Origin of the sequence: Kitasatospora sp. NPDC094019 (assembly GCF_044764505.1) — a bacterium.
Classification (GTDB): domain Bacteria; phylum Actinomycetota; class Actinomycetes; order Streptomycetales; family Streptomycetaceae; genus Kitasatospora.
Genome location: NZ_JBIWIF010000002.1, coordinates 455231 through 512736, shown reverse-complemented (window position 1 = coordinate 512736; position 57506 = coordinate 455231). Strand labels below are relative to the sequence as shown.

Sequence of the window (57506 nt, the reverse complement as noted above, 5' to 3'; positions counted from 1 at the left end):
CGAGCACCTCGTAGCCCTTGGCGGTGAACGCCTCCATGTGCGGGGAGTTCTCCACCGCGGTACGGGTCTCGCCGGTCAGGTAGTAGATCGCCTCCTGCCCCTCCTTCATCCGCTCCACGTACGCGCGCAGGGTGGTGGTCCGCTCGGCGTCGTGGGTGGAGGGGAGCGACAGCAGCTCCAGCAGGGCCTGGGAGTTGTCGGGGTCCTCGACCAGCCCCTCCTTCAGCGCGCGGCCGAACTGGTCCCACAGCTTGGTGTAGCGCTCGGCGTCGTTGCCCTGCACGGTCTTGAGCGCGCCGAGCACCTTCTTGACCAGGCGCCGCCGCACGGCCTGGATCTGGCGGTCGTGCTGCAGGATCTCCCGCGAGATGTTCAGCGACAGGTCGTGGGCGTCCACCACTCCCTTGACGAAGCGCAGGTAGTTCGGCATCAGCGCTTCGCAGTCGTCCATGATGAACACCCGCTTGACGTACAGCTGCACGCCGCGCTTGGTCTCGCGCGAGAACAGGTCGAACGGCGCCTGCGCGGGGACGAAGAGCAGCGCCTCGTACTCGAACGTGCCCTCGGCCCGCATGTGGATGGTCTCGGCGGGAGCGAGCCAGTCGTGGCTGATCTGCTGGTAGAACTCGGTGTACTCGGCCTCGGTGACCTCGCTGCGCGGTCGGGCCCAGAGCGCCTTCATCGAGTTGAGCGTCTCGACGGCGGGCTCCCCGGCGGCGTCCTCGCCGCTCCCGCCCTCCTCGGCATCCTGGGCGCCCGGGACGGCCTCGGCGGCCATCCGGATCGGCCAGCGGATGAAGTCCGAGTACTGCTTGACGATCTGGCGGATCTTCCACCCGGCCAGGTAGTCGGCCAGGCCGTCCTCCCCGTCCACGGGCTTGAGGTGCAGGGTGACCGAGGTGCCCACCGGCAGACCGTCGACGGCCTGGAGCTCGTAGGTGCCCTCGCCGTCGGACTCCCACCGGGTACCGGCGTCGGTCCCGGCGCGCCGGGTCAGCAGGGTGACCTTGTCGGCGACCATGAACGCCGAGTAGAAGCCGACGCCGAACTGCCCGATCAGGCTCTGCGCCGCGGCTGCGTCCTGGGACTCCTTGATCTTCTCCAGCAGACCGGCGGTCCCGGACTTGGCGATGGTGCCGATCAGGTCGACCAGGTCGTCCCGGCTCATGCCGATTCCGTTGTCACGGACGGTCAGGGTCCGGGCGTCGCGGTCGACCTCCAGGCCGATGTGCAGGTCCGAGGTGTCGGCGCCGACGGTGGAACCGGCCAGCGATTCCAGCCGCAGCTTGTCCAACGCGTCGGAGGCGTTCGAGATCAGCTCGCGCAGGAAGATGTCCTTGTTCGAGTAGATCGAGTGGATCACCAGCCGGAGCAACTGCCGGGTCTCGGCCTGGAATTCCAGCGTCTCGACACTACTGGCCACTCTGGGGCCCCTTTCAGCACAACAGCACGACAGCATGACGGTGACAACGGCAATCACGGTAGTGACTGCAAGGACGGGTGGTGCGGTGGTGCGGTGATGACGGACGGACACGGTACGGCTCCGCACGGACACGTACCGGCCACCGGAATCGTAGGCCCTTCCCCCGGCGTGCCGGAGCGGAGCCCGGACGACGGCGGACCGTACCGTCGGCGCATGTCCTTCGGCCTGCTCGCGGCCCTGGCCGCCGCCCTGCTCACCGGCTCCGCCACCGTGCTCCAGGCGGTCGGGGCCCGCCGCGCCGCGGCCGGACAGCCGCCCGGCGGGGCGGCGGCACTCGCCGGAGCGTTCCGGCAGTGGCCGTTCCTCGTCGGCGTCGGGATGGACATGCTCGGTTTCGGCGCCGAACTGCTCGCCCTGGACCGGCTGCCGCTGTACGAGGTCGAGGCGGTGCTGGCCTCCGCCCTGGCCGTGACCGCCGTCGGCGCCGCCCGGGTGCTGAAGGTGCGGTTGCGGAGCAGCGAGTGGGCCGGGGTGGCGGCCGTCTGCGTGGGGCTGTGCGTGCTCGCCGTGAGCGCCGGGAGGGACGGACCCGGCCGGGGCAGCACCGCGCTGCGGCTCGGCGTGCTGCTCGCCTCGCTGCTGCTGATCGGCGCGGGCTGGGTGGTGGTCCGCTTCACCGACCACCGCCGGGCCCCGCTGCTGGGCCTGGTCGCCGGTCTCCAGTTCGGCGTGGTCGGGGTCGCCGTCCGGGTGCTTCCCGACCCCCGGCTGCCGGACCTGCTCGCCGAACCCTCCGCCTACGCGATCGCCCTGGCCGGCCTCGGCGGCTTCGCCGCCCTCACCTGGGCCATGCAGACCGGTTCGGTGACGGCGGCGACGGCGGCCATGGTGCTCGGCGAGACCCTGGGGCCGGCCGTCGTCGGCGTCCTCCTGCTCGGCGACCGCACCCGCCACGACCTCACTCCGCTGGCCGTCGCCGGCTTCGCCGCGGCCGTGCTCGGCGCCCTCACCCTGGCCCGCTTCGGCGACGCCGAGCAGCCGGCCGGTGCCGGGACGGCGGGCTGAGGACGACGGGCCGAGGGCGGCGGACTCCCCGCCCCTCCGGGGACTCCCCGCCGAGGGCCGTCCGGAACTCCCCCGCACCGCCCCGGTGCCCCCACGGTGCCCTTTCGGGCCGCTCCGCGCCCCGGGCTGAACCCGCGAGGACCCCCAAAGCGTTTCTCCGGTGTCCGTCCAGGCCAGCCGAAGGAGCGCCCGCCACCATGGGAATGCGTCGCAAGCCCAGCCCGCCGAGCCGGGCCCGCCTCGCGGTCGTCACCACGGCCGTGGCCGGCGGCGCGGTCCTGATGTCCGGCACCGCCCACGCCGAACCCGCGCCCACCATCGCCTCCGTCCAGGAGCAGGTGGACCGGCTGAACGAGGAGGCCGAGCAGGCGATCGAACGCTTCAACGGCTTCCAGGAGAAGCAGCAGAAGCTCCAGGGCGAGGCCAACCGGATCCAGGAGAAGGTCGCCCGCGGCCAGGGAGACCTGAACGAACTGCGGTCCCAGCTGGGTGTGATGGCCGCCGAGCAGTACCGCAACAACGGCATCGACCCGGGCGTCCAGCTCATGCTCGACTCCGACCCGGCCGGCTACCTGGGACGTGCCTCGGTGCAGAGCCAGATCGCCGGGTCCTGGACGGAGCTGCTCAAGCGGGTCCAGGACGAGCAGCGCAAGCTCGACCAGGAACGCGCCGAGGCGACCTCCACTCTCGCCGAACTCGACGCCGTCGGCGCCTCCCTCGGGGCCGAGAAGAACAAGGTCCAGGCCAAACTCGCCCAGTCCCAGGCGCTGCTCAACACGCTCAGCGCCGAGGAGCGCGCCCGGATCAACGCCCAGGAGACCGCGGAACGGGCCAAGGCCGCCGCCCAGCAGGCCGCCGCCGCTGCCGAGCGCGCCAGGGCCACCGCCGCGCAGGAGGCGGCCGACCGGGCGAAGGCCGCTCCGAAAGAGGCCGTGCCCAAGGACACCGCGCCGAAGGAAGCCGCGCCCAAGGAAACAGCTCCGAAGACGCCCGTCGACAAGGGCGCCGGCACCGCCCCGCAGACCCCCGCCACCACCCCGGCGCCGCCGGCCGCCGGTGGACGCGGCGCCGCCGTCGTGCAGTTCGCCTACGCCCAGCTCGGCAAGCCCTACGGCTGGAGCATGACCGGCCCCAGCAGCTTCGACTGCTCCGGCCTCACCGGCGCCGCCTACCGCGCCGCCGACGTCAAGATCCCCCGTACCTCCCAGGAGCAGTGGAAGATCGGCACCCGGATCGCCCGCGGCGACCTCCAGCCGGGCGACCTGGTCTTCTTCTACGGCGACCTGCACCACGTGGGCGTCTACATCGGCGACGGCAAGATGATCCACGCTCCCCGCACCGGCAAGAACATCGAGGTCCTCGCGATCGGCGTCATGCCCTACATGGGAGCCGTCCGCCCGTAGCGGCGGCGGGCCGGTACCCCGCCCACCCCGCTCCGCACTCGCGATCCCGAACGATCGCATTCCGTCGGAAACGGGCAGAACCATCCACCATCTCTCATCCGATGAAAGGTCAGGAATTCTGCGGATAACGTGAGGGATCCGTGCCCGGCCGCGCGGCCGGGCTGCTCGCATCCCGCGGAGAGGTGGAGCACATGGCACTGGTCCCCGACAGCAGGGTGGGTCGGCCGAGGTGGCGGCGAAGACTGCGGCGCGGTACGGCGGCGGCCGTGGCCACCGCGGTGCTCGGCGCGCTCGGCGCCGTCCTCCCGGCCGCGACGGCGCAGGCGGAACCGGCCGTCCGGCCCGTCTACATCGCCAACCTGCGCGGCAACTCCGTCACCGCCTACGACCCGGCGAGCGGTACGGTCCTCGCCACCGTCCCGGTCGGCACCTTCCCCGAGGGCGTGACGGTGTCCCCCGACGGCACGCAGGTGTACGTCACCAACAACGGCTCGGACTCGGTCTCGGTCATCGACACCGCCACCAACACCGTCACCACCACCATCGCGGTCGGCCGGCTCCCCGGCCCGGTGAGCTTCGCTCCGGACGGCGCGCACGCCTACGTCGGCCGGTTCGTCAGCCCCGGCGTCGGCGGCGTGGACGTGATCGACACCGCCACCCGGACGGTCACCGCCACCGTGCAGGTGGGCAACCAGCCCTTCGCCATCGGCCTCACCCCGGACGGCCGGCGCGCCTACGTCGCCAACTTCGTCGGCAGCTCGGTGTCGGTGATCGACACCGCCACCAACACCGTCACCGCCACCGTCGCCAGGCCCGATGCCAGGACCCCGAGCGGGCTGGCGGTCGCCCCCGACGGGACGCAGGTCTACGTCGCCAACTTCAACAGCAACAACCTCTCGGTGATCGACACCGCCACCGACACCATCGGCGCGGTCGTCCCGGTCGGCGGCGGCCCGGCGGGCGTCACGGTCTCCCCCGACGGACGCCTCGTGTACACCGCCAACGAGAACGCCAACACGGTGTCGGTCGTGGACACCGCGACCCTCACCGTCGTCGCCACCGTGCCCGTCGGTTCGATCCCGACCGCCGTGCTGGCCGACCCGGACGGCGGCGCCGTGTACGTCACCAACGGCGGCGGCAACAGTCTGTCCGTGATCGACAGCGCCACCAACACCGTGACCGCGACCGTGCCGGTCGGGAACACCCCCTTCGCCCTGGCGACGGCACCCGCCGCACCGGCCGTCACCGCCCTCACCCCCGACCACGGGCCCAGCGCGGGCGGCACCACCGTCACCCTCACCGGGGCCCACCTGGCCGGGACCCTGGCGGTCAGCTTCGGCGGCTCCCCCGCGACCGGCGTGACGGTGGTCAACAGCACGACCGTCACCGCCACCGCCCCGCCGCACCCGGCCGGCGGCGTGGACGTGACCCTCACCGCCGCGGGCCGCACCGTCCCCGCCGGGCGGTACACCTACCAGGACCCGGCGCCCACCGTCACCGGTATCGCGCCCACCCAGGGCCCGGCCGCGGGCGGCACCGCCGTCGTCATCACCGGGACCCATCTGACCGGCGCCACCGCCGTCGCCTTCGGCGCCACCCCCGCCGCGTCGTTCTCCGTCGAGAGCGACACCCGGATCACCGCGACCGCCCCCGCCGCGAGCGCCGCCGGACCGGTCGACCTCACCGTCACCACCCCCGCCGGCACCAGCGCGGCCACCGCCGCCGACCGCTACACCTACACCCGGGACACCACCCGGCTCACGGCGGCCCCGCTGCTGCTCTCCATCGCCCCCGGCCAGTTGAGCGTCAACCTCAACCTGTCGGCCACCCTCACCGACACCGTCACCGGCCGACCGGTGGCCGGAGCCTCCATCACCTTCGCCGTCGGCTCCACCACCGTCTGCACCGCCGTCACGGGCGCGAACGGTACCGCCGCCTGCACCGGTGCCTGCCCCGTGCTCACCGTCCTGCTCAACCTCGGCTACACCGCCACCTACGCGGGTACCCCCGCGCTCCAGCCCGCCACCGCCACCGCCGGGCTGATCCGGATCGGCTGACCCCGCCGATCGGGCCGACCCGGATCGGCCGACACGGCGAACGACCGCAGGAGGCCGCCACGGTGCCGTGGCAGCCTCCTGCATCGCCGTACCTCCGCACGTCGCCGTACCTCCGCGAGCGTCCGCGCGTCGCCGCGCCTCAGGAACACGGGTCCGGCGGCGAACACCCGGCGCGGGTCAGCGGGCCAGGGTGTCCGCCAGCCAGGGGGTGATCACGGCCATCGCCTCACCGAAGCGGGAGATGGCGCAGTGGCCGGTGTCCGGGATCAGCACGACCCCGGTGTCCCGGCGGCCCTCGAACACCAGGGTGTCCTCCACTGGCACATGGACATCCTCGGTGCCGTTGACCACCAGCATCGGCCCGTTGGCGTCCTGGTCCAGCAGTGACCGCAGGTCGAAGGCGGCGAAGGCGGCCTCACGCTCGGCCGTACCGGGCAGCGCGTCGAAGCCGAGGGCGTTGCCGACGATGCCGTCCATGCCGAAGGCGAAGCCGCGGCCCGGGGCGAAGGAACGCTCGACCGGGCCGCCGAGCACCACGGCGGCGTCCACCGCGCCGGTCAGTCCGGTCCGGGCGGAGTAGTAGCCGCCCATCGAGATTCCGAAGTGGCCGACCCTGCCGTTGCCGATCGTGCGGGCGAAGGCGACCAGCCCGGCGATCACCTCGGCCCCGCCCTCCGGGGTCATCGGCAGATGGGCGGTCTCCCCGGTGCCGGCGAGGTCGAACAGCAGCAGCCGGGCCGGCAGGGCCAGCGCGAGCTGCTCCCACATGCCGTGCAGGTCGGTCTTCCACGAGTCCACCCCGCCGCTGGCCAGGACCACCGGCGCGGCGGCGGGAAGTCCGGGCGCCGCCATCAGATGGACCGGCAGGCGGGCCTCCCCGCCTCGGTACGGGACGGTGAGCGTGCGGCGCTCGAACCCCACCGGGAAGTCCGGGGCGGCGAGGACGTACTGCTCGACCTGGCGGGCGAGCGCGGTGCGCTTCGGATCGTCGGCCAGGGCGGGGAACTTGGCCCAGCCGTACGCCTGCGCGGCCAGGCGGTGGCTGCCCGCCGCGGCGTAGCGGGCCCCGAGGGCGGACCACTCGTACACCCAGCCGCCAGGCCGGTCCGGCCACATCTCGGCGACGGCGGCGCGGACGGCGTCCACCTCCTCGACGGGCAGACCGAGGGTCATCTGGGGGTGCCGCTCGACGAACAGGTCCTGCGGGTCGACGGGCCAGGTGAAGGACATGATGCCTCCCATTGCTCTTAAAGCCGGAACACTTGCTTTAATGACTATGCGCCTGGACAGCATCTAACGCAAGCAGACTTGCGTTAAGGTGATGGCCGAGGTGATCACCACATGACCGAGGAAGACGCGGAGCCGATCCGCCGCCGCCCGGGCGGCCGCGCCGCGCGGGTCCGCCAGGCCGTTCTGGCCGCCGCCCTGGAGGTACTGGCCGAGGAGGGCGTCACACAGTTCGGCATCGCCGCGGTGGCATCCCGGGCGGGCGTCAACGAGACCACGGTGTACCGGCGTTGGGGCACCCGGGAGAAACTCGTGCTGGACGCCATGCTGGCCGGGAGCACCGAGGGCATCCCCGTCCCCGACACCGGTGACGTCCGCACCGACCTGGCCGCCTTCGCCCGGGCTCTGGCCGACTACCTCGGCACTCCGGCCGGACGCGCGGTCGCCCGGGCGGCCGCGCTGAGCTCCGACGACCCCGGCCTGGCCGAGGCGTGGGAGACCTTCTGGCAGTCCCGCCTGGAAATGGCCGGCGCCATCGTCGACCGGGCCGTCGAACGCGGGGAACTCCCCACCGGCACCGACACCGGTCTCGCCCTGGAGCTGCTCTGCTCCCCCCTCCAGACCCGGGCCCTGCTCGGCCATCGCCCGATCGAGCCGGACCTGCCGGAACGCCTCGCGGACACCGTCCTGGACGGCCTTCGGGGCCGGGCCTGAACGCCCGGGCCCGGGCGGCTGCCGCCCGGGCCCCGGCGGCGGGTCAGACGGTGACGCGGACGCTGGAGACAGCCAGGTCCGCGTCGCCCCTGTCGACGTTCACCCCGTCGGCGGGGCCACCCGACCAGTGGCCGCCACCGCGCCGCCCGGTGAAGCGGATCTCGTACGTCCCGGGGTCCAGATCGGTCCAGGTCAGGGTGGTGCGGGAGACGGCAGCGGCCGTCGCCGAGAAGTGCCGGTCCTGGTCGGCGAGGTGCTCCAGCGCCTCGTCGCCGTCCGGTCCGGCGGCGACCGCGTACAGCTCGGCCCGGCCGACGATCCCGGCGGTGTCGGCCAGATAGCAGAAACCCCAGTAGTACTCGGCCCGGACGAGGGCCTCCACGAGAATGCCCGTGGTGCCCCCGCCGCCGTCGTCGAAGACGGCGCGGCCCGCCTCCAGGTGGGAGCGGGCACGCGACCAGCGCCCACCGCCGTAGCCCTCGACCGTGGGGCCGACGATCCAGGGGCCGGTTTCGGTCACCGCCGGCGCGGCGGGCGGGGCCGGTCGCGGCGGCGGGACGAAGGTGTCCACCCCCCGGTGGACCATCAGCAGCGCGCTCCTCCGGTCGTCCTCGGGCCCGTCCGTCAGGGCGAGCAGGCCCGGGGCGTACGGGGAGTCGTGGCCCTCGATCGCGGCCGGCTCCGACCAGGACCCACCGTCGAACACGGTGTGGAACAGCCGACTGCCGCCCCGGCCCGGGAAGACGGCGTGCAGGGCACCGTCGAAGGAGGCCAGCGCGGCGCCCCTGCGGGCGGGCACGCCCGGGGAGAGCGCGACCAGCGCCGTCCAGACCGTGCCGTCGAACACCAGGTGTGTCAGCCGGCCGGACCCGTCGCCGTCCCCGCTGTCGTCCCCGGCGAGCACGTGGATGCCGTCCCGGTGCACGGCGGCGGCCAGGAACGACGCCCTCGCCGGCGCTTCGACCTGCCCCTCCACTCGCCGCCACCGCCCCGACACGTCGTCACGGACGCAGTGGACAACACCACCGGGGTCCGGGACGAAGGCGTGCAGCACGCTCCGGAACGAGACCAGGGCCGCCGCCCCCGTCGCTCCGGGCACGGGAAGCGGGTGACCCTCCCGCCAGACGCGGGCCGCGTCCGTTCCGGCCCCCGGCGGCCGACCGTACGTCAGCTCCACGGGTCGGGTCGGCGAGTCGGGGTCCTCGGCGTCCCGCACCGTCAGCAGGACGTGTACAGCGCCGTCGTGCGCGGCCGCCGCCGGTGTGCCGGTGCTCACCGCGTTCTCGTACCGGACCCGGGTCGTCCCGTCCTGGTAGTGGACCGCGGTACCGACAACGGCGTCCGGGGCCCAGGTGACCGCCTCCGCCAGCGCCGCCTCGGCGGCCGCGATCCCCGGATCCGGGTCCGTCCGCCCGGCCGCGTCCTTCAGTCCGTCCTTCAGCGCGTCCAGCTCCGCCGCCCGCTGCCGGGCCCCGGCCGGGACCAGCCCGGTCCACCGCACGTCGAGGACGTCGTGCTCGCCCTTGCCGTACGGCTCGCCGCGGTGCAGGCACAGCAGTTCGTCGTCGAGCGCCACCAGCACCGGTTCGGCCGCGCTCCGGTGACCGGGGAACCGCGTATCAGGACCCCAGCCGCCCTCCGGCCGGTACACCGACCGCCACAGGTTCCGGTCGTCCACCGTCTGATCGGCCATCCGCCGTGCTCCCCGCTCGCTCCACCGGCCGCCCCCGGACGGGCGGGCCTCCCTGCCCCGGAACGTAGTCCGTCGCCCGCGCCCGCGCGGGGCCGGTGATCCGAACCGGCCACACCCCGCACGGGGAACGGCTCGAACCCACGGCCTCCGGAGGCCCGCCCGTCCGGATCCCGTCGGGCGGTCGACGCCGGGCGGTCGTCACCGGGCGGTCGTCACCGGAACACGGCTCCGCCCCGTCCGGCGGACGGACGGGGCGGAGCCGACAGGGTGGGACCGGTCAGCACTCGGGCAGGCCGTTGTGGAAGTACCAGTTGCCGTCGGCGTACGCGCCGTAGACGTAGGCGGTCCCGAAGTAGGTGCCGTTCGTGCCGCCGATCCGGTACCAGACGTTGCCCTGGTTGTTGATCGTCTCGCCGCGCACCCAGCACTGGATGTAGATCTCGTCCGACGACCACGTGTACGAGTACACGTCCCCCGCCACCTTCGGCGTCCAGGAGTACTGCTGCGCGTAGACGCCGACCCCGTGACCGCTCGCGTGGTAACGCAGCGCGTACCAGCCCTCGGCCGACGCACTGCCCGCCGAGACGCCCACCGCACCCGCGGCCACCGCCACCACCGCGGCCGCCGCGGCGCCCCGACGGCCGATCTTCCCGAGCATCTCCTTGACCATGCCGACTCCTCTGTCCGGTACCACCGTTGACGCTCCGCCGGGGTCGTTCCCGGCGGCGGGAACAGCTGACCCGACCACCGGCGGCGTTCGGTACCGCCTGACGGAAACTGACAGCATCTGACGGCGTCCGGGACTGTCCGGCAACGTCCGCGGCCGTCCGGCAACGTCCGCGACCGTCCGGAGGGGTCCGGGCCGGTCCGGACCGGCCGCCGTCCGTCGATACGATCCGTACGCGACGAACAGGCAGCCGTACCCGAGGATCAGACAGCTGGCAACGGAGGGTGTCGTGATGGAACGGAACTCCGGTCCCGCGCGGAGCGCGCGCACGTCCGCGGCGGCGGAGGGCCTCACCACCGAACTGCGCCGGCTGCGCCTGGCGGCCGGGAATCCGTCCTTCCGCACCATGGCGAGGGCGGCCGGCTCGATCTCCCACACCACGCTCCACGAGGCGGCCTCCGGCGCGCGGATCCCGTCCTGGCCCACCACCAGCGCCTTCGTCCGGGCCTGCGGCGGCGACGAGGCGGCGTGGCGGCGGCGCTGGACGGCCGCCGTCGGCGGCGAACCACCCGCCGCGCCCGCACCCGCGGCGCCACCCGTGCCCGCCACAGCGCCCACCGCACGGGGACACCGGATCCGGACCCACACGCTCAGCCTGCTCCTCGGCGTCGTCCTCGGCACCACCGGCACCCTCGGCCTGACCCACCTCCACCCGTCGGCCGCGGCGACCGACCCCCGACCGGCGCTCCCCCAGGCCGGGACGTTCAGCGCACCACCCGGTAGCGGAGGTGGACGACCCGCGAGGTGAAGGTGCGGGTCTCCAGGAGTTCGAGGTCCTCCCGGCGCTCGTGCCGCGGGAAGTACGGGATACCGCCGCCGACCAGCACCGGGTGGACCCGGGGCCGGTACTCGTCGATCAGGCCCGCCGCCGCCACCGCCGCGGCGAGGGTCGCGCCGCCGATGGCGATCTCCCCCTCCCCCGGCTCCGCCCGCAGCCGGGCGATCTCCTCCGCGACCGTGCCGGTGGCCAGCCGGGCATTGCCCCGCACCTCCGACAGAGTGCTGGAGAACACCACCTTGGGGAGCGGATTCCAGAGCGCGGTCCACTCCCGCTCGGCCTCGTCGAGCGACTGGTCCTGTTCGGCGGTCTCCCAGTAGAGCATCGTCTCGTACAACCGCCGCCCCATCAGATGGACGTCCACCCCACGGATCTCGTCGATCGCGAGCCGGAACACCTCCTCGTCCGGCTCCGTCCAGTCGAACCCGCCGTCGGGCCCGACGATGTAGCCGTCGAGCGAGATGCCCATCGAGTACGTGACCTTGCGCATGGTCGGCCCTCCTCCTCGTCACCGGCTCCCGACAGTAGGGCCGCCGGACACGGCGCGGGGCGTCCTGCCCGACGGGATCCCCCGGACGGAGTCATCCGTGGAAGAACGGATCCGGGGCTGTCGCACGGGTCGACTCGGATTCCGGTGAGCCGGCCGGGCGCGTTGCCCTCCTCGGCCGTGGACGGAAAACCGGTCGGCACGCGGTGAGGTGCGTCGCTAGGTTGGGCGCCATGGCACTGACGCGAGTCCTCCTCTCCTCCGGCCGCTCGATCGAGCTGTCGACCGTGCGGCTGTCCTCGACCTACGGCGGTCTGCTGGAGGGATATCCGTTCCGGCGCTTCAACGACCGGAAGCTGGAGCGCGCGCTCGCCGACGCCCGCGACGCGGCGCCGTCCTCGCCCGTCCGTCTGGTCGCCCCGGTCCGGGAGCTGCCGGACGTCCCGCCGGGTGCCTTCGGCCCGGTCGAGACCCTGCCCGCCGTGACCTGCGTCGGACGGTTCACCTCCGGACCGGTCGGTGCGGACCGGGACGCGGTGTCGTACTACTCCGCCCTGACCCTGGTGTGGTTCCAGGCCACCCCCGTCCTCCCCTCTGGCGAGGACGGGGACGCCGCGCTCCGCGACCTCCCCTGGGAGCGGCTCGCCGAGGACTTCGAGCTGTAGACGTGCCGGGGCCCCGGGCCCGCGCCGGGTGGGCGGCGCGGCCCCGGGGCGGCGGCGGGTCAGCCGATGGTGATCCGGAAGATCTTGTCCGAGCCGTCCGGCTGGTTGCCGTTGTTGTCCGCGTTGGTGGTGGTCAGCCAGAGCTGGTCGGCGCCGGGGACCTTGCTGACGGTGCGCAGCCGGCCGTAGGTGCCGACGTAGTAGGAGGTCGCGGTGCCGACCGACTCGGTGTCGCCGTTGATCGGGATGCGGTACATCCGGGTGCCGCGCAGCGCCGCCATGTAGACGACGTTGCGGACGATCGTGATGCCGCTGGGGGAGGCGACGTTGACGGGCCAGCTGGCCTTGGGGTTGGTCATGCCGGAGGTGGAACAGGTGCCCTCGCAGGTCGGCCAGCCGTAGTTGCCGCCCGGCTTGATCAGGTTGAGCTCGTCGTACTTGGAGTCGCCGAACTCGGCCTCCCAGAGCCGGCCGTTGCGGTCGAAGGCGAGGCCCTGCGGGTTGCGGTGGCCGAGGCTGTAGACGTAGTTGTCGAACGGGTTGCCGGGCGCGGGCTTGCCCGCGGTGGTCATCCTCAGGATCTTGCCGTTGAGGGAGTTCTTGTCCTGCGCGAGGTCGGGCGTCTGGCCGTCGCCGGTGCTGGCGTAGAGGTAGCCGTCCGGGCCGAAGGCCAGCCGGCCGCCGTTGTGGTAGCGGTTCTTCTTGATGCCCTGGAGCAGGACGGTGTAGCCGGAGAGGGCGCTGCCGCTGTACGTCATGCGGACGATGCGGTTGCCCTCGGCGGCGGTGTGCATGAAGTAGACGTAGTGGTTGGTGGACCAGTTGGGGTCGACGGCCACGCCGAGCAGGCCGCCCTCGCCGTCGGTGGTGACGGCGTTGGGGACGCTGCCGACCTCCGTCCTGGTGCCGGTCCTGCCCTGCTTGAAGACCTTGAAGCTGTCCCGCTCGGTGACCAGCGCGCTCGCGCCGTCCGGCATCCAGGAGATGCCCCAGGGCACGGTCCAGCCACTGCTGAGGGTGGCCGGCGAGCCGGGGACGCCACCGTCGGCCGTGCAGGCGGCGGTGGTGAAGGAGACCGGGGCGGAGGCCGGGGAGACGCCGCCCGCGGCGTCCTTGGCGACCACGGTCAGGGTGAACGGCGCGTCGCAGGCCAGGCCGGTGACGGTGGTGGTGGTCGCCGGCGGGGTGCCGGTGACGGTCGCCAGTACGGCGGCGCCGCTGCGGACCTCGTACGCCACCACGCCCTTGTCGTCGGTGGCGGCGCCCCAGCCGAGCTTGGCGGAGGTGGCGGTGACGGCGGAGACGGTGGGCGTGCCGGGCGCGCTGGGCGCCGGGTCGGTACCGGCGCCGGTGGTGCAGTCGACGGCGACGCTCGCCGGGGACGCGTTTCCGGCCGCGTCCCGGGCGATCACGCTGAGGTTGTAGGTGGTGCCGGGAGCGAGGCCGGTGAGGGCCTTGCTGGTGGTGTCGCCGGGTGTTTCGGCCAGTTTGTTGCCGTGCTCGTAGATGTCGTAGGCCGTGACGCCGACGTTGTCGGTGGCGGCCGGCCAGCCGAGGGTCAGGCCGTTGGGACCGACACCGGTGCAGGACGGTTGCCCCGGACGGCTCGGCGCGGTGGTGTCGGCGGCGGGGGCGACGGTGAGCCGGTCCAGGTTGGGGCCGCCGTTGGCGGTGGTCGCGGTGGCGCGCACGGTGTTGGCCCCGGCCCGGAGCGACGCGTTCAGGGTCCGGTCGGCCCAGGTGTTCCAGTCCGCGGTGGCCGGGAAGGAGACTCCGGCGGCGACCACGGTCCCGTTGACGGAGATGTCCATCGGCCGGTCGGTGGCGGTGCCGTTGGCGTAGCGGAGGACCAGCGTGGCGGCACCGGCCGTGCCGGCGGTGACGGTGAACTCGACGTAGGAGCCGGCGACGTTGGTGTAGTCGACGAAGCCCGTGCCGGTGTACCCGGTGTGGTTGGTGGCCACGGCGCCCTGGACGACGACGGCGGCCTCGGCCTGGTAGTCGGTGCTCGCGGCGACAGCGGCGACAGCGGCGGCGGGGGCGGCGTCGGAGCGGGGCCCGGCCTGGGCCGGGGGGACGGCCGCGGTGGCGACGATCAGTGCGGCGACGGCGAGTCCCACGCCGCCGGCGATGGTCGGACGCATGCGTTCCTCCTGGGGGTCAGCGGACGGTGATCCGGTCGAGGTTGGGGCCGCCGTCGGCGGTGGTCGAGGTGAACCGGACCGTGTTGGCCCCGGCCTTGAGGGAGACCGGCAGGGTCGCGGTGGCCCAGGTGTCCCAGTTCGCGGTCGGCGGGAAGGCCCGCCCGGCGGCGATCCGGGTGCCGTTGACGGAGATGTCCATCGGGCGGGCGGTGGCGGTGCCGTTCGCGTAGCGCAGGTCCAGCGAGGCCGTCGAGGCGGCCGCCGCCGGGACCGTCCACTCGGCGTAACTCCCGGGCGTGTTCTCCAGATTGACGAAGCCGGTGCGACTGTGGCCGGTGTGGTCGGTGTCGAGGGTGCCCCGCGAGACCTGTGCCTCGTCCGCCCGGAAGACCCCGGAGGGCGCGGCCACCAGCTGATAGCCGCGCATCGCGCTGGTGAGCAGGTAGCAGTCCTGGAGCGAGCCGGAGGTGTCGCCGAGGGAGCGGTAGATGCCCCACTTGGGCCGCACCCGGTCGGCGAGGAAGGTGTCGACGCCGGTCCGTTCGACGTCGACGACGGTGGCGCCGGCGCTGCGCAGGATCCACCGGACCGCACCGGAGGAACCGTCCCCGACCGTGATCCGGAAGTCCACGTCCACCCAGCGGTCGTGCAGTGGATCCAGGCTGGTGCGGCCCACCAGCACGTTGCTGATGGGGAGTTGGAGCTCGATGGTCTGCGCTCCGCCGACCCGGCGCAGCGACTGGACGACGATCGGGGAGGTGCCGTTGCCGGGCTGCTTCATCTGCATGATGTGGGTGAAGGCGGTGGTGGCCTTCAGCTCGGACGGGATGTACAGGGAGTAGGTGGTCCGCCAGGTCTGGCCGGCCTTCCACTCCAGGAAGGCGCCGCCCGCCGGGCTGCGCATACCGGTGACCTCGTGCCGCTGCCGGTCGGTGGCCGAGTCCCGGTCCACCGTGTGCATGGTCCAGCGGTAGGTGTCGTTCTCGGCCCGGATGTGCGGGTGACCGGCGGGGTGGGAGTCGGCGCGGTCGTCCTCGATCGTCTCGAAGGCGGCGAGTCCGTCGGTGGCGGCCGACGGGGCCCAGCGCTGCTGCCAGCTGGAGACGCTGAGGGCGGCGGACGGGACGGCGACGGGGGCGACGGCGGCTGCGGTTCGGGGGAGTCCGACGGTGGTGACGGCGGAGAGCGCGGCGCCGAGGACGGTGCGACGGGTGGGCCTGTTCACATGGCTCCTTGCGGACGGGGGGTCGCCGGCGGAAGAGCAGCAGGACAGCGGGGGCACGGCGAGGTGGGGGGGGAAGCCCGGGGGCGGACGGACCGTCAGGGCGGGTGACGTACAGAATCCCGGCGTGAGAATCCACGGTCAAGAGATTTGGTTAGGAAACTTTCCCAATTATCCGCGCCACCCCGGCCGACCCGCCTCCGCCGCGCCGCCGGCGCCCCGACCGACCGGGAGCCGCCTCGAACGGTCGGTGACGGGTGCGCGGTCGACCGGTCACGGGCCGGTCCCGGTGCGCGCGGCGGTGGTTCCCGGTGCGGCGGGCCGGGTACCTCCGGGGCGGGCCGGGACCGAGGGGGGACCATGGCGCTGTCCTGCGAACTGTGCGGCACCCGGACGGACGGGGTCGAACGACTGGGCGTCTACTGCCCGGGCGAGTACTGCGGCACCGATCTGCGGGCCGGGGCGGACGCCGGGGTGCGGGCCTGGTGCGAGCCGGAGCGCCGGTTCGGGGTGGCCGGCGGCACGGTGCTGGTGGACCTGCTCGTGTGCAACGCCGGGCCGCGGGCCACCGGCTTCCACCTCGAACCGGTCGAACCCGTCCGGGGGCGGCTGGACTTCGACCGGCGGTCGGCCGAGGCACCGCTCGCCTCCGGGGCCACCCGCCGGGTCGAGCTGCGGTACACCGTGCCCCTCGACCTGGCCGGGCTCGGCCTCGACATCGCCTCCCGGTTCGGCGTGCCGACCGCCGACCTGGTGGGCCGGGCGCAGGGCGCGCTGCCCTCCCGGTTCGGCGTCGCCCTGCGGGTGGCCGCGACCTCGGCCCACCAGGGCGCGGCCTGCGCCGCGTTCGCGGTGGACGTGCCCGGGCAACCCGACCTCGACCCCGATCGTGACGACGACGGGAGCCGCGGGGACGGGGGCAACGGCGGCCGCGGCGACGGTCGGCCCTCGCCGGGTCGGCCGTCGACGCCGGGGCGGCCGCAGCGGCCGGGCACGCCGGAACGCATCGGTCGGCCGGACGCCCGGACCGGCGGTGGCTGCGGACCGCTGGTGATCGCGGTGCTGGTGGCGGTCGTGGCGGTACTGGTGGCGGTCGTAGCGGTGCTCGGGCTCGGCCGGAACGGCGACACCTCCACGAAGGGGCCAGGCGCCGGCACCGCCTCCGCGCTGCTCAGCCCGCCACCGATCGCCCCGACCAGCGTGCACCCCGACACCGGTGGCAACGGGGGCGGCGGCAACGGGGGCGGCGGTGGCAACGGGGGGAAGGTGAAGCCCTCCACCCCCACCTCGTCCAAGTCCACCATCACCCGGCCCCCCACCACCACCATCACGATCACCGTCACCACTCCGCCCCGGACGGTCGTGCTCCCGGCCCTGGCCGGTCTCGACCGGACCACCGCCGAGGCCAAGCTCAAGGAGCTCGGCCTGCGCTCCGCCCCCGTCACCGTCGCCATCGGCCGACTGCCCTCACGTCAGGTCATCGCCAGCGAACCGGCCACCGGGGCCGCCGTGCCGGTGGGCGCCACCGTCGTCCTGCGGGTCTCGGACGGCCGGGCGCCGGTTCCCGCCCTCGCGGGCCGCACCCGCGGCGACGCCGAGCAGTGGCTGCGGGACCTCGACTTCACCAAGGTCACATCCTCCGCCACCACCGACCCCGACCATCCCGTGGACCAGACGCTCCGCACCGATCCGGCCGCGGGCACGGTGGTGCCCCTGGACTCCCCGATCACACTCTGGTACGTGGCCGCCCCCGTCATCCGCTGACCCGGCGACGACGGGAAGCGGATCGTGCCCGGCGCCCAGCGACCCACATGACGCCGAGTCACCGGGTCGAGAACCCCTCCCCCGAGCGTCGGGCCGTCGGCGCCCACGGTCCGCCCGCCCGGAAGGCGGGATCGTCCGGGCGCCGCACCATCGGCCGAGCAAGTGAACCGCGCGGGCCGCCCCTTGCGCCATGTTGATGATTCTCCGTTGCGGACCGTGACCCCCGGCCGCACCTCCTTCGGAGCTCAAGCCGCTTGATCCCATAACGAGTTGGGGTATCCGACGGTCACCCGCAGTGACGACCGGTGGCCTCTTCCCGGCGGGGAACTGTGATCGGCTGGTATCCGAACCGGGCGACCGGCCCGGCCGTCCCCCTGGCGTTGTCGTGCGACGTACTGTCTCCCCCCGTGTCATCGCCCTGACGGTCGCCGGCCTGGTCGCCGGATCGGTCGCCGCGCTCAGCCTGCCCGCCCTCGCCACCAGCCCGGCCAAGCACCGTGCGGCCCCGGTCCAGGCGCTCGTCCTGGACTTCAGCGGTGGCGGTCTCCCGGATTCGTTCCCCGACAGCTTCGGCGGCTCGGCGAAGCTCAAGGACACCGATGACAAGGTGATCGGCGAAGCCCAGGTCAGCTGTGCAAAGCAGCGGTCCGACGCCGCCGTGGCGGTCTGCAGCGGCTTCGTCGACATCGCTGACGGCGACACCAAGGGCATGATCTCCTTCACGACCCGCCGGCCGCTCAGCGCCGACGCCGTTCCTCCGGCGAGTGACGAAGGGGCCTTCACCGGCGTCGTCACCGGCGGCGCCAGGGCCTACGAGGGCGTCACCGGCGAGGCCCGGATCAAGCTCAACTCCCCCAACGTCCACGCCCTGAACTTCTCCTGGTCCCCGAAGCACCGCACAGGCCCGTGGGGGGCCGGACCGAGTCGGTCCGGCCCCCCACGGGCCTGCTGTTGCACCGTCGGACCGTCAGCCCTCAGGCCGACGACTGTCCCGCGAGCACCTCGTTGACCAGATCCCGTGCCTCCTCCTGGACCCGGGCGAGGTGCTCGGGCCCCTGGAAGGACTCCGCGTAGATCTTGTACACGTCCTCGGTGCCCGACGGACGGGCGGCGAACCAGGCGTTCTCGGTGCACACCTTGATGCCGCCGATGGCCGCGCCGTTGCCCGGGGCCTCGGTGAGCACGGCGGTGACCGGCTCGCCCGCGAGGTCACCGGCCTTGACCTGCTCGGGCGACAGCCGGGAGAGCAGCGCCTTCTGGTCGCGGTCGGCCGGGGCGTCCACCCGGGCGTAGGCGGGGGCGCCGAAGCGGTCCGTCAGGTCGCGGTAGTACTGGCTGGGGGTGCGGCCGGTGACGGCGGTGATCTCGGCGCCCAGCAGGGCGAGCAGGATGCCGTCCTTGTCCGTCGTCCACACCCCGCCGTCGCGGCGCAGGAACGACGCACCCGCCGACTCCTCGCCGCCGAAGGCGATCGAGCCCTCCAGCAGGCCCTCGACGAACCACTTGAAGCCCACCGGGACCTCCACCAGCTGGCGCTTCAGGTCGGCGGCGACCCGGTCCAGCATCGAGGAGGACACCAGAGTCTTGCCCACGGCGGCGTCGGCCGGCCAGTCGGCGCGGTGGCGGTAGAGGTAGTCGACGGCGACCGCGAGGTAGTGGTTCGGGTTCATCAGACCGCCGTCCGGGGTGACGATGCCGTGCCGGTCGGCGTCGGCGTCGTTGCCGGTGGCGATGTCGTACTCGTCGCGGCGGGCGATCAGCGAGGCCATCGCGGCGGGCGAGGAGCAGTCCATCCGGATCTTGCCGTCCCAGTCCAGCGTCATGAAGCGCCAGGTCGGGTCGGTGACCGGGTTGACCACGGTCAGGTCGAGGCGGTGGGTCTCGGCGATCCGGCCCCAGTAGGCGACGGAGGCGCCGCCGAGCGGGTCGGCGCCGATCCGCAGGCCGGCCGCGCGGACCGCGTCCAGGTCGAGGACGGAGACGAGGTCCTCGGTGTAGGAGGTGAGGTAGTCGTGGCGGCCGGTGGTCGCCGCGGCCAGGGCGCGCGCGTACGGGACCCGCTTGACGCCGCGCAGGCCCTCGCGGATCAGCGCGTTGGCGCGGTCCTGGATCCAGCCGGTGGCCGCCGAGCCGGCCGGGCCGCCGCTCGGCGGGTTGTACTTGAAGCCGCCGTCGCGGGGCGGGTTGTGGGACGGGGTGACGACGATGCCGTCCGCGAGCGACTGCGGGCTGCGGCGGTTGTGGGCGAGGATCGCGTGCGAGACGGCGGGGGTCGGGGTGTAGCCGCCCGCGCTGTCCAGCAGGACGGTCACGCCGTTGGCCGCCAGCACCTCGACGGCGGTGGCGCTGGCCGGCTCGGACAGGGCGTGGGTGTCGGCACCCAGGTACAGCGGACCGGTGATGCCCTCGGCCGCCCGGTACTCGCAGATCGCCTGGGTGGTGGCGGCGATGTGGTCCTCGTTGAAAGCCGCGTCCAGGGAGGAACCGCGGTGGCCCGAGGTGCCGAACGCGACCCGCTGGCCCGGCTCCTCCGGGTCCGGGTGCAGCGTGTAGTAGGCCGTCACCAGCCTCGCGACGTCCACCAGGTCGCCCGCCTGCGCCGGCTGACCGGCCCGTGCGTGTGCCATCGTCTTCTCCCACTGGAATGTCTCGCCGTGCGCCCGGCTCGCGGCCCGGCGCTTCCTTGCCCCGTGCTCACCGATCGTAGCCAGTGCACGACCGGTCTCCGAACCGGGGCGGGGAGGCGCCCGGCCGTTTCCCGGACGACACCGGGCCGCCACCGGAACGCCGTCGCGCCGGCGCCGCACCGTCACCCGGCGGGCGATCGGCCCACGGTTCGCCAGGACCCCGGCGGCGCCGCGCGGGCGGGCCGAAGGGGGCGGACCGAAGGGGCGGCCGCCCGGCGTCTCAACCGGGGAGCCGCTGCCGGTGGGACTCCAGGACGGGGGCGACCACGGTGGCGAGGAACTCCGTGACGGTGTACGCCGCCAGGCCCTCGAGGGCGAACGGGTCGGTGCGGACGAGCGCCTCGATCGCCGCCCGGTCCTCGCCGACGGCGAGGATGATGCCGCCGTCCCGCGGCACCTTGCGGCCGGAGGCGAGGAAGGTGCCGTCCGCGTAGTGGCGGTTCAGCCACTCCACATGCGCGGGCAGGCGGGCGTCGATCCGGTCGAGCGGCACGGTGTACGTCAGTTCCAGGACAAACATGGTCCCGAGCCTATCCGGAGCGCCCGGGTCCGCCCGGGTGGACGGACCCGGGCGGACCGGCGCCATGGCCGTACCGCGCTACAGCGCCAAAACGCGTACAGCGGTCCGAGGGTGGGCGAGGATGGATTCGAACCATCACAGCCGAAGCGGGGGCTTTACAGGCCCTTGGGCTCTCCCAGGCCCAGCTCGCCCTCGGTCGTCGGGCTCCGTTCCTTGATCCCGACACCTCCACTCTCCCCCGGGGCACCGGGGGCGGACAACCGGGTTTCCGGCCACCGGAAGCCCCCGCAGAGACCCTCCGACACCCCGTCGGACGGCCGTCCCCCCTGGTCGGGAGCATGCCGGGCGGGACGGACGGGTGTCCGGATCCCTACCCCCGACCCCCGATGTGGTGTAGACCACTTTCCGCACTCCGGACGGACGGCACCGCCGGACCGGCCACCGTCGAACCGTTCCGCTGCCCACCGGCACCCCGCGGACGCACGGACTGCGATACAACACTGCTCATATGACGATTGATCGGAGAAATCTGAAATGAGCAAGTCAGCCCTGCCCCGCCGCAGCGTGATCGTGGGTACGGCGGCCACCGTCGTCGGGTGGAACACGGTGGGTCGCTCCTGGGCCGTCGAGGCCCCCGCCCCGGACAGCGCTCCCGGCGCCGGGACCACCGGGACCGCCCCTCCCGCCGCCGACACCGCCGCGCTCGCGGCGCTGCCGCGACTGGACGGCACCCTGGTGGCCGACGGCGACACCCCGGCCCGGTTCGGCGGGGACTTCGGGCACCTGGTGACCGCCACCCCGCGCGCCGTCCTGCGGCCGGGCTCCGTCCGCGACGTGTCCACCCTGGTCGCCTTCGCCCGCCGTCACCGCATCCCGGTCGCGATGAACGGCCAGAGCGGCACCGGCAGCGCGGCGGAACTGGAGTCGCACTCCAGCTACGGCCAGGCCGGCGTGCGCGGCGGCGTGGCGATCGACGCCCGCGGGCTGGACCGGATCATCCGGATCAGCCCCGGCCGCGCCGTCGTCGAGGCCGGCGTCACCTGGGCGCAGCTGACGGACGCCGCCCTCGCCCAGGGCTGGATGCCGCCCTGTCTGACGGACTACCTGCACCTGTCGGTGGGGGGCACCCTGAGCGTCGGCGGCATCGGCGGCGGCGTGCAGCGCCACGGCTTCCAGGTCGACACGGTCGAGTCGGTGGACGTCGTCACCGGCACCGGCGAACTGGTGACCGCCTCGGCGAGCACCAACCGCGAGCTGTTCGAGGCCGTGCTCGGCGGCGGCGGGCAGGCCGGGCTCATCGTCCGCGCCACCCTGCGCCTGGTGCGGGCCCGGGAGCGGGCGCTCGTCCTGAACCTGTTCTACGACGACCTGGACGCCTACCTCGCGGACCAGAAGAAGGTGATGCTGGAGCGGCGGTTCGACCTCCAGGTCGGCGACGTGTCCCGCGACGCGGCCGGGACCGGCTGGCGCTACAAGGTGGAGGGCGTCGTCCTCTACGACGGCGCCGCCGCGCCGGACCGCGCGAAGCTGGTGCGCGGCCTGCGCTGCGTCGCGGCCGACACCACTTTCACCGACCAGACGGCGCGCGAGTACGCCTACCGGGTGGACGCCTTCGCCGGATTCCTGAAGGGGGCCGGCCTCTGGTCGCAGCCCAAGCCCTGGATGAGCCTCTTCCTGCCCGCCTCGACCGCCGGGACCTTCACCCGCGAGGCCCTCGCCCTGCTGACGCCGGAGGACCTGGGCGCCGGACTGCTGCTGTTCTACCCGTTCCGCACCGATGTGTTCACCCGCCCGATGACGGTGATGCCGGACGAACCGGTCGGCTTCCACTTCGACCTGCTGTCCTTCCCGCTCCCGGGCGCCGACCACGCCGCCGCGCTGCGGCGCAACCGCCGACTGTACGACCGGGCCGTGCAGCTGGGCGGAAAGCGGTACCTGATCGGCGCGATCCCGGACGTCACCCACGCCGACTGGCGCCGCCACTACGGCACCCGCTGGGGGCGCGTGGTGGCGGCCAAGCACCGCTTCGACCCGGCCGGGATCCTCACCCCGGGCCAGGGCATCCACTCCTGACACCGCGACCCGCGCGACCCGCCGCCCACCCGGCGGGCGCGCGGGCCCCACCGCGCGGGCCCCACCGGCCCGGCTCACACCAGCCGGTGCATCCCGACCGAGGCCGGAGCCGTCCCCACGAACCCGTACTGGGCGTACAGCCGGTGCGCCTCCCCGTCGGCGATCAGCGACACGTACGCGCCCTTCTCCGCACGCCGCTCCAGTTCGGCGGTGAGCCTCGCCATGATCCGCTTGCCCAGCCCGGCCCCCTGGTGCTCGGGAAGCACGCACACGTCGACGATCTGATAGATCACACCGCCGTCCCCGATGATCCGCCCCATCCCGACCGGCGCACCCTCGTGCTCGACGGTCACCCCGAACCAGGTGTTCGGCAGCCCGGCGGCCACCGCGGCGGCCGGGCGGTCGCTCATACCGGACGCCGTCCGCAGCCGCCGGAAGGTCTCCACATCGGGGACACCGGCCCGCACCTCGTAAGGGTCATTATCGCTATTCATGGATTACAGCATACGCGCCGCCCGCCTCCCGGGCTCGCCCCCGGGGGATTCCCCATCGGGCACCACGGCGACGGCGGCGCAACCCCGCGGGCTACCCCGGCGGTCGTTCACGACATGAGCCCCCGCAACAGCCTCCGCACGAAGTTCGGCCCCACCCCGGTACGGCGCGTCCTGGCCGCGCTGCTGGTCCTGTCCGGCGCCCCCGGCATCCCCGCCGCCCGCCCGGGCGCCGACACCGGCCCGCCGTGACCGCCCCGGCGCCCGACCTCGCATCCTCGCAACCCGGCGTTCCCCGCGTCCACTTGGGACGACGCCACGGCCGGACGGCAGGCACCCCGCGTTACGGTGGGGCCATGAGCTACCGCCACCCCGACCGCGAGCAGATCCGGATCGAACACGTCCTGACCGCCCTCGGCAACCCCGTCCGCCTCTCCGCCGTCCGGGTCCTGAACGGCGGCGGCGCGCACAACTGCGGGAGCGTGCTCACCGCGATCGGCATCACCGCCAAGTCGACGATGACCCACCACTGGCGGGTGCTGCGCGACAGCGGCGTCATCCACCAGCTGCCGTCCGGCCGGGAGAACCTCCTCCGGCTGCGCCGTGAGGACCTCGACGCCCGCTACCCCGGCCTGCTCGACGCCGTCCTCTCCGGCGCCCGCGACGACGAACGTCGCGGCACCCCGGCCGACGCCCCCGCAGACGTCCCGACCGACGCCCCGGTCGACATCCCGGTCGGCTGACCCGCCCCGGACCGCCCAGCCCGGGCCCGACGGTCCCCGCCGTCCGACCCGGGCCGCTCCTCCCCCGCCTACCAGGTGTCGCCCGCGGGCTGGCGGGTGGTGGCGTTGATCCGGTTGAAGAAATTGGTCAGGCTGATCCACAGCACCAGCGAGGCCAACTGCTTCTCGTCGAAGTGCTCCGCCGCCGCGTTCCACACCTCGTCCGGCACCACGGCCCGGTCCGCCAGCCGCGTCACGTGCTCCGACAGCTCCAGCGCGGCCCGCTCGGCCTCCGTGAAGAACGGCGCCTCCCGCCACGCCGCCACCGCGTGCAGCCGCTCGTCGGTCTCCCCGTTCTTCTTCGCACTCGCGACGCCGCCCACCACGCAGTAGCTGCAGCCGTTGATCTGGCTCGCCCGCAGGTGCACCAGCTCCAGCACGCCCTCCGGCACGCCGCCCTTCTTCGCCGCCTTCACGACCCCGAGGATCGCCGGCATCGCCTCCGGAATCACCACGGCCGGGTTCGCCATCCGCGCGTCGGTCATGATCTGTCCTCTTTCCGTCCGTCCCCGTACTCGGTCACTGCACTGACGCGCGCCGACGAACGAATGTGACAGCTACTGCGCGAGGTGGTCGAACTCTCCCGCCCTTCTGCAAGTGAACAGTCCGTCAGCGCATTCGCTCCAACGTCAGCAGTCCGGGCACCGCCAGCAGCGAGAGCAGCAGCAGGAAGAGCCAGGGCAGGGCGGCGCCGCGGCTGAGCAGCAGGGTGAGCAGGCCAGGGGCGGCCGCCTGGCCGAGGTTCCAGGAGAGTTGGTAGACGGCGAGGTAGCGGCCGCGCAGCGCCGGGTCGGCGAAGGCGACGCTGAGCTCCTCGCGGAACGGGGTGGCCATGGTCTCGGCGAGGTTGTAGACGAACATCGCCGCGTAGAGCCCGGTGACGACGGCCCAGCCGGGGGCGGTGGCGACGGCGGCGAAGAGCGCGAAGGCGAGGGCGTTGACGAGCGAGGCGGCGGCGATCACCCGGGTTGCGCGAAACCGCTCCAGCCGCCCGGCGACCACGCTGCCGGTGAGCACCACCTGCAGGCCGTTGAGCACCAGCAGCGTGGCGGCCACCCATGCCTGGCGGTGCAGCCCCTCGGTGATGTAGACGGCGAGCAGCATGCTCAGGATCATCGAGCCGAAGACGAAAGTGAGGTTGACCGCGACCAGCAGCAGGTACCGGCGGTCGCGCAGCACCGTCAGGTAGCCGCCGGGTGCCGCGGCGGGCTCGGCAGCGGCAGGAGCGTCGGCAGCGGGGGCAGGCTCGGGCCGCCAGGTGGCGAGCAGCGCCGTCGCGACCACGTAACTGGCCGCGTTGAGCACCACCAGCAGTCGCAGCCCGCCGGTACCGCCGTCGCCCACCAGGACGGCGCCGAGCGCCCCGCCCAGGCCCATCCCGGCGTTGCGCAGCGTCTGCACCAGCGCGAACCAGCGGGGCCGCTCCCCCTCGGCGGCGGCGAGCACCACCAAGCCGGTGCTGGAGGTCCAGTAGGCGGCGTGGCCGATCTGGGCGAGCAGGCAGGCCAGCACGATCTGCCAGAGCTGCCCGGCGAGCAGGTAGCCGCCGAACGCGACCGCGGAGAGCGCGTTGCCGCCGGCTGCCACCACCCGGGCGCCGTACCGGTCGATCAGCGGGCCGACGCCGATCGCGGTGGGCAGGGCGAGCAGCCGTGCGGTGGTGACGGCGGCGCCGATCGCGGCGATGCCCAGGCCCGTGCTGCGGGCGAAGTAGACCAGGGTGAAGGCGAGGATCAGCCCGGTCCCGAGGCTGTCGATCAGGTGCGCGCCGACCAGGCGGTTGCGGCCGGCGGTGGTCGGCAGGCCGAGGCGGTCGCGGAGCGGGGGGAGTGTCGTGGTGGTCATGGCACGAGCATTGCTGGCATGATCGTCGTCGGAAACGGATTCGATCCTGGTCGAATCCTCAGCTGACCTGAACCCACCGGGGGCCCGCCGTGCTCGTCTGGGAGTTCTCCGCCCAGGACCTCGCCCGGACCAGGTTCGCCTGCTCGCCGCTTTCCGAAGTCGCCACCAGCGTCGAGGTGCTGAAGGAACCGGGTCGACACGCCGTCCACCTGCCCTGGGTGCGGCAGGCCAGGCAGCGGCTGGCCGGGGTCGACTGGGCGCTGCTCTCCCAGCTGATCCGGCTGCCCACGGTGTACGTGCCGGACTTCCTCACCCCGGTCCCGGTCGACACCTCGCCGACCATCGAACAGGCGGTGGCCGCGCTGGCCGCCACCGAGCCGGCCGCGGTGCGCCGCGACCTCTCCCGACTCTCCGGTGAACTCCCGCCGATGGTCGCCGAGTTGTACGCCGACCCGGGGGCCGGCCTGGCCCGGCTGGCGGGCGAGTTGCTGGCGTACTGGACGGCGGCGATCGCCCCGCACTGGCCGCGCATCCAGCGCCTCACCGAGGGCGAGATCCTGCGCCGGGCCCGTCAGATGTCGACCGGCGGCCCGGCCGCGCTCTTCGCCGACCTGCACCCGCAGGTGAGCTGGGAGCGCGACACGCTGCGGATCGGCCACCGGGTGGACGTGCAGCGGCGGCTGGACGGCGAGCGCGGCCTGGTGCTGGCCCCCACCGTCTTCGCCTGGCCGGGCGTCTACTCCCAGCAGAACCCGCCCTGGCAGCCCGGCCTGGTCTACCCGCCGCGCGGGGTGGCCACGCTCTGGGAGAACTCCGGCGCCGCCGTCCCGGACGGCCTGGCCCGGGTGATCGGCCGCACCCGTGCCCGGCTGCTGGCCGAACTCGACTCCCCCTCCGCCACCATCGAACTCGCCGCCCGGCTGGACCTGTCGGCGGCCAACGTGTCGCACCACCTCACCGCGCTGCGCGAGGCCGGCCTCACCGCCCGCCACCGTACCGGCCGCACGGTCCTGTACGCCCGGACCGAGGCTGCCGAACTCCTCCTGAAGGTCCGCTACTGACCTCGGCTCGTCGGGGTGATGTCGGGATGTCGGGGCTCGGACCGGTGCCCGCCGTGAAGCCGTCGAGGGTGTCGGGCCGGTACCGCAGGCGCTTGAGCCGGTTGCGGACGAGGGCTTCGAGTCGGTCGAGGGCCATGGCGGCGAGGTCGGCGGGGCCGCGTCTGACGTGTACCCAGACCCGTTCGACGGGGTCGAGGTCGGGCGAGCAGGCGGGAAGAAGGAGGACCGTCGGCCAGGTACGGAACTGGTGGCCCTGTGGTGGGCGCTGGAGGCCCGCCACATGCGGGAGTACTGGGCCGGGGAGTACTCCTTCGCCGAGCACCACCGCCGCCGGGTCCGCTCCTTCCTGCCGGCACTCGGCGAGCCGGTCCCCGGCACGCCCGAGTTGCTGGACGCCTGGGTCGCCGAGCGCTACCTCGGGCCGTTCGCGGAGTCCTGGCAGTGCTACCCCGACGTCCTCCCCTGCCTGGACGCCCTGAGGCGCGTTCCCCGGGGACCGCGACCGGCCGTCCTCACCAACGGGGACCCGGGCCAACAGCGCGCCAAGCTGACGTACGCCGATGGAGGAGTGTGGCAACTACTGCGCGAGGTGGTCGAACTCCCCCGCCTTGACACCCAGCAGAAGCGCCCGCAGCCGCCCCGGCGTGGTGGTGAGGACGGTGTCGGGCTCGTCGCTCTCCCGGATCTTGACGGCACCGTCGGGCGCAGCCGCAAGGTAGAGGCAGTTGGCGGTGTCGCCACTGAAGGAGGACTTCTGCCAGTTGTACGCGGTCATGAATTCTTCCCGTCTCAAATACTCTGGGCGACACGGCGGATGAGGTCTCGGGAAGCGCCAGGCCCGAGCGTACTCGCGTCCAAACGATCCAGCACAGCTCGATACTTGATCAGCTGCGGCTCGGTGTCAATGAACTCGAATCTGTCCCCATCGACCTGGACGCTGTCCAGGCGCGCCACCTCGGCGCCGAAGTACACAATCGCCGCACCGGAGCTCGGGAAGCTCCCCGTGCCGAACGGGATGACCCGCAGGTCGATGTGGGGGTACTCGCTCGCGGTCAGCAGGTGTTCCAGCTGACCGCGAGCAACCTCCGGGCCGCCGAATTCCATGCGCAGAGCTGTCTCATGGACGACGGCCGACAACGGAGTCGGGCTCGCACCGAAGAGGACGGCCTGCCGCTTGATGCGATGCGAAACCAGGTGCTCCACCTCGGGCGGGGAGAGCGGTGGGACCACATCACGAAAGAGTGCGCGAGCGTGCTCGGCGGTTTGAAGAAGACCCGGCATGTGAACCACCGAGATGATCCGCATCGAGACCGCGTGGTGTTCGAGTTCCGCCAGGTCGAGCGCCCCGGCCGGGAGGATCTCGCGGTACTCCTCCCACCATCCGCGCGTGCGACCGCCGGTCATGCCGGTGAGCGCCTCGACCAAAGCGTCGTCCGCACAGCCGTAGAGGCGGGCCAGCGCCCGGACCCGGTCCGCACTCACCGGGTATCCCCCGGACTCGATGTTGCTGATGCGGGACTGCTGGGTGCCGTGCAGTTCCCCGGCGCGCGTCACCGACAGACCCGCCTGCTCGCGCAACCGGCGCAGCTCCGCGCCGAGTCGCCGCTGCCGAATGCTCGGCGGGACCTTGCTGGGCGGCATCCGCTGCTCCCTTCCTTCGCCCACCACGGACGGGCCCGCTCACCCTTTGGAGTGATGGCGCCATGGATTCCCTCAAGGCGGTGGACTACATACTACCGACTGGCTACTTTTGATCGTGCATCAGGGTTGTGGACTGCCACTGGTGGTGGCAGCTCGGCATTCAACTCCCTCACAGGCAGGAGACTTCCATGCCCGCTGTGCCCTCGCAAAACTCCCTCCCCTCCTTCGACGAGGAGCTGTGCGGGCTCGTGCTCGACACCGCACCCAGGCAGTTCGCCGTGGTCCAGGTGTACGACGTCGGCGGCCAGGGCGCCGACGGGTGGGTTGCGGCCTGGGGGTTCGCCGACGACGACGGTCTGACGCACCTCCTCGTCGTCGACGGGCGGACGCGGATGACGCTCGCCTCGCCCGAGCGGGCCCTTCGCGTGTTCGCGGAGCGGCCCGGCCTCTCCGCCAGACTGGTCTGGCTCGCGCGACCTGGTACCGCCGCACTGGACCGGGCCGAAGCCGCTTGACCGGAGATCGTTCACCGCTCCGGGCCGCGAAGCCGACGAAGGACGCCGGTCGGGATCACCGCGCGGCGACCCCGGCCGGCCCCGGTGCCAGCCCCGCGACCAAGTCCCCTGCCGTCAGGCGCTCCAGGGCCTCCGGTGCGGCGTCGATCGGCCCCGGATAAAGGCGGTAGAGCGTGCCGGACACCGTCTCCGGCGCGGGGACGTCCCCGTCCACGAGTGCGACGAACGACCTTCGCCCCGCGAGGAGTTGCGGCAGGGACAACACGACTCCCCCGTCCTCGTCCCGGAGCGCACGCAGCCGCTCCGCGAACCCGCCGTCGCCCTCCCCCGCCCGGCGCCGCCAACGCCGCAGCCCACCGTCGAGCCCCCGCACCACCACCTCGTCGGTGCACGCGGCCGCGCGGGCGACCGCGAGGTCCCAGAGGGTGGCCCGGTTCTCCGGGGAGAAGTGGGCCAGGACGTCACGACTGAGGGCGCCCACCTCGGCCTGGTGCCGGTGGACGCTGTGGAAGCCGCCGTCCGCACCAGTGTTGAGGTCGGTCCAGGTGTAGCGGCGGTCGGCCAGGTCGACGATCATCGGCACGCACACCTTGGCGTCGCCGACCAGGTCCAGGCGCTGCCGGACGGCCCGGGGGTGGAAGTGCGGGTTCCCTGCCGACGCGGCGCCGCCCAAATCCATGAACCCACTGAACGCGTCCGTCAGTTGCTCGAAGGAGACGTCGTTGTAGCTGAACACGATCATCACGGCGTACCGCGAGCCGCCCGCGACCAGCCGCGCGAGGTCCAGGTCGACGAACTCCGTCGCCCCGTCCGGCGGCGGCGCGGACACGTAGTCGCCGGAGTGCACGGCGGCCCGGTCGCCGTGCACCAGGTTGGTGTAGTCGCACAGCCCGGTGAAGTTCCACCGCTCGTCGTAGAGCGCCACCGACAGGTCCAGGTCGACCCGCAGCTCCTCCGGCTGCATCCAGTGCAGGAACAGCCGCAACCGCTCCCCGGCCGGCAGCCGTTGGCGACTTCCGCGCGGGACGCTCACCAGCGTCTTGGCGGCGGCCCGTTCGGCGAACGGGGCGACCAGTTCGCGCAGCCCCTCGTCGAGCAGCGCCAGGTCGTAGCGCTCACCACCGGCGCCGCTGCGGCGCAGCAGTTCGGCCTCGATCGACTCGACGACCGGCAGGGCGAGTTCAACGGGCACCACCGTGCCGTGGTCCTCCCGGGCGTGGGCGAGCGAGACCGTGCCGCGCGGGAAGTAGAGCCGCCGCTCCCCCGCCGTCCGGGTTCCGCGCAGCGCGCCGTACGCGCCGAGCAGCGGTCCGGGGGCGACCCGGGTCAGCGCGGCGCGGACGGTGTGCAGCGCGGCCGGGGCGAGCGGCGTTCCGGGGGTGGCGGTGGCGTGCACCCGCAGGACGTGGTGCAGCCTGCGCACCAGCTCACCGGGCCGTTCCGCCAGCACCCGCAGCGCGCCCTCGGTGTCCCCGGCAGCGAGCAGGCCCTCGACCCGCCCCGCGAATCCGGTGAACCCCAGCCGGGTGTGCCCGCCGGTGTTCACCACACGCATCGGGCCGGCCGGTGGGTCGGCGAGTTCACGCCCCACCTCGTGGGTGCGCAGGTCCGTCTGCCGCAGCACCACGAACGCCGTGGTGACGTTGGGGATCCGGCACCGGAACTCGTAGGGGTGCAGCAGCTCACCCGCCCGCAGCCAGGCCGAGCGGTGGCGGCGCAGGTCCTCGACGAGGGCGGTCGGGTGCAGCCCCTCCAGGATGTCGAGCAGGCCCCGGCGCAGCGGCCGCGGCACACCCTTCAGCCGCAGCCGCCGGGCGGTCGCGGGCAGCAGGTCGGGCTCGGCGCCGGACCAAGCCCAGAGCAGGCGCAGCACATCGGTGGCGGTGTCGATGCGTTCGGCGAGGACCGGCAGGGCGTCCGTACCGCCGCGCCGCAGCAGCGCGGCGAGCACGGTGGCCTTGGTCTCCCGGACCGGGATCTGCGCGGGCAGCCGCTCCGGCAGGTCCTCCGGCGCGTGGGCGAGCAGCGCGGTCAGGTCGTCGCGGTCCTGCGGGGAGAGCGGGGTGCGGCGAGCCAGCAGCCGGTCCAACTCGGCCATCGCGGCGGTGACCTGGTCGGCCGTGATGAGCCGTAGCGGACGCATCGCTCGCTCGCCGCCGAACTCCTCGGCGGCCTTCCGGCCGATCCGGTGGTCCTCGGGCAGGTAGGTGCCGGTGTGCAGGGGCGTCCCGCAGGTCGGGCAGTGCTCGCCCCGCCCCTCGGCCGTCAGCCCGTCGAGGCAGCCGGCGCAGAGCAGGTGCGCGCACGGCGCGAGCGCGCCGATCCCGGCCTCGGCGCCGCGCCGGCCGCAGTGGGCGCAGGGCTGCCGGGGCTGGTTGAGCAGGAACGCCCGGATCTGCCGGGTGTAGAACAGCTGCGCGTGGTCGGGCACGGCGTCGGGGAAGCGGCGGAACAGCGGTACGTGTTCGCGGTCCGCGCCGAGCAGGTGGTCGATCCGGGCGAGCAGTCCGTCCCCGGCCTCGGCGAGCGCGGAGGGGGACAACCTCGCCAGCGCCGAGCGCAGTTCACTGGTGAGCAGGTACCCGCGCCGCGCCAGATCGGCATCCAGCGCTACCAGGCCGCGGGTGCTCCACGGGTCGGCAGCGGGGAGGAGGTCACCGGGGGCCGCACAGACGGCGCCGCGCCGGCGGAGGAGGAACGAACCGAGATCGAGGTCGACATCGCTGTCGAAGGGAGCCGTGATGGCTCGGGGCATGCGGAAGGACCCCCACGAACGTGGCAGAGAGGTTGAAGAAGCGGGCGGAGAGGGGGCGCGCTGCTGGTTTCGGAGTGAAGGAGAAGGAAGCACGCCGCGGAGCCGCCCGCGTTCGATCAACATAGCGGCACCCCGCCGCCCGGTGCCACCGATTAATTCCGCCCGAAAGCCCGAAGGCCCGGCAGCGGGTTCGCTGCCGGGCCCGACCAGCTCCGACCGGAACGTCGATCACTCGACCGGACCGGAGATCCTTTCGATGGGGAGCGGGGAGAAGGACTCGACCTTCCGGGTCGCCGCCAGCGTTTCCGCAGGCGGCTCCCTTCCTTCCATGACGGCGCCGACGTATTCCCGCGCCCGTGCAATGTCGAGGGACGGGGCCTCCTTCCGGAGGAGGCGGAGCGCGGCCAGCCGTCCGTCCGAGAGTGCGAGTTCACGCACGGACTCCAGCAGTGCGTCCGGTGGGCCGACTCCCTTGAACCGCTCGCGGAACATCGCCTGCCAGTCGTAGACCCGGAATGTTTCGCCGGGAATTCGGAATACGCTTCCGTCGTCGCCGTCGACGAGATACGGTCCACCACCGACGAGCAGGTTCGCCGTCCTCGGATCCAGCGCGTAGCGGGCCGAATTCCAGGCCACCACCCATCCGACCGGCGTCGGATTGATTCCGATGACCGCCAACTCCGGCCCGTTCCCTCGATTTTCGGCGAGCAGGGCCGAGACGAGTTCGACTGCCTTCTCCCTGGAGATCTTCATCCCGCGGCTCAACGCCTCCCCTTCCATTCTGTTCGATTCTGCCCCACGCCGGGCCCACACGGCGACACCCCGGACTGCAAGGAGACACAGCCGGCCGACCGCTCCTGACGCACGAACGGCCGGCCGATCCACACCCGCTAGTCCGTGCGCAGCAGATAGTAGTACCGCCATCCCTCCGGCGCCGCCTTACCGCTCTGGGCGTCCAGGAACACGACCAGACCGTTGTCGTTGATCACGTTGAAGTAGTGGCCGCCCTCACCTGCGGTCAGCCGGGCCTGCGTGGGCCTACCCAGAACAATTCCCCTGGCGCCGTTCCCCCAGCTCCGGACATCGTTCACAACTCCGGAGAATCCACCCTTCTGCACGAATTCCCTGGTACTGCCCGCGAGTCGCTCGAGTTCCGGTTCGAAAATCCTTTGTGCCGCGCCGTCCACCGCAGCCGGGAGCCTCCCGGCGAGGAGTTGGTCGGCGGCGACGGCGACCGGCCCGCAGTTCTCGGTGCCACAGCTGGGATTTATCCGTTGCTTGAGACCCGGCGTCGTGGGGACCAGGTAGTCCCCGCCAAAACGGCTGGTTCGAACCTCGGCGTTCCACCAACGGCGGGAGGCGGGGGCGGCGCCGCTCCCCAGGCCGCCCGAACTGCGGCCGCTGCCCGCCGCCGTGGCGTCGGCGAGGATGGTGCCGGCGCGGCCGGCGGGGGCGCGGGCGGCGGTGGAGGCGGCCGCGTTGTCGCCGATGACGCCGGCGGCCCGGACGATGTTCTCGCTCAGTGACGGGGTCGCCTGTGCGGGGAGGGCCGAGGTGGGGACGGCGCGGTCGGCCGCCTGGGCGGTGCGGGCCACCGCGACGTCGACGCCCTCGTTCCTGGCCGCCTGGACGGCCCGGCCGGGCGGGGTGGCCAGCCAGCGCTGGTAGGCGGCCTCCTCGGCGGCCCGCTTGGCCTCCGCGGCGGCGGCATCGGCGGCCGCCTTCTTCGCCGCGAGCTCCTTGGCCTCGGCGGCAGCGACGCGGGCGGCCTTGATGGCCCCGGCCAAGGCGGCGAACGACTCTTCGGCACTCTCGGCGGCCGCACGGCCTCCCGCCCCGGCGCCCTTGGCGACGGCACGGCCCCCCGCCTCCTCGACACCCCTGGCGGCGGATCCGCGGATCTTCCCCGCCACCGTCTTGACGATCTTGCCGCCGACCTTGGCGAAGCCCCAGCCGACGGCCCCGGTCAGTGCGCCGCCCGCGGCAGCCCCGACGGCGCCCTCGGCGTCGCAGGCGCCCGTGCCGTAGAGGCAGTCCATGGCGTATTCGCTGAGTCCGGCCGCCGCTCCGCCGGCGCCGGCGAGGAGGAGCCCGCCGCCACCGGTGGCCCCGTAGATGGCACCGCTCACCGCGCCCTTGGCGGCGGACCAGCCGGCGTCGCCCCAGTTCCACTTCGCGCCGTCGGTGGTCGCGTAGTCGTAGGCGTAGGAGCCGACGCCGATGACCGCTCCGGCGATCGCTCCGACGATGGCGCTGCAGAGGATGGCGCAGTGCCCGCTGGGGTCGGTCTGGTCGAGCGGGTCCTGGGCCGCGTAGGCGTAGTGGTTGCCGAGGACCGACGGGGCCTGGTTCTGGTCGATGGTGTCGCGGCTGGTGAAGGCCCCGGTGGCGGGGTCGTACCAGCGCGCGGCCATGTTGGCGCGGCCGGTGGCCGGGTCCGTCCAGGCGCTCTGGTAGCCGCGGGCGGGGCGGGTCCCGGCGGTGCCGAGGACGGCGCCGAACGGGTCGTAGCCGACGGAGCCGGTGAGCGCGGTGCCGGTGGCGGTGAACCCGCCGACCACGTCGGTGTGCCGGTCGACCAGGGCCAGCGCGGTGCTGCCGCCCTGCTCCCAGGAGAACAGGCCGCCGGTGGCGTCGTGGTTGTAGAGGGCCGAGCCGTCTCCGGCGAGGACGTTGCCGGCGCCGCTGTAGCGGAAGGTGCGGGTGCCCGAGGCGGCGAGCCGGTCGAGGCCGTCGTAGCTGTAGCCGCTGGCGGCGTCGCTGATCAGGCGGTCGAAGGCGTCGTACGCCGAGTTGGTGGTGCCGGCCGCGGTGACGGCGGCGGTGCGGGTGCCGCGTGCGGAGTACCGGTACTCGGTGGTGCCGTCGGAGACGAGCCGGTTGCGGGCGTCGTAGACGGCGGTGGCGGGACCGGCCCGGACGCGGTTGCCGGAGGCGTCGTAGCCGTAGTCGGTCCTGGTGGAGCCGTTGTTCCAGCTGGTGAGGCGCCCGGCCAGGTCGTAGCCGTAGGTGTTGGTGGCGGCCGCGGCGGTGCCGGTGGTGGTCTTGCCGACGAGGTGGTCGGCGAGGTCGTAGCGGTACTCGACGGACGCCTCGGTGGCGCCGCCGGGTGCGGTCAGGGTGTCGGAGGCGACCCGGTGCAGGGCGTCGTAGCCGAAGGAGCGGACGGCGCCGCCGGTGCCGTAGCCGACGCTGGTGACCTGGTCCAGGCTGTTGTAGCCGTAGGTGGCGCGGACACCGGTGATCGCGTCGGTGATGCTCGCCGGGCGGTTCGCCCTGTCGTAGGTGAAGGCGGTGCTGCCCGCCGGGTCGGTGCGGGCGGTGAGCTGCCCCGCGGCGTCGTACCCGAAGGTGGCGTCGCCGGACGGGCCGGTGGTCGTGGTGAGCAGCCCCCGGTCGTCGTAGCCGAAGGTGTTGTCGCCGCCGACACCGGCGACCCGCAGCATGCGTCCGGCGAGGTCGTAGCCGTAGGTGTGGCTGGTGGTGGCGGCTTCCGCACCGCTGCCGGTCTCGGTGACGAGCCGGCCGAGTCCGTCGTAGGCGCGGGTACGGACCACTCCGCCGGGCTCGGCGAGCCGGAACGGCTGCAGGGCGGCGTCGTAGCTGATGGTGCGGGTGCGGTCGGCGGCGTTCGGGTAGGCGGCGGTGGCCGGTTCGACCATGGACTCCGGCAGGCCCCACGCGTTGTAGGTGGTCAGGAACGCGTTGCCGCGGCCATCGGTGAAGCGGGTCCGGTTCCCGGCCGCGTCGTAGCCGTAGCCGCTGGTGATCGACGTGCCGGCGGTGACGGGTTCGGTGAGCCCGGTCAGCCGGGAGGCGGCGTCGTACGTCCGGGTGGTGCGCACGCCGAGCGGGTCGGTCGTGGCGGTCGGGTTGCCGGCCCGGTCGTACTCGGCGGCGGTGGTACGCAGGATGGTGCCGGCGGGGTCGAGGTCGGCGGTGCCGGTCTGCCGCCCCGCGCCGTCGTAGCGGACGGTGCCGCCGCTGCCGTCGGGTGCGGTGACGCGCACGGCCCGGCCGGCCGCGTCGTAGGCGGTGGTGGTGCGCCTGCCGAGCGGGTCGGTGACCGCGACCGGCAGACCGGCCGCGTCGTAGCCGGTGGTGGTCGTGTTTCCGAGCGGGTCGGTGACGGTGACGGGGTTTCCGGCGTCGTCCCAGCCGGTGGTGCTGGTGTAGGCGGCCCGGGGCTTGCGCAGGACGGCCGTGGTGGTCACCTGGCGGCCGAGGTCGTCGTAGGTCGCGGTGGCGACGGCACCGGTCGGGTCGGTCGTGGAGAGGAGTTCGCCGAGCGGGTCGTAGGTGGACTTCCAGACGCCGGCCGGGGAGGCGGCGTCGGCCTTCGGGTCGGTGCGGGTGAGCAGGTTGTCGAGCTGGTCGTAGCTGTAGGTGGTGGTCCGGCCCGCTTCCACGACGGAGGCGACCTGCCCGGAGGCGGTGTAGGAGACGGCGGTCGAGTTGGTCAGCGGCGTGCTCGAACCGGGGGGCCGGTATCCGCTCACGGTACGGGAGTTGGGCCGCCCGTTGCTGTCGTAGTCGTAGGCGGTGAGGGTGCCGAGCTCGTCCCGGCCCAGCATCCGGTCGCCGTAGGTGTTGTAGGCGGCGGCGGTGGTGGGCCGGGTGGTGGCCGGGGCGCCGCCGTTCTCGACGGCGACCGGCGGCGCGGTGGTCAGGACGGGCCGGCCCGCCGCGTCGTAGGCGTAGTCGGTGGTGTAGGCGGCCGGGTCGGCGCCGGGCGCGTTGCCCCTCGGGTCGGTGCTGGCGGTGATCAGGCCGCGGCCGTCGCGGGTCCAGGTGGTGGTGAGGTCCTCGGTGCCGGTGTGCGCGGTGCTGGCGACGAGGCGGCCGGCGGTGTCGTACCGGCTGTCGACCGCGGTGAGCACGGTGCCGGCCCGGTCCTTCCGGACCGTCCTGGTGCGGTTGCCGTCGGCGTCGTACTCGGTGGCGGTGACCTGGTCGGTGGTGCCCCGGACGGTGGTGCTGACGACCCGGGCGTCGGCGTCGTAGCCGAGGGTGGTGGTGCCGGCGCCGCCGCCGGTGGTGACGGTGACAGGGTGTCCGGCGGCGTCGTAGTCGATCCGCTGGAGGTCGATGTCACGGGTGCTGCCGTCGGGGTTGTGGAATCCGACCGCGGTGGCCCGGGCCAGCAGGCCGTCGTCGTAGTACCGGTACTGCTGGGTGCGGCCCATGGCGTCGGCGGTGGCGGCGAGCCGGCCGGCCGGGTCGTAGGAGTAGGAGTTGATCCGCAGGTCCCGGGGCGTCTCCGGGTGGTCGGGGTCGCTGCCGGTGTAGCCCTTGAGGGTGAGGCTGACCGGCTGCCCGTTCTCGGACCGGGCGGTCTCCCAGGTGCGGCCCGCGGTGTCGGTGACGGAGGTCGGGCGGCCGAACGGGTCGTAGCCGTTGACGACGGTCTGCCGACCGTCCGGGTCGGTGGTGGTGGCGACCCGGCCCGCGCTGTCGTACGTGGTCGACCGGGTGCGCGAGGGGTCGGAGGTCTCGCCGCCGAGGTTGTCGCTCTCGACCGTGGACAGGACGTTGCCGTCGGCGTCGTAGCCGATCTGGCGGACGGGGTAGTGGACGAGGCCGTTCAGGGCGTAGGAGAGCGGCGGCGAGTCGGTGCGCACGACGCGGTTGCGGCTGTCGTAGGCGGTGGTGGTGGTCAGGCCGGCCGGTGGCCCGCCGGGCCAGGTGACGGTGCTGCCGGTCCGGCGGCCCAGGTTGTCGTAGGCGTACGTGGTGGTGGTGCCGCCCGGCTCGGTGACCTGGGCGAGGTCGGTGTTCCTGTAGTAGCGGTAGCTGGTGACGCCGCCGCCGGGGGCGGTGACGGAGGTCAGCCGGCCCGCCGGGACGGTGCCGCCGCCGTACGCCGTGACCGGGCCGGTCGAGTACTGCTGGGCGGTGTCGCGACCGCCCGGGAAACCCGGGGTGGGCGGGGTGAGGGTGTGCAGCAGGTTGCCGGCCGCGTCGTACTGGTAGGTCGTCTGGTACGTGGTGTCGGCCGGGCCGGAGGACCGGGCCTCCCGGAGCGAGATCGGCCGGTCGTTGCGCGGATCGGTCGGGTTGCGCGGATCGGTCCAGTAGTCGGTGTACGAGGTCTGGCAGGAGGTGGGCGTGCGGCAGGTGGTGCGGCTCAGCACGTTGCCGCGGCTGTCGTTGACGAGGGTGACGGAGTGTCCGGCCGGGTCGGTGGTCCGGTCCGGGTAGCCCCGCTCGTCGTAGTGGAAGGAGGTGACGCCGCCGAGCGCGTCGGTGCTGGAGGTGCGCCGGCCGCCGGCCGCCGGGTCGAAGCCGAAGCCGAGCGTCCGGCCGGCCGGGTCGGTGACGGTGGTCCTGAGCTGGACGCCCTGGTACTCGCCCATGACGATGCCCTGGGCGTCGTAGGTGCGCCGGAGCTCGTCGGCGCTCAGCGCCCGCGGGAAGACCGCCAGGTGGCCGAGGCCGCCCTGGAAGTGGCTGCGCACCTCGGTGCCGGCTCCGGGCCAGGAGGCCGGGAGGTAACCGGCGCCGGCCAGGGCCACCTTCTGGGTGGCGCGGTTCGGGGCGGGCGGGGCTCCGGTGTCCTGCTGACGGCCGTCGAGGTAGAGCCGGCCGCGGCCGGCGGCGGAATCCCAGCTGTAGGCCGCGGTGTGCCAGTCCTGCATGCCGGAGATCCGGTCGCTGGTCAGGATGTCGCCGGGGGTGCTGCCGAGGCCGCCGTGGAGCCGGCCGTCGGTGCCGACGTAGAGCAGCGGCTGGGCCTCGCCGGGGCCGGCGGCCTGGTAGGCGCCCAGCAGTCGGTCCGCCGTCCCGAGCAGCACGCCGGGCCGGTTCCCGGAGAACTGGATCTCCACGGTGAAGTCACCGGTGGTCGGGACGGTCTGTTCCGGCAGGGAGAGCAGCGAGGTCGCGCCGAAGTCCGCCACGGTGGGGCGGCCGGGCGCGTTGCCGGACATGCCCGGTTGGGGCAGACCCAGGGTGACGTTGGTGAAGGTGCCGTTCCGGTCGCCGTCGATTCCGTGGACGGCGGAGTGCGCGACCGTTCCGGAGGTCTCGCCCATCGTGTAGTAGGCGCTGGGCCGCGCCGCCAGTACCGCCTCGGTGTGGCTGACGCCCGCCGGGTGGAACGGCTCGGGCACCGAGGGCTTCCAGTGGCCGCCGTTGCTGTCGGTCAGGTCCGCGACCCGGTCCCGCCGCAGGTCGTAGCCGATGGTGGCGTAGTTCCGCCCGGACGGCAGGGTGATCGAGGAGAGCGCCGACCCGACCTGGCGGGCGCGGTAGTGATCGCCCACCTGCTCGGGGGTCAGGGCGTAGGAGTAGGAGGCGAACTCGTCGATGGAGCCGCCGAAGTAGCTGGTCCGGCGCTCGGGATCGAGGCCGGGGTAGCCGGCGACGGTGTTGCCGCCGCCGATGATTCCGATGTCCGAGGCGGGCAGCGGAACCACGGCCGCGCCCCGGCCGGCCGCCCACTGCCCGTCCAGGTAGAGCGCCTGGCCGTTGCCGGAGGCGGTGATCACGGCGTGGTGCCAGGCGCCGTCGGAGACCACCCGGCCGCCCGCGAGCGGCTGGTGGGTGATGTCCTGGAAGCCTCCGTACAGCCGGCCGTCGGTGCCGACGTAGAGCGCGGGCACGTCCGGCGAGGAGGGCGGGGTGGTGACGCCGCCGTCGAGGCGGCGGCTCTGGTAGGAGTACAGGATGCCGCCGCTGCCCGCGGCGGCCTTGAACCACAGCTCCACCGAGCCCTGGTTGTTCGCGCCGGTGGCCGCCCGGAAGTCGTACACCGCGGTGGCGTTGCCGTCGAACACGGCCGCGCCGTCGGGGGACCCGTAGAGCGCGCCGGGCCCGCCGGGCCGGGGCGCCGTGTAGTAGGGGCCGGAGCACGCGGCGCAATGGACCACCTCGTCGCGGGCCGTGGCGCCGGTGCTCCCGGCGGTGACCGGGTCGGCCAGGCGGAGGTAGGTGGTGGGGACGGCGTCCGTCACCAGCGACGAGTAGTGCGAGATGCCGGTGTAGTCGTACTTCGTGCAGTTGGTGCCCGCGTCGGGGGCGCACACCTTGACGAGCAGGTCGCCGAGGTAGTCGTAGGTCCAGGTCAGCGCGGACGAGGGGACACCCGTCGTGACGGGGTCGGTGGTGACCCGGGTGACGTGCTGGGCGGTGGAGCCGGTCGGCCTGCCCCAGGTGAAGCGCAGGGTACGCCCCGAGGCGTCGGAGGTGGCGCCGGTGAGCAGGCCGTCGACGGTGTAGGTGTACCGGACCGCGAGGCCGTTCGCGTCGGTGGTGGAGGCCAGCCGGGCCGCCGCGTCGAAGTGCAGGACGGTGCCGGTCTTGTCGGTGAGGTCGAGACCGGTGGTACCGACCGCGACGAGGGTCGCGAAGCGGCCGGCGGGCGGGGTGTAGGAGCCGTCGGCGTTGTACGCGAACCTGACCCGCTGCCCGTCCGGGAGGGTGATCAGCGCGTCGCCGTGCCCGTCGAAGGTGAGCCGGGTGTCGTAGGGGCTGCTCCAGCCGGTGCCGAACAGGCCGGAGGCGCGGGTGTCCAGGCTGTTGTAGACGCGGGTGACGTCGAGCGGCGGCCCGGCGGTGGGCACGGTCGCGTCGGTGGCCGAGGTGGTGTAGTCGCCGGTCAGCGGGTCGACCCCGGGCACGACCGGGTCGGTGGCGGATCCCAGGTGGGCCGCGACGCCGGGCTGCGGCACCCGCGGGGTCAGCCGGGCGACCGGTGAACTGACCATCTCGCGGCCGTCGTTGAGGTCGACCCACCAGGCGTAGGTCTGGTTCCAGACGAGGTCCCCGGGCCGGACCTGGAAGGTCCCGCCGGCCTGCGCCGGGTAGGTGACGACATTGCCGTTGTGCGCCAGGTGCAGGGTGTAGGTCAGCGCGGAGGGCCAGGAGTCGACGTCCCGTCCGGTGACGGTCAGCACCGGGGTGAGGGTCGCCGGGGAGAATCCGTCCGGCGGCGCCTGGGCGTCCACCACCGGGTCCAGATTGGTGACTTCGAGGGTGAAGCAGCCGCCCGGGGGAATGCCGGAGAGGTCGGAGAACCAGCCGCCGGAGCGGCTCACCATGTCCCAGCAGACCACGTAGGAGCGCGGTGGCAGCGCCCCGATCGCCCCGTTCAGGGTGATCTGCGTGTTCGGCGGGACGTCCACCGGCATCGAGGTGTACACCCGGCTGGTGACCGGCATCTCGGCCAGCGTCGCCGGGTCGTAGAGGCGGTAGGACAGCCGGTAGCCGCTGCCGGGCTGCCAGGTCTGCTCGCCGTGGTTGGTGACGGTGACGGCGATCTCGCCGGGCTGGCTGTTGGTCACCGGCGGGGAGACCGGGGCGCCGTCCACCGTCGCGTAGTAGGCCGCCTCGGCCGAGTAGTTGATCTGCAGGTAGGGCTTGTTGGCGGAGGCCGCGGAGGCGAACGACCGGAGCGCCCCGGCGGGGCCGCGCAGGGCGAGGCCGCAGTCGGACGGGGAGAGCCCGTGGGTGCAGTCGTCGAGCATCGCCACGCCGGCGGAGCCGATGCCGATCCAGCCCCAACCCTGTCCCGCGCCGAAGGTGGCAGAGCCGATCTCGGCGCCGGTGGTGACCCCGCCGACGCGGTTGACACCGGTCGGGGACCAGGGTGCGGTGATCGGGGTCACCGACACGGCTCCGGCGGCGCTGGCGTACGTCTGGAAGAGGTGGAGCGCGGCGCTCACCACGTAGTCGTTGGCGAGGGTCCCGCGGAGGCCCGCGAAGGAGAGATAGGACTCGAAGCGGTGCCCCGTGCCGTCGCCGCCGACCAGGAGCAGCGCGTTGCCCGCGTAGTTGGCACCGCTGAAGTCGTCGACGTAGGTGGAGGCGCTCGCCGGGTTCGGCGCGGTGACCGTGGTCGGGTCGACCACCACCGGGTAGACCCGGGCCGGGTCGTCCAGCCAGGCCCGGTCGGCCGTGACCGTGAGCGTGTACCGGCCGCCCTCCTCCCGCAGCCCGTAGCGGACGGCCGTGGAGGTGTTCGGCGCGCCGGGCGCGGAGTCGTGCATCAGCCCGCGCGGCACCCGCATCCGTTCGGCTCCGGCGGCGTCCCGGAGGACGACCTCGCCGTCCCCGGTCAGGGCGGGGGTCAGACCGGCGGTGCGGACCGGGAACGACCAGGTGTTGCCCGCCCGCGGGCCGGCCAGGACGAGTTCCTCCTTCACCCCCTCGGTCAGCGCGGTCACCGACAGGTCGGTGTCCGGCAGGATCGACGGGTAGACGGCGGTGGCGCCCGTGACGACCGGGGCCACGGACGCGGCGCCGGTCAGCGTGTAGCCGACGCCGAGGCCGCCGTCGAGGGTGAGCGTCTCCAGCTCGGCGCCGGTGCCCCGGTCGGCCAGGGAGAGGCCGAAGGCGCTGCCGCGCATGGTCCAGCGCGCGCCCTCGCGGGCCAGGGAGGTGTTGACGGCCTCCCAGGATCCGTCCGCCGTACGGCGGTTGACCGGCTCCTGGAACACCAGCCGGGAGCGGGTGCCGTCGCTGTTCTGGAAGGTGCGGGTGTTCTCGGTGCGCTCGGCCACGAGTTCGACGCTCGCGTCGTCGTCCCGCTCGTGCCCGGACCGGCCGGCACCGGAGGTCGGGGCGGCGATCTCCACCGGGCTCGCGGTACGGGGCGGGGCCGCCGGTGGGACGGTCTCGGCCCCGGCGGCGAACTGCGGGCGGTTGGACACCCGGGCCACGGGTGCGGGCGCGCCCGAGGCGGGCGGCTCCACCGACGGGGCGCCGTGCCCGGTGCCCGGTCCCCCGGCCCCGGCCCCGGTGGCCTCGGCCGTGGTCCGCGGCGGCAGATCGGTGGCGCTCCCGTAGCGTTGCACCGGTATGGTCGGGGCGGCCACCGGGCCGGTCCCGTCCGCCGGGTGCGCCGGCGCCGCGACCAGCAGCTCCGAGGAGAAGTTGACCACCAGTGCCAGCAGTACGGCGGTCGCCACCCGGCGCGTGCCTCTGATCCGTCTCCCGATTCGGCGCACCACGAATACCCCCTGTCCCCCGTGCCACTCAAGTGCGGCACCGCGAAGCGATCATGGGGGCGGGAACCCGGGCGTGTCAGCGCCTGCCGGGCGGGAAATTCGGCTCCGGGCACGGAGTTCATCCGGCGGTCATTCCGCGTGCGCTGCCGCTCCGCCCGGGTGGCACCGGCCGTTCGGCCACGACCCGGCCGAGACCGCCGAAGCGTGGCCGGAGCGGCGGGAGACGCCGCCGACGGAGCGGGCGGAGGGAGGGTCAGTCGAGGTCGGTGACCGCCAGGGCGTCGGCGATCAGTCGGGTGGCGAAGTCGTGGTCGTCGCCGGCGATCCGGTTGATGTGCTCGGCGAGGAGGACGGAGGTGGCCTCCAGCGGGTTCATCTCGGCGCCGGTCCAGTCGCCGTACTGGGCCCGCCAGAGGTTGGGGCTCAGACCGGTGCCGGCGGCGATGAGGAGGCCGGCCATGGTGGGGATGACCTCGGGGCGGAAGGTGTTGGGCATCATCCGCATCGTGGCCACCAGGGTGGGCACCACGTGCTCGACCACCTCCTTGTCGTGCCGTTCGCAGACCGCCCGCAGCCAGTCCATGTACATGTAGATGAGCGTGCACACGCCCTCCAGCAGGGCGTCCGCCTCCTCCGGGCCCAGGGAGGCGGCGAACTGGTCGACCATCCGCTGCTGTTCGGGGTCGGTTCCGGTCCTGCCGTCGTAGATGGCCTTGAGCCGCGAGTCGATCACCAGGAGCGCGGTGCTCACGTCACCGACGGGCGCGTTGGCGGGGTCGCAGGGCGATGACACAGGATTCCTCCTCGGGCGGACGCAGTGAGTAGCGTCGCATGTTCACAGGGTGGTGTGTCGAGGAAAAGCGGAATCCGGGCCCACCCGATGTCCGGTCAGCGGACGGTGACGGGCGGCCGGTCGACGGCCGGGCCGACGGTGTCGTCGCGCGCGACCACCGCGACGGCTCCGCCCAGTTCTGGATCTCCGTTCTGGATCTCCGACGAGCCGAACGGTCGGGGCGGGCCTGGGGCGGGATCGCCTGCTACGGCCCCACCACCATCGACGTCGCCTTCGACGGCTGGGCGAGGTGCTCACGGTCGTACCGTTCCGGTCCGCTCCCGGTTGGGCCGGGACGGCTCCTGGCACGGACCACCGACAGCCGGCGGCCGGTCAGTCCTCGATCTCCTCCCAGCCGCGCCGGGGCGGGGCGCCGGCGGGGAGCTTCGGGTCGCGGGAACGGTAGACGAGGTACGGGCGGAAGAGGTACTGCACGGGCGCGCTGAACATGTGCACCAGGCGGGTGAAGGGCAGCAGCGCGAACAGCAGCAGTCCGACCACCGCGTGCACCTTGAACGCGACCGGCACGTCCGCCATCCGGTACACGTCCGGGCTCAGGGTGAACAGGCTGCGGACCCACGGGGCGATCGTGGTGCGGTAGTCGTAGCCGGCGTCGAGCGAGGCGTGCGTCAGCTTGGCGACCAGGCCGAGCACGATCGCCGCGAGCAGCACCGCGTACATCAGCTTGTCGTTGCGGGTGGTCGCGCGCAGCACGGCCGGGTTGGTGCGCCGGCGGTAGAGCAGCACCAGGATCCCGGTGACGGCGAGCAGGCCGGCCGCGCAGCCGGCGAAGAGCGAGAGCAGGTTGTAGGCGTGCTCGTCCATGCCGACCGCGTCGGTCCAGGAGGCGGGCACGAACAGGCCCATCAGATGGCCGACCAGGACGAACAGGATGCCGTAGTGGAACACCGGCGAGGCGAGGTTCAGCAGCCGGGACTCGTAGATCTCCGAGGAGCGGGTGGTCCAGCCGAACCTGTCGTAGCGGTAGCGCCAGACGAGGCCGGAGACGAGGAGCGCGAGCGCGATGTACGGCAGCGCGCCCCAGAGGAAGGTGTCCATCGGCGGGTCTCCGGTCGGGGTTCGGAACGGTTCGGTCGGGACAGCTCCGTCAGGGCGAGTCGGTCAGCACCGGCAGCAGCCCCAGGTGCCCGTACGGCGTGAGCGCGTCCAGGCCGACCTCCTCCCGCGGCGGTCCGCTGCGGGCGAGGGCCAGGGCGGCGGCGCGGTCCTTCGGCGAGGGGCCGGGCAGGGTGGCGCAGACGGCGGCGAGCACGTCCGCGTACGGCGTGCCGTGCTCGGTGAGGGCGAGGCGCAGCAGTTCCAGCGCGGGCCGGTGCTCGCGCAGCAGGGTGTCGTCACCGGTGGCGGCGGTGAACTCCAGCACGGCGGGCAGGAAGTCGGGCAGGTCCTCGTCGCTGAACTCCAGGGCGTGGGCCCGGTAGACGGTCTTGAAGCGCAACAGCGCCTCGCCGCGCCGCCGGGTGTCGCCGTCGGTCCACCAGCTCAGGTGCAGGCTGTGCCGCTGCCGGAAGTCGAACACCTCGACGTAGTGGCGGGAGAGTTCGCCGGGCGGGAGTCCTCCGGCCCGGTCGAGGAAGGTCCGCAGCGGAGCGGCGGCGGCGTGCCGGACCGGGCCGAGCAGTGCGGCCAGCTGCGGCGGCATTGGATCGGGCCCCTCGGGGTAGCAGAGGCATTCGGCGGCGATCCGGCGCACCACCGCCCGTTCCCCGGCGGTCACCGGGCCTCCTCGTGCGGGGCGTCCCCCTGCGGGGCGTCCTCGCGCGAAGTGTCCGCGCCAGGCGGATCCTGCCGGTCGCCGGTCTGGCGGCGGCGCAGCGCGTGGAAGCTCTCGACCGTGATCAGCGGCAGCGAGCGGCGACCCGAGCCCTCGCCGAACGGCCCGTCGACGCCACCGGGTTCGCCGTCGACGTGGTCCACACTGCAGCCGGTGGGCACGGCGGCCTCCTCCAGCCGTTCGGCGTCGGCGCGAGCGGCGGTCGGGATGACGTAGCGGTCCTCGTACTTGGCGATCGCGAGCAGCCGGAAGAGGTCCTCGATCTGGCGGGCGTCGAGTCCGACGGCCTCGGCGGCGGCGGGGTCGGGGGTCCGGCCGAGGTTGACGGCGCGCATGTGGGCGCGCATCGCGGCCAGCCGGTCGAGGGCGGCGCGCACCGGCACCGGGTCCCCGGCGGTGAAGAGTTCGGCGAGGTACTCGACCGGGATCCGCAGGGCGTCGATCGCGCCGAAGAGGTTGCCGGCGTCCTCGCCGTCGTGGCCGCTGGCGGCGACCTCCTCGACCACCGGGGACAGTGGCGGGATGTACCAGACCATCGGCAGGGTGCGGTACTCGGGGTGGAGCGGCAGGGCCACCCGGTAGGTGCTGATGAGCGCGTGGACGGGCGAGCGGCGGGCGGCCTCGATCCAGTCGTGGGGGACGCCGTCGCGTTCGGCGGCCCGTCGCACCTCGGGGTCGTCGGGGTCCAGGAAGACGCCCAACTGGGCTTGGTAGAGCTGGTGTTCGTCCTCGACGGAGGCGGCGGCGGTGACCCGGTCGGCGTCGTAGAGGACGACGCCGAGGTAGCGCAGCCGCCCGACGCAGGTCTCGGAGCAGACGGTGGGCAGGCCGACCTCGGTGCGCGGGTAGCAGAAGGTGCACTTCTCGGCCTTGCCGGTGCGGTGGTTGAAGTAGATCTTCTTGTAGGGGCAGCCGGTGACGCACTGGCGCCAGCCCCGGCAGCCGTCCTGGTCGACCAGGACGATGCCGTCCTCGGCCCGCTTGTAGATCGCGCCGGACGGACAGGCCGCCACGCAGGCGGGGTTGAGGCAGTGCTCGCAGATCCGGGGCAGGTAGAACATGAAGCTCTGCTCGTACTCGAACCTGATCCGCCGCCCGACCTCCTCCCGCATCCGCTCCACGTTGGGGTCGGCGGGTCCGTGCTCGGGGGCGCCGCCGAGGTCGTCGTCCCAGTTGGGGGACCATTCGACGGCCATCGGCCGCCCGGTGACCATCGAGTGCGGCCGGGCGACGGGGTAGTCCTCGCCGAGCGGGGCATCGGTGAGGGCGCTGTAGTCGTACGTCCAGGGCTCGTAGTAGTCCTGGAGGGTGGGCAGCACCGGGTTGGCGAAGATGGTGGCGAGCTTGTACAGCCGCCCGCCCTGGCGGAGCTTCAGCCGTCCGTGCCGGTCCAGCCGCCAGCCGCCGCGCCACTTCTCCTGGTCCTCGTAGCGGCGCGGGTAGCCGAGCCCGGGGCGGGTCTCGACGTTGTTGAACCACACGTACTCGGTGCCCCGGCGGTTGGTCCAGGTCTGTTTGCAGGTCACCGAACAGGTGTGGCAACCGATGCACTTGTCCAGGTTCATCACCATGGCGAGCTGGGCCATCACGCGCATCAGTACCGCACCTCCTGGCTCCGTCGGCGGATCACCGTCACCTCGTCGCGCTGGTTCCCGGTCGGGCCGAGGTAGTTGAACGCCCAGGAGAGCTGGGCGTACCCGCCGATCAGATGGGTGGGCTTGAGCAGCACCCTGGTCAGCGAGTTGTGGATGCCGCCGCGCTTGCCGCCGGTCTCGGCCCGGGGGACGTTGACGGTGCGTTCCTGCGCGTGGTGCATGTACACCGTGCCGGCCGGCATCCGGTGCGAGACGACGGCGCGGGCGACGACGACGCCGTTGCGATTGACGGCCTCGATCCAGTCGTTGTCGGCGACGCCGATGGCGGCCGCGTCCTCCACGGACATCCAGATCACCTGTCCGCCCCGGGAGAGCGCGAGCATGAACAGGTTGTCCTGGTACTCGGAGTGGATGGACCACTTGTTGTGCGGAGTGAGGTAACGGACCGTCACCTCCTTGCGCCCGTCGGCCCCGAGGGCCGGTTCACCGAAGAGCCGGCGCAGGTCGAGCGGCGGCCGGTAGACCGGCAGGGCCTCGCCGAGTTCGTGCGTCCAGTCGTGGTCGAGGAAGAAGTGCTGGCGGCCGCTGAGCGTGTGCCAGGGCTTGAGGTGCTCGGTATTGACGGTGAACGGGCTGTAGCGGCGCCCGCCGGACTCGCTGCCGGACCACTCGGGCGAGGTGCTCACCGGGGCGGGGGCGGCCTGGGTGTCGGCGTAGGAGATCCGGCGGCCCTCGTTCTCGGCCGCGAGGTGGGCCAGCTCCCGCCCGGTGCGGCGTTCCAGGTCCCGGAAGCCCTGGGTGGCGAGCCGCCCGTTGGTGGTGCCGGACAGGGCGAGCACGGTGTCCGCGGCCTTGACGGCGGTGTCCAGCAGCGGGCGGCCGTCGGCCGGGCCGCCGCGCGCGACCCCGTTGCGGGCCTTGAGCTGCTCCACCTCCTCGTCCGGCCGCAGTACCACGCCCTTGACGGGCAGGCCGAGTTGCTCGACCAGCGGGCCGAGCGCGGCCATCTTCGCCGCCACGGCGGGATAGTCGCGTTCGACGACGGCCAGGTTGGGCAGGGTGACGCCGGGGACGGGCTCGCAGCCGCCGTCGCGCCAGTCCGCGTCGGTGCCGCCGGGCTGCGCCGTCTCGCCGGGGGTGTCGTGCTGGAACGGCGTGGCGACCAGGTCGTGCCGCACCCCGAGGTGCTCGGCGGCGAGTTCGGAGAACCGTCCGGCGATCGCGTGGAAGGCGTCGAAGTCGGTGCGGGCCTGCCAGGGCGGGTCGACGGCCGGGGCGAAGGAGTGCACGAAGGGGTGCATGTCGGTGGAGGACAGGTCGTGCTTCTCGTACCAGGTGGCGGCGGGCAGGACGACGTCGGACAGCAGGGTGGAGGAGGTCATCCGGAAGTCCAGCGAGAGCAGCAGGTCGAGCTTGCCCTCGGGTGCGCGATCGTGCCAGCGGACGTCGCGCGGGCGCACTTCGGGCCCGGCCTCGTGGGCGCGCAGCGAGGAGTGGGTGCCCAGCAGGTGCTTGCTGAAGTACTCGGCGCCCTTGGCGGAGGAGCCGAGCAGGTTGGCCCGCCAGAGGGTCATCACCCGGGGCCAGTTGGCGGGATCGTCCGGGTCCTCGCCGGCGAATCCCAGGCGTCCGGCGCGGAGTTCGCCGACCACGTGGTCCTTCGGGTCGCGGCCGAGGGCGCGGGCCTCGTCGGTCAGGTCGAGCGGGTTGCGGTCGAAGGTCGGGTAGGAGGGCATCCAGCCGACCCGGGCGGAGCGGGCCAGCAGGTCGACCGTGGCCAGGCCGCGGAACCGGCCGGTGCCGAGCGGGGAGGCCAGCACGTCGGCGGGGTAGGTGTCGTAGCGCCACTGGTCGGTGTGCAGGAAGAACCAGCCGGTGCCGATCATCTGCCGGGGCGGGCGGGACCAGTCGGTGGCCCCGGCGAGCGTGGCCCAGCCGGTGAACGGGCGGCACTTCTCCTGGCCGACGTAGTGCGCCCAGCCGCCACCGTTGCGGCCCTGGCAGCCGGTCAGGGTGAGCAGGGCGAGGAAGGAGCGGTAGATGGTCTCGGAGTGGAACCAGTGGTTGGTGCCGGCGCCCATCAGGATCATGCAGCGGCCGCCGGACTCCTCGGCGGTGCGGGCGAACTCCCGGGCCACCCGGACGGCCTGGGCGGCCGGGACCGAGGTGTGGCGTTCCTGCCAGGCGGGCGTGCCGGGGGTGTCGGCGTCCTGGTAGCCGTCGGGCCAGCGGCCGGGCAGGCCGGGACGGCCCACGCCGTACTGGGCGAGCAGCAGGTCGTAGACGGTGGTGACCAGCTCGCCGCCGTCGAGGCGCAGGGCCGGCACGCCGCGGTGGACGATGTCGCCGAGGCCCTGCCCGTGCTCGCCGCCGTCGGTGTCGAAGCGCGGCAGCATCACCTCGACCGGGGTGACCCCGGCCTCGCCGTGCAGGGTCAGCCGCGGGCGGACGTCTTCGAGGTCGAGGTTCCAGCGGCCCTCGCCGGAGGCGGTCCAGCGGAAGCCCAGCGAGCCGTTGGGCACGGCGGGGCGGCCGGTCGCCCCGTCGAGGACGGCGAGCTTCCAGTCGGCGCCCTCGCCCTCGTCGCCGAGGTCGCTCGCGCGCAGGAACTTGGCCGGGACGTACCCGCCGTCCCGTTCGGTGAGGGTGACCAGGAACGGCAGGTCGGTGAAGCGGCGGACGTAGTCGTCGAAGAACGGTGTCGTGCGGTCGACGAAGAACTCCCGCAGGATCACATGGCCCATCGCGAGGGCCAGCGCGCCGTCGGTGCCGGGGTGGGGGTGCATCCACTCGTCGGCGAACTTGGTGTTGTCCGCGTAGTCCGGGGAGACCGCCACCACCTTCTGGCCCCGGTAGCGGGCCTCGGCCATCCAGTGCGCGTCCGGCGTCCGGGTGACCGGGACGTTGGATCCCCACATCATCAGATAGGCGGCGTCCCACCAGTCCCCCGACTCGGGGACGTCGGTCTGGTCGCCGAACACCTGCGGGGAGGCGACCGGCAGGTCCGCGTACCAGTCGTAGAAGGAGAGCATCGGCGCGCCGATCAGCGCGTGGAAGCGGGCGCCGGCCGCGTGCGAGACCATCGACATGGCCGGGATCGGCGAGAATCCGGCGATCCGGTCCGGCCCGTACCGCTTCACGGTGTGCACGTGCGCGGCGGCGACGATCTCCACCGCCTCGTCCCAACTCGTCCGCACCAGGCCGCCCTTGCCCCGGGCCCGCTGGTAGGAGCGGCGACGCTCCGGGTCGTCCTGGACGTCCGCCCAGGCGAGCACCGGGTCCCCCAGCCGGGCGAGCGCCTCCCGGTACAGCTCCAGCAGCACCCCGCGCACGTACGGGTAGCGGACCCGGGTGGGCGAGTAGGTGTACCAGGAGAAGGCGGCGCCGCGCGGGCAGCCGCGCGGCTCGTACTCGGGGCGGTCGGGGCCGACGGACGGGTAGTCGGTGGCCTGGGTCTCCCAGGTGATGATGCCGTCCTTGACGAAGACCTTCCAGCGGCAGGAGCCGGTGCAGTTGACGCCGTGGGTGGAGTACACGACCTTGTCGTGACTCCAGCGGTCCCGGTAGAAGGCGTCGGACTCCCGCCCGCCGGTGAGCCGGACGCTGTGCAGGTCTGGCGCGGGCGTTCCCGGGCGGAAGAACCGGCCCGCCCTCAGGAACGCGGCTCCCGGCTCGCCCGGGGCCTGACCACCGGTGCCGCCGTCACCGCTGCCGCCATTGCCGCTGTCGGTGCTGCCGATACCGCCGGCGACGCTGGTCGGCTCCCGCACGTGGCACCCTCCCGTTCCGGGCCGGACTGTGTGCCCATCGAAACCGCGCGGCGGCGGCAGCGCACCCCGGAGTCCTCCCCCCGGGTGACCGGCCGCCCGGCGAGGGCCCGGTCCGGCGGGCCCGGCTGGCAGGACGCCCGCGCGGACGGTGCGATGGGGTCATGGACGACGGAGCCACCAGGAGTTCGACCGGCAGCGCGGCCGCGGGGAACGACCGGACCGGCGTGCCCGGCGGCAGGGCCGACCGCCGGGGCCCGCGCGCGGCGGCGGTCCCCCCGGCGACCGGTGCGGCCGTGATGGCGACCGGCATCCTCTCGGTCGGCTTCCACCTGGCCGGATTCGACGCGCTGTCGGCCGCCGCCCTCTGGATCGCGGCCGCGCTCTGGCTGCTGCTCGCCGCCGCCTTCGTCGCCCTGCTCGTCGGCGACCGGAGCGACTGGACCGCCCGGGCGCAGACCCCGCCCGCGCTCACCGCCGTCGCCGCCACCACCGTGCTGGGCGTGCGGATCGACCAGCTCGGCCGGACCACGGCGGCGGAGGCCCTGCTCGCCGTGGCCGCCGCGGCCGGGCCGGTGCTGCTGACCTCGGTACTGCGCCACCTCGGACGTCGGCTGCCCGGCGGGGCCTTCCTGATCTGCGTCGCCACCCAGGGCCTGGCCGTCCTGGCCGCCACCCTCGCCCCGCACACCGCCGACTGGCTGGCCCGGGCGGCGCTGGTGCTGTTCGTCCTGGGGCTGCTGCTCTACCTGGACGCACTGTTCCGCTTCGACCCGCGCCAGGTGACCGAGGGGGCCGGCGACCACTGGGTGGCCGGCGGCGCCCTGGCGATCTCGGCCCTGGCCGCCTCCAAGCTGCTCGCCTCCGGCGTCTGGAGCGGCGGCGCGCACACCGCCCTGCGGGTGGTCACGCTGGTCCTGCTGGGGATCGCGCTGCTCTGGTACACGGTGCTGGCCGTCGCCGAGGTGACGCACCCGCGCCTCCGCTACGACCTGCGCCGCTGGTCCACGGTCTTCCCGCTGGGCATGACCGCGGTGGCCTCGCTGTCGACCTCCGCCGCCGCCCGGGTGGAGTGGCTGGATCCGCTCGGCCGGGCGCTGCTCTGGGTCGCGGCGGCGGTGTGGCTGCTCACCGCCGCCGGGGCGCTGCGCGCACTGGGGCGCGGTCGGCGGCGGCCCTCCACCGGGGCCGGGACCGCCCCCGGGCCCGGCTCCGACGCCGGCAGGTCCGTCCCCGCCCGGGAGGACTGATGTCCTGTCCCGGAGGACCGACGCCCCGCGCGGCCGCCAGGGACCCGCCCCGCTCGAACGCCCCCTCCAACATCCCCTCCAACGTCCCCTCAGACGTCCCGGCGCCGCACGACCGTCACGGCGAGCAGCACCGCGCCCACCGCCCACCCCGCGTAGGCGAGCCACGAGCCCGCCACCGTCGCCGGGTGCGGCGGGAGCAGCACGTTCGTCAGGTCGGCCCAGGACAGCCGCCGCCAGGCCGTGAACGGCATCGCGTGCGCGATCGCCGCCGACCACGCCTGGTTCTCGTTGAACGAGGCGGGCAGCAGGAAGAGCACCAGGACACCGGCGACCACGCTCGCCGCCGCGTGCCGGATCAGGGTCCCCAGGCCGAAGCCGATCAGCGCGCAGACCGGCGCCAGCAGCGCGGCGGCCGCGACGGCGCGCAGCGCGCCCGGCTCGGCGATCGACACCCCCGCGTGGCGGCGGTCGAGCAGTGCCTGCGCCGCCCAGAAGGAGAGCCCGGCGGCGAGCGTGCCGAGGCCGAGCATGGCCGTGGCCAGGACACCGGCCTTGGCCAGCAGGACCGCCCGGCGGTCCGGGACGGCGGAGAAGGTGGTGCGGATCATGCCGCTGCCGTACTCGGCGACGACCACGGCGGTGCCGACCCCGACGGCGAGGAGCATGAGGAGGTCCACGGCCGCCACGGTGAACGAGGCGTTCAGCGCGGCGCCGATCCTGTCGGACCCCGGCGGCGGGCCGCCGGGCTCGGTGTTCAGGTAGCTGCGGTGCGCGGCGTTGAGGTTGACGGCGACGAGGACGAGCAGCCCGGTCCCCAGTACCCAGGGCATGGAGCGCAGGGACCAGAACCTGATCCACTCGGCGGCGTACAGGTCCCGGAAGCGGGGCCGGGGCCCGTCCACGGCGGCGCCGACGGCGGGAACGGTGGTGCCCGGGACAGTGGTGCTCGGGACGGTGCTGGTCATCGCGGTCCTCCGGCGGAGTGGTCGGCGTGGTCGGCGGTCAGGGCCATGAACGCCTCCTCCAGGGAGGCCGTCCGGGCGGTCAGTTCGAGCAGCGGGACGCGGAGGTCGAGCGCGAGCGCGCCGATCCGGGCCGGGTCGAGGCCGGTCACCAGGAGCGTCCCGGCGTCGTCCCCCGGCCGCACCTCGCCACCGGCCGCCCGCAGGGCGTCCGCCAGCGGCCCGGTCCCGGTGGTGCGAACGGTGACGCCCGCTCCGGTCCCGCCCCGCCCGGCGCCGCGCGCGGCGAACTCCGCGAGGCTCTCGTCCGCGATCAGCCGGCCCCGGCCGATCACCACCAGGCGGTCCGCGGTGTGCTCCATCTCGCTCATCAGATGGCTGGAGACGAACACCGTCCGCCCCTCCGCGGCCAGCCGCCGGAACAGTTCGCGCACCCAGCGCACGCCCTCCGGGTCGAGCCCGTTCAACGGCTCGTCGAACAGCAGCACCGGCGGGTCCCCCAACAGCGCGGCCGCGATGCCCAGCCGCTGCTTCATCCCGAGCGAGTAGCCGCCGATCCGGCGGCCGGCCGCCCCGTCGAGGCCGACCTCCGCCAACACCTCCTCGACCCGCTCCCGCGGCACCGCGTTGCTCCGGGCGAGCGCCCGCAGATGGGCGCGGCCGCTGCGGCCGCCGTGGACGTCGCCGGCGTCGAGCAGCGCGCCGACGTGCCGCAGGCCGCGCGGCAGTTCCCGGAACCGGCGGCCGCCCACGGTGGCGGCGCCGGCGGACGGCGCGTCCAGGCCCAGGATCATCCTCAGGGTGGTGCTCTTCCCGGCGCCGTTCGGCCCGAGGAACCCGGTCACCAGACCCGGGCGAACGGTGAAGGTCAGCTCGTCGACGGCGGTGGTGCGGCCGTAACGCTTCGTCAGTCGGTGGACTTCGATCATGTGCTCCACACTGCCGCCCGGCCACCCCCCGGCACATCCGACCGGGGAGGACACCCCGTCCGCCCCCGCTGTCACCCCTGGTCGTACACCCCCGCTCCGATGCCCCGGTCCGGCTCCACCTCGTACGATCACCGCATGTCAGAGACGCCCGTGCCCCCGCCGACCCTCCCGCCCCGGCTCCAGCGAATACCGCCCGGTGCCTGGACCGCGTTCGCGTGGTGCCTCTCGCTGCTCTCCCCCGTCCTCGGGGACGCCGACCGTCCGTCCCACCGGGCCACCGACGACCCCGGCCACGCCCCGGCCGCCCACCAGGACTGGGTGACCGCGGGGTTCACCACCCCGGTCGCCCTGCTCGCCGCCGCGCTGCTGCGCCGCCGGCCCCGCACGGCCGTCGCGCTGCTGCTCGCCGCCACCGTGGTGCAGACCGAGGCATGGCGCTGGGAGCTCCAGCTGCCGCCGACCGCGCTGCTCGCGGTGGTCACCGCCCTCTGCCTGGTCACCGCCGCCGAGCCGCGCCGGACCTCGCGCGCGGCCCTGGCCATGGTGCTGGGCGCGCTGACGCTCCATCTGCTGCTCGCACCCGCGCTCGGCGGCGGCCTGCTGCTCACCGGCACCCGGATCGGCGCCAACGACGCGGGCGTCCTGATCGCCGTCATCGCCTGGCTGATCGGCCGTTCGGTGCACCAGTCGCGGGCGCACGCCGAGGCATTGAGCGCCCGCGCGGCGGAACAGGCCGTCACCGCCGAGCGGTTGCGGATCGCCCGTGAGATGCACGACACCGTGGCGCACAGCATCGGCATCGTCGCCCTCCAGGCGGGCGCGGCCCGCCGGGTCCTCGACACCCGGCCGGACCGGGCCCGCGAGGCCCTCGGCGCGATCGAGACCGCCGGCCGGGAGACCCTGGCCGGGCTGCGCCGGATGCTCGGCGCGCTCCGGCAGGCCGACGACGCCGACGGCTCCGCCACTCCGGCCCACCTCCTGCCCGGGCTGGCCGGCCTCGACCGACTGGCCGCCGCGACCACCGCCGCCGGGGTGCGGGTCGACCTCCGGTGGCAGGGCGAACGTCACCCGCTGCCGCCCGAGATCGACCTCGCGGCGTTCCGGATCGTCCAGGAGTCGCTCGCCAACGTGGTCCGCCACGCCGGTGTCCCCTCCTGCCGGGTCACCGTCGACCACCGGCGGCCCGCCGAACTCGGCCTCGACATCAGCGACCGCGGCCGGGGCCGGGGCACCTCCCCCGCCGGCTACGGACTGGTGGGTCTCCGGGAGCGGGTCGCCCTGCTGCACGGCGACTTCACCGCCGCGCCCCGCCCCGACGGTGGCTTCCGCGTCACCGCCCGCCTTCCACTGACGGGATCCGCCCGATGACTGCCGCACCCGCCGTCCGTGTCGTCCTCGCCGATGACCAGCCCCTGGTCCGGGCCGCCCTGGAGATGGTCATCACCGAGGCCGAGGACCTGGAGGTGGTCGGCGAGGCCGGGAACGGTGCCGAGGCCGTCCGGCTCGCCGAGGAACTCCGCCCCGACGTCGTGGTGATGGACATCCGGATGCCCGTGCTCGACGGGATCGAGGCCACCCGCCAGGTCGCGGCCGGCCCCTCCCCGGCCCGCGTCGTCGTCCTCACCACCTTCGACGAGGACGAGAACGTCTACGCCGCCCTGCGCGCGGGCGCCTCCGGATTCCTCGTCAAGGACATGGCCCTGGACGACATCCTCGCCGCGATCCGGGTGGTCGCCGCCGGGGAGGCGCTGCTCTCCCCCAGCGTCACCCGCCGCCTGATCACCGAGTTCACCGCCCGACCGGCCCCGGCCGCACCCGCGTCCGCACCCGCGTCGGCTCCCGTACTCGCGTCGGCGGGGGCCGACCGTCTCGCCGCCGTCACCGACCGGGAACGCGAGGTCCTCACCCTCGTCGGCCGGGGCCTCGCCAATCCCGAGATCGCCGCCGAACTCGTCCTCAGCCCCGCCACCGTCAAGACCTACATCACCCGGCTGCTCACCAAACTCGCCGCCCGCGACCGCGTCCACCTCGTCATCCTGGCCTACGAGTCCGGCCTGGTCCCGCTCACCACCGGCACGCCACCGGCCTGAGCGGGACCGCGACGGGGCGGGACGGGGCGGGCCCAGGAGTACACCGGCGGTCACCTGGACTGGTGGGCCGTCGATGCCCTGCCCGCCGCCGTCCCGGTCACCGAGGCCGCCGTGACGCGCGAGCAGCGCGCCGTCGTCCCCACCCCGGCGATCTTCGGCGGCATGCCCGCCTCCCGCTACTGGGAGATGGAGGACGCCCGGATCAACTTCGGCTCCGCGGACACCAGCCCCGCCGACCTCGGCCGGCTGCTGCTGATCGCCTTCACCACGGTGTACGGGAACGACTGGTTCTGCTGCCCGCTGCCGAGCCCGTCGGGGTCGCTCGGCCGGGTCGTGCACTGCTCGGTCACGGACGTCTTCGGCGGCGCGACGGTGCTCGCCCACGCCTCGCTGGAGGAGCCGGAGTGGAACCTCTTCGGCCTCGGCGAGGACACCGGCGGCAGCGCCATGGGCGGCGGCGCCGGGGACGGCACCGGACCGCCGCCCTCCCCGTGGTTCTACCGCGCCGCGTCCCTGCCCGCCGGGCTGGAGAGCCCGCCCGCCGAGTCCGTGCTGCTGCTGCGCGACGAGGCGGCGAACCTCGCCTGGGCGGTCGAGGAGACCGTCGGCGACCTGGCCGGGCAGCCACTGGACCGCTACGCCCGCTGGGTGGCGACCGCGCCGTCCCGGCCCGCTCCCGAACCCGGCGACCCGCCCGCCGACCGCTATCTGCTCGCCACCGAGATTCCGGGCCACTGGTACCCGCTGGTGCCCCGGCCGGTCGACCCGGACGCCCCGGAGCAGATCCGGCTGCAACTCGCCGGCCTGGTGCGGGACGCGAACACCCCGGCGCGGCCGCTCGGCCGGCTGCTCGGGGAGCAGCAGTGGCTGTTCGAGGAGGAGGTCCCGCGCTCCGGTGTCCGGGTGGAGCGCAGCCGCCAGTACACCCGCTGGCACGACGGCTCCGCCCACGCCTGGTCGGCCCGGCGCAAGGTCAGCGGCACCGGCTCGGGCTCCAGCGGGCTGCGCTACGACGTGCTGGAGCCCCCACCCGGCCGGGCCCCCGCTCCACCGGGGCCCGGCGAGGCGTGAGCCGTGCGCGACAGCGTCAGGACCGGGTTCAACGCGTTCGGGTTCAGCGGCGCCGCAGCCGCCGTCGACCGGCAGACGGCCCCGTGGCGACACGGCCCCGACCCACGTCCCGAACCGGTAGCGGCCCGGTCGCGGGAGGTGTCAGCCCCCTGCCGTCCACCGGACGCACGGGTGATGCACACTGCCGGGAAGGATCACCGGAAGCGACAACGGCCCAGTCCGGTCCGGGTATTCACGCACGAACTTTCATTGGAACCCACAAGGTGGCACCTGTAGAGCCGAGTTGACGGTGCGAAGCAACGCCACCACCGCGAGATCATGGCGACCGCCCTCAGCCTCGGCGAGTCGCTCAACATCATCCGAGAGAAGGGAGATCAGCTCAAGTGACCCACTACTCCGTGGCATCCGCCCTGCCTGTCGAGTGGAGGAAGGCGTCCGCAAGCAACCCGAACGAGAACTGCGTCGAGTTCGGGCGCTTCAATACGTCTGTGGCGGTCCGCGACAGCAAGGACCCCCACGGGCCCGCG

The 57506-nt window shown here is 73.6% G+C and carries 42 protein-coding genes, 1 tRNA gene and 1 pseudogene (2 of these 44 running past the window's edge); 18 read left to right on the top strand and 26 right to left on the bottom strand.

All coding sequences use genetic code 11. The annotated features are described in order from the left end of the window. Positions 1 to 1423, bottom strand: the 5' portion of a protein-coding gene (gene htpG, locus ACIQ9P_RS07295; protein WP_402351089.1) for a molecular chaperone HtpG. 527 nt of this gene lie to the left of the window's left edge; only the first 1423 of its 1950 coding nucleotides appear in the window; it begins with the start codon at positions 1421 to 1423; its stop codon lies beyond the left edge, outside the window. Positions 1424 to 1636: 213 nt separating this feature from the next. Between htpG and ACIQ9P_RS07290 the strand changes: the two genes are divergently transcribed. The 3 genes from ACIQ9P_RS07290 to ACIQ9P_RS07280 all read left to right on the top strand — a co-directional run bounded on the left by ACIQ9P_RS07290 (position 1637) and on the right by ACIQ9P_RS07280 (position 5948). After that, complete coding sequence (locus ACIQ9P_RS07290; RefSeq protein WP_402351086.1) at positions 1637 to 2488, top strand: hypothetical protein; 852 nt, start codon at positions 1637 to 1639, stop codon at positions 2486 to 2488. Between the two features lie 197 nt (positions 2489 to 2685). Continuing rightward, entirely contained in the window at positions 2686 to 3891 is a 1206-nt protein-coding gene (locus tag ACIQ9P_RS07285) for an NlpC/P60 family protein (protein WP_402351084.1), read from the top strand. Positions 3892 to 4082: 191 nt separating this feature from the next. Continuing rightward, positions 4083 to 5948, top strand: a complete 1866-nt coding sequence (locus ACIQ9P_RS07280) for an IPT/TIG domain-containing protein (protein WP_402351081.1) — start codon at positions 4083 to 4085, stop codon at positions 5946 to 5948. A 177-nt stretch (positions 5949 to 6125) separates the two neighbouring features. Here the strand turns inward: ACIQ9P_RS07280 and ACIQ9P_RS07275 are convergent, their stop codons facing one another. Then, a complete protein-coding gene (locus tag ACIQ9P_RS07275) occupies positions 6126 to 7178 on the bottom strand; it encodes an alpha/beta hydrolase (protein ID WP_402351078.1) in 1053 nt (350 codons plus the stop codon). A gap of 111 nt (positions 7179 to 7289) precedes the next feature. Here ACIQ9P_RS07275 and ACIQ9P_RS07270 point away from each other — a divergent pair, with 111 nt between their 5' ends. Beyond that, complete coding sequence (locus ACIQ9P_RS07270; RefSeq protein WP_402351075.1) at positions 7290 to 7889, top strand: TetR/AcrR family transcriptional regulator; 600 nt, start codon at positions 7290 to 7292, stop codon at positions 7887 to 7889. A gap of 43 nt (positions 7890 to 7932) precedes the next feature. Here the strand turns inward: ACIQ9P_RS07270 and ACIQ9P_RS07265 are convergent, their stop codons facing one another. Together ACIQ9P_RS07265 and ACIQ9P_RS07260 are read right to left on the bottom strand one after the other, a co-directional pair. After that, entirely contained in the window at positions 7933 to 9582 is a 1650-nt protein-coding gene (locus ACIQ9P_RS07265; RefSeq protein ID WP_402351072.1) for a hypothetical protein, read from the bottom strand. A gap of 277 nt (positions 9583 to 9859) precedes the next feature. Continuing rightward, positions 9860 to 10252 (bottom strand): hypothetical protein, encoded by a 393-nt coding sequence (locus ACIQ9P_RS07260; RefSeq protein WP_402351069.1) that lies wholly within the window; start codon positions 10250 to 10252, stop codon positions 9860 to 9862. 289 nt (positions 10253 to 10541) lie between these two features. On the opposite strand from ACIQ9P_RS07260, the gene ACIQ9P_RS07255 reads away from it, so the two are divergent. After that, positions 10542 to 11057 carry a helix-turn-helix domain-containing protein gene (locus ACIQ9P_RS07255; RefSeq protein WP_402351489.1) on the top strand — a complete coding sequence of 172 codons (516 nt, stop codon included), beginning with the start codon at positions 10542 to 10544 and terminating at the stop codon, positions 11055 to 11057. On the opposite strand, the gene ACIQ9P_RS07250 is transcribed toward ACIQ9P_RS07255, so the two are convergent. Beyond that, the gene (locus tag ACIQ9P_RS07250) at positions 11014 to 11577 is read right to left on the bottom strand and encodes a dihydrofolate reductase family protein (protein WP_402351066.1); all 564 of its coding nucleotides are present in this window, start codon (positions 11575 to 11577) and stop codon (positions 11014 to 11016) included. The two genes, ACIQ9P_RS07255 and ACIQ9P_RS07250, sit on opposite strands and share 44 nt — an antisense overlap. A gap of 230 nt (positions 11578 to 11807) precedes the next feature. On the opposite strand from ACIQ9P_RS07250, the gene ACIQ9P_RS07245 reads away from it, so the two are divergent. Further along, positions 11808 to 12239 (top strand): hypothetical protein, encoded by a 432-nt coding sequence (locus ACIQ9P_RS07245; protein ID WP_402351063.1) that lies wholly within the window; start codon positions 11808 to 11810, stop codon positions 12237 to 12239. Between the two features lie 59 nt (positions 12240 to 12298). Here ACIQ9P_RS07245 and ACIQ9P_RS07240 read toward each other — a convergent pair whose 3' ends face one another. The 3 genes and pseudogenes from ACIQ9P_RS07240 to ACIQ9P_RS07230 all read right to left on the bottom strand — a co-directional run. Next, entirely contained in the window at positions 12299 to 14383 is a 2085-nt protein-coding gene (locus ACIQ9P_RS07240) for a PQQ-dependent sugar dehydrogenase (protein WP_402351061.1), read from the bottom strand. A gap of 16 nt (positions 14384 to 14399) precedes the next feature. After that, positions 14400 to 14810, bottom strand: coding sequence for a carbohydrate-binding protein (locus ACIQ9P_RS07235; protein ID WP_402351487.1), 411 nt, complete (start codon positions 14808 to 14810; stop codon positions 14400 to 14402). Next, a pseudogene (locus tag ACIQ9P_RS07230) lies at positions 14790 to 15608 on the bottom strand (hypothetical protein); the annotation flags it as partial. The pseudogene ACIQ9P_RS07230 and the gene ACIQ9P_RS07235, both read right to left, overlap by 21 nt. 357 nt (positions 15609 to 15965) lie before the next feature. Here ACIQ9P_RS07230 and ACIQ9P_RS07225 point away from each other — a divergent pair. Both ACIQ9P_RS07225 and ACIQ9P_RS07220 read left to right on the top strand, forming a co-directional pair. After that, positions 15966 to 17369 (top strand): PASTA domain-containing protein, encoded by a 1404-nt coding sequence (locus ACIQ9P_RS07225; RefSeq protein WP_402351058.1) that lies wholly within the window; start codon positions 15966 to 15968, stop codon positions 17367 to 17369. Positions 17370 to 17754: 385 nt separating this feature from the next. After that, positions 17755 to 18378: a hypothetical protein gene (locus ACIQ9P_RS07220; protein ID WP_402351055.1), complete on the top strand. Its 624-nt coding sequence runs from the start codon at positions 17755 to 17757 to the stop codon at positions 18376 to 18378. Here ACIQ9P_RS07220 and pgm read toward each other — a convergent pair. The 3 genes from pgm to ACIQ9P_RS07205 all read right to left on the bottom strand — a co-directional run bounded on the left by pgm (position 18344) and on the right by ACIQ9P_RS07205 (position 20768). Next, positions 18344 to 19996, bottom strand: a complete 1653-nt coding sequence (gene pgm / locus ACIQ9P_RS07215) for a phosphoglucomutase (alpha-D-glucose-1,6-bisphosphate-dependent) (protein ID WP_402351053.1) — start codon at positions 19994 to 19996, stop codon at positions 18344 to 18346. The genes ACIQ9P_RS07220 and pgm overlap by 35 nt on opposite strands. A 280-nt stretch (positions 19997 to 20276) precedes the next feature. Then, positions 20277 to 20576: a YciI family protein gene (locus ACIQ9P_RS07210; RefSeq protein WP_402351050.1), complete on the bottom strand. Its 300-nt coding sequence runs from the start codon at positions 20574 to 20576 to the stop codon at positions 20277 to 20279. A gap of 112 nt (positions 20577 to 20688) precedes the next feature. Then, positions 20689 to 20768: transfer RNA gene (locus tag ACIQ9P_RS07205), tRNA-Tyr, on the bottom strand. Between the two features lie 342 nt (positions 20769 to 21110). Here ACIQ9P_RS07205 and ACIQ9P_RS07200 point away from each other — a divergent pair. Then, a complete protein-coding gene (locus tag ACIQ9P_RS07200) occupies positions 21111 to 22649 on the top strand; it encodes an FAD-binding protein (RefSeq protein WP_402351047.1) in 1539 nt (512 codons plus the stop codon). 74 nt (positions 22650 to 22723) lie between these two features. On the opposite strand, the gene ACIQ9P_RS07195 is transcribed toward ACIQ9P_RS07200, so the two are convergent. Further along, entirely contained in the window at positions 22724 to 23143 is a 420-nt protein-coding gene (locus ACIQ9P_RS07195) for a GNAT family N-acetyltransferase (RefSeq protein WP_402351045.1), read from the bottom strand. A gap of 114 nt (positions 23144 to 23257) precedes the next feature. Here ACIQ9P_RS07195 and ACIQ9P_RS07190 point away from each other — a divergent pair, with 114 nt between their 5' ends. Next, positions 23258 to 23392: a hypothetical protein gene (locus ACIQ9P_RS07190; RefSeq protein WP_402351042.1), complete on the top strand. Its 135-nt coding sequence runs from the start codon at positions 23258 to 23260 to the stop codon at positions 23390 to 23392. Positions 23393 to 23496: 104 nt separating this feature from the next. Then, complete coding sequence (locus tag ACIQ9P_RS07185) at positions 23497 to 23883, top strand: ArsR/SmtB family transcription factor (RefSeq protein WP_402351039.1); 387 nt, start codon at positions 23497 to 23499, stop codon at positions 23881 to 23883. Between the two features lie 68 nt (positions 23884 to 23951). On the opposite strand, the gene ACIQ9P_RS07180 is transcribed toward ACIQ9P_RS07185, so the two are convergent. Next, the gene (locus ACIQ9P_RS07180) at positions 23952 to 24407 is read right to left on the bottom strand and encodes a carboxymuconolactone decarboxylase family protein (RefSeq protein ID WP_402351036.1); all 456 of its coding nucleotides are present in this window, start codon (positions 24405 to 24407) and stop codon (positions 23952 to 23954) included. A 124-nt stretch (positions 24408 to 24531) separates the two neighbouring features. Then, on the bottom strand, positions 24532 to 25767 hold the full coding sequence (locus ACIQ9P_RS07175) for an MFS transporter (RefSeq protein WP_402351033.1): 1236 nt from the start codon (positions 25765 to 25767) through the stop codon (positions 24532 to 24534). Between the two features lie 89 nt (positions 25768 to 25856). Here ACIQ9P_RS07175 and ACIQ9P_RS07170 point away from each other — a divergent pair, with 89 nt between their 5' ends. After that, a complete protein-coding gene (locus ACIQ9P_RS07170) occupies positions 25857 to 26828 on the top strand; it encodes a DUF5937 family protein (RefSeq protein ID WP_402351030.1) in 972 nt (323 codons plus the stop codon). 577 nt (positions 26829 to 27405) lie between these two features. Here the strand turns inward: ACIQ9P_RS07170 and ACIQ9P_RS07165 are convergent. Both ACIQ9P_RS07165 and ACIQ9P_RS07160 read right to left on the bottom strand, forming a co-directional pair. Further along, entirely contained in the window at positions 27406 to 27603 is a 198-nt protein-coding gene (locus ACIQ9P_RS07165) for a DUF397 domain-containing protein (RefSeq protein WP_402351027.1), read from the bottom strand. Positions 27604 to 27617: 14 nt separating this feature from the next. Next, positions 27618 to 28469, bottom strand: coding sequence for a helix-turn-helix domain-containing protein (locus ACIQ9P_RS07160; protein WP_402351023.1), 852 nt, complete (start codon positions 28467 to 28469; stop codon positions 27618 to 27620). 188 nt (positions 28470 to 28657) lie between these two features. Between ACIQ9P_RS07160 and ACIQ9P_RS07155 the strand changes: the two genes are divergently transcribed. Then, complete coding sequence (locus ACIQ9P_RS07155) at positions 28658 to 28984, top strand: hypothetical protein (protein ID WP_402351020.1); 327 nt, start codon at positions 28658 to 28660, stop codon at positions 28982 to 28984. A gap of 55 nt (positions 28985 to 29039) precedes the next feature. Here the strand turns inward: ACIQ9P_RS07155 and ACIQ9P_RS07150 are convergent, their stop codons facing one another. The 8 genes from ACIQ9P_RS07150 to ACIQ9P_RS07115 all read right to left on the bottom strand — a co-directional run bounded on the left by ACIQ9P_RS07150 (position 29040) and on the right by ACIQ9P_RS07115 (position 50650). Continuing rightward, positions 29040 to 31739 carry an MXAN_6230/SCO0854 family RING domain-containing protein gene (locus tag ACIQ9P_RS07150; RefSeq protein WP_402351017.1) on the bottom strand — a complete coding sequence of 900 codons (2700 nt, stop codon included), beginning with the start codon at positions 31737 to 31739 and terminating at the stop codon, positions 29040 to 29042. Positions 31740 to 31967: 228 nt separating this feature from the next. Further along, complete coding sequence (locus ACIQ9P_RS07145; protein WP_402351014.1) at positions 31968 to 32492, bottom strand: hypothetical protein; 525 nt, start codon at positions 32490 to 32492, stop codon at positions 31968 to 31970. Positions 32493 to 32629: 137 nt separating this feature from the next. Continuing rightward, positions 32630 to 42649 carry a LamG-like jellyroll fold domain-containing protein gene (locus ACIQ9P_RS07140; RefSeq protein ID WP_402351012.1) on the bottom strand — a complete coding sequence of 3340 codons (10020 nt, stop codon included), beginning with the start codon at positions 42647 to 42649 and terminating at the stop codon, positions 32630 to 32632. Between the two features lie 292 nt (positions 42650 to 42941). After that, positions 42942 to 43481 carry a hypothetical protein gene (locus tag ACIQ9P_RS07135; RefSeq protein ID WP_402351009.1) on the bottom strand — a complete coding sequence of 180 codons (540 nt, stop codon included), beginning with the start codon at positions 43479 to 43481 and terminating at the stop codon, positions 42942 to 42944. A 372-nt stretch (positions 43482 to 43853) separates the two neighbouring features. Then, entirely contained in the window at positions 43854 to 44579 is a 726-nt protein-coding gene (gene narI, locus ACIQ9P_RS07130) for a respiratory nitrate reductase subunit gamma (RefSeq protein WP_402351007.1), read from the bottom strand. Between the two features lie 49 nt (positions 44580 to 44628). Then, positions 44629 to 45258 carry a nitrate reductase molybdenum cofactor assembly chaperone gene (gene narJ / locus ACIQ9P_RS07125; protein WP_402351004.1) on the bottom strand — a complete coding sequence of 210 codons (630 nt, stop codon included), beginning with the start codon at positions 45256 to 45258 and terminating at the stop codon, positions 44629 to 44631. After that, on the bottom strand, positions 45255 to 46910 hold the full coding sequence (narH, locus tag ACIQ9P_RS07120) for a nitrate reductase subunit beta (RefSeq protein WP_402351001.1): 1656 nt from the start codon (positions 46908 to 46910) through the stop codon (positions 45255 to 45257). The genes narJ and narH overlap by 4 nt, the downstream gene beginning before the upstream one ends. Further along, entirely contained in the window at positions 46910 to 50650 is a 3741-nt protein-coding gene (locus ACIQ9P_RS07115) for a nitrate reductase subunit alpha (RefSeq protein WP_402351484.1), read from the bottom strand. Before ACIQ9P_RS07115 ends, narH begins: the two co-directional genes overlap by 1 nt. Before the next feature lie 191 nt (positions 50651 to 50841). On the opposite strand from ACIQ9P_RS07115, the gene ACIQ9P_RS07110 reads away from it, so the two are divergent. Next, positions 50842 to 51927, top strand: coding sequence for a tellurite resistance/C4-dicarboxylate transporter family protein (locus ACIQ9P_RS07110; RefSeq protein ID WP_402350999.1), 1086 nt, complete (start codon positions 50842 to 50844; stop codon positions 51925 to 51927). 89 nt (positions 51928 to 52016) lie between these two features. Here ACIQ9P_RS07110 and ACIQ9P_RS07105 read toward each other — a convergent pair whose 3' ends face one another. Together ACIQ9P_RS07105 and ACIQ9P_RS07100 are read right to left on the bottom strand one after the other, a co-directional pair. Then, on the bottom strand, positions 52017 to 52892 hold the full coding sequence (locus ACIQ9P_RS07105; protein WP_402350996.1) for an ABC transporter permease: 876 nt from the start codon (positions 52890 to 52892) through the stop codon (positions 52017 to 52019). Further along, complete coding sequence (locus tag ACIQ9P_RS07100) at positions 52889 to 53818, bottom strand: ABC transporter ATP-binding protein (protein ID WP_402350993.1); 930 nt, start codon at positions 53816 to 53818, stop codon at positions 52889 to 52891. The genes ACIQ9P_RS07105 and ACIQ9P_RS07100 overlap by 4 nt, the downstream gene beginning before the upstream one ends. 135 nt (positions 53819 to 53953) lie before the next feature. On the opposite strand from ACIQ9P_RS07100, the gene ACIQ9P_RS07095 reads away from it, so the two are divergent. The 4 genes from ACIQ9P_RS07095 to ACIQ9P_RS07080 all read left to right on the top strand — a co-directional run. Next, positions 53954 to 55186 carry a sensor histidine kinase gene (locus ACIQ9P_RS07095; RefSeq protein ID WP_402350991.1) on the top strand — a complete coding sequence of 411 codons (1233 nt, stop codon included), beginning with the start codon at positions 53954 to 53956 and terminating at the stop codon, positions 55184 to 55186. Beyond that, on the top strand, positions 55183 to 55908 hold the full coding sequence (locus ACIQ9P_RS07090; RefSeq protein WP_402350988.1) for a response regulator: 726 nt from the start codon (positions 55183 to 55185) through the stop codon (positions 55906 to 55908). The genes ACIQ9P_RS07095 and ACIQ9P_RS07090 overlap by 4 nt, the downstream gene beginning before the upstream one ends. 111 nt (positions 55909 to 56019) lie before the next feature. Beyond that, a complete protein-coding gene (locus tag ACIQ9P_RS07085; protein ID WP_402350984.1) occupies positions 56020 to 56979 on the top strand; it encodes a hypothetical protein in 960 nt (319 codons plus the stop codon). Between the two features lie 383 nt (positions 56980 to 57362). Beyond that, a protein-coding gene (locus tag ACIQ9P_RS07080; RefSeq protein WP_402350981.1) for a DUF397 domain-containing protein crosses the window boundary here: on the top strand, positions 57363 to 57506 show its 5' portion. It continues 75 nt past the right edge of the window; the window shows 144 of its 219 coding nt (coding positions 1–144); it begins with the start codon at positions 57363 to 57365; the stop codon falls past the right edge of the window.

Coding starts and splice junctions, on each gene's coding strand:
- ACIQ9P_RS07290 (WP_402351086.1), top strand. CDS start 1,637: ATGTCCTTCGGCCTGCTCGCGGCCCTGGCCGCCGCCCTGCTCACCGGC.
- ACIQ9P_RS07285 (WP_402351084.1), top strand. CDS start 2,686: ATGGGAATGCGTCGCAAGCCCAGCCCGCCGAGCCGGGCCCGCCTCGCG.
- ACIQ9P_RS07280 (WP_402351081.1), top strand. CDS start 4,083: ATGGCACTGGTCCCCGACAGCAGGGTGGGTCGGCCGAGGTGGCGGCGA.
- ACIQ9P_RS07275 (WP_402351078.1), bottom strand. CDS start 7,178: ATGTCCTTCACCTGGCCCGTCGACCCGCAGGACCTGTTCGTCGAGCGG.
- ACIQ9P_RS07270 (WP_402351075.1), top strand. CDS start 7,290: ATGACCGAGGAAGACGCGGAGCCGATCCGCCGCCGCCCGGGCGGCCGC.
- ACIQ9P_RS07265 (WP_402351072.1), bottom strand. CDS start 9,582: ATGGCCGATCAGACGGTGGACGACCGGAACCTGTGGCGGTCGGTGTAC.
- ACIQ9P_RS07260 (WP_402351069.1), bottom strand. CDS start 10,252: ATGGTCAAGGAGATGCTCGGGAAGATCGGCCGTCGGGGCGCCGCGGCG.
- ACIQ9P_RS07255 (WP_402351489.1), top strand. CDS start 10,542: ATGGAACGGAACTCCGGTCCCGCGCGGAGCGCGCGCACGTCCGCGGCG.
- ACIQ9P_RS07250 (WP_402351066.1), bottom strand. CDS start 11,577: ATGCGCAAGGTCACGTACTCGATGGGCATCTCGCTCGACGGCTACATC.
- ACIQ9P_RS07245 (WP_402351063.1), top strand. CDS start 11,808: ATGGCACTGACGCGAGTCCTCCTCTCCTCCGGCCGCTCGATCGAGCTG.
- ACIQ9P_RS07240 (WP_402351061.1), bottom strand. CDS start 14,383: ATGCGTCCGACCATCGCCGGCGGCGTGGGACTCGCCGTCGCCGCACTG.
- ACIQ9P_RS07235 (WP_402351487.1), bottom strand. CDS start 14,810: ATGCGCGGCTATCAGCTGGTGGCCGCGCCCTCCGGGGTCTTCCGGGCG.
- ACIQ9P_RS07225 (WP_402351058.1), top strand. CDS start 15,966: ATGGCGCTGTCCTGCGAACTGTGCGGCACCCGGACGGACGGGGTCGAA.
- pgm (WP_402351053.1), bottom strand. CDS start 19,996: ATGGCACACGCACGGGCCGGTCAGCCGGCGCAGGCGGGCGACCTGGTG.
- ACIQ9P_RS07210 (WP_402351050.1), bottom strand. CDS start 20,576: ATGTTTGTCCTGGAACTGACGTACACCGTGCCGCTCGACCGGATCGAC.
- ACIQ9P_RS07200 (WP_402351047.1), top strand. CDS start 21,111: ATGAGCAAGTCAGCCCTGCCCCGCCGCAGCGTGATCGTGGGTACGGCG.
- ACIQ9P_RS07195 (WP_402351045.1), bottom strand. CDS start 23,143: ATGAATAGCGATAATGACCCTTACGAGGTGCGGGCCGGTGTCCCCGAT.
- ACIQ9P_RS07190 (WP_402351042.1), top strand. CDS start 23,258: ATGAGCCCCCGCAACAGCCTCCGCACGAAGTTCGGCCCCACCCCGGTA.
- ACIQ9P_RS07185 (WP_402351039.1), top strand. CDS start 23,497: ATGAGCTACCGCCACCCCGACCGCGAGCAGATCCGGATCGAACACGTC.
- ACIQ9P_RS07180 (WP_402351036.1), bottom strand. CDS start 24,407: ATGACCGACGCGCGGATGGCGAACCCGGCCGTGGTGATTCCGGAGGCG.
- ACIQ9P_RS07175 (WP_402351033.1), bottom strand. CDS start 25,767: ATGACCACCACGACACTCCCCCCGCTCCGCGACCGCCTCGGCCTGCCG.
- ACIQ9P_RS07165 (WP_402351027.1), bottom strand. CDS start 27,603: ATGACCGCGTACAACTGGCAGAAGTCCTCCTTCAGTGGCGACACCGCC.
- ACIQ9P_RS07160 (WP_402351023.1), bottom strand. CDS start 28,469: ATGCCGCCCAGCAAGGTCCCGCCGAGCATTCGGCAGCGGCGACTCGGC.
- ACIQ9P_RS07155 (WP_402351020.1), top strand. CDS start 28,658: ATGCCCGCTGTGCCCTCGCAAAACTCCCTCCCCTCCTTCGACGAGGAG.
- ACIQ9P_RS07150 (WP_402351017.1), bottom strand. CDS start 31,739: ATGCCCCGAGCCATCACGGCTCCCTTCGACAGCGATGTCGACCTCGAT.
- ACIQ9P_RS07145 (WP_402351014.1), bottom strand. CDS start 32,492: ATGAAGATCTCCAGGGAGAAGGCAGTCGAACTCGTCTCGGCCCTGCTC.
- narI (WP_402351007.1), bottom strand. CDS start 44,579: ATGGACACCTTCCTCTGGGGCGCGCTGCCGTACATCGCGCTCGCGCTC.
- narH (WP_402351001.1), bottom strand. CDS start 46,910: ATGCGCGTGATGGCCCAGCTCGCCATGGTGATGAACCTGGACAAGTGC.
- ACIQ9P_RS07110 (WP_402350999.1), top strand. CDS start 50,842: ATGGACGACGGAGCCACCAGGAGTTCGACCGGCAGCGCGGCCGCGGGG.
- ACIQ9P_RS07105 (WP_402350996.1), bottom strand. CDS start 52,892: ATGACCAGCACCGTCCCGAGCACCACTGTCCCGGGCACCACCGTTCCC.
- ACIQ9P_RS07100 (WP_402350993.1), bottom strand. CDS start 53,818: ATGATCGAAGTCCACCGACTGACGAAGCGTTACGGCCGCACCACCGCC.
- ACIQ9P_RS07095 (WP_402350991.1), top strand. CDS start 53,954: ATGTCAGAGACGCCCGTGCCCCCGCCGACCCTCCCGCCCCGGCTCCAG.
- ACIQ9P_RS07090 (WP_402350988.1), top strand. CDS start 55,183: ATGACTGCCGCACCCGCCGTCCGTGTCGTCCTCGCCGATGACCAGCCC.